At 55.5% G+C, this 57229-nt stretch carries 56 protein-coding genes and 3 tRNA genes (1 of these 59 cut by a window edge); 15 read left to right on the forward strand and 44 right to left on the reverse strand.

The features are described 5' to 3' along the window. Positions 1–187: 187 nt before the first annotated feature. Complete coding sequence (pgl, locus tag PanJK_RS10360; protein ID WP_256695959.1) at positions 188–1180, reverse strand: 6-phosphogluconolactonase; 993 nt, start codon at positions 1178–1180, stop codon at positions 188–190. A 148-nt stretch (positions 1181–1328) separates the two neighbouring features. Here pgl and PanJK_RS10365 point away from each other — a divergent pair, with 148 nt between their 5' ends. After that, positions 1329–2147, forward strand: a complete 819-nt coding sequence (locus PanJK_RS10365) for a pyridoxal phosphatase (protein WP_256695958.1) — start codon at positions 1329–1331, stop codon at positions 2145–2147. Positions 2148–2179: 32 nt separating this feature from the next. Here PanJK_RS10365 and modC read toward each other — a convergent pair whose 3' ends face one another. From modC to PanJK_RS10385, 4 genes are all read right to left on the reverse strand, one after another. Next, the gene (gene modC / locus PanJK_RS10370; protein ID WP_256695957.1) at positions 2180–3238 is read right to left on the reverse strand and encodes a molybdenum ABC transporter ATP-binding protein ModC; all 1059 of its coding nucleotides are present in this window, start codon (positions 3236–3238) and stop codon (positions 2180–2182) included. Beyond that, a complete protein-coding gene (gene modB, locus PanJK_RS10375; RefSeq protein ID WP_176971419.1) occupies positions 3238–3930 on the reverse strand; it encodes a molybdate ABC transporter permease subunit in 693 nt (230 codons plus the stop codon). Before modB ends, modC begins: the two co-directional genes overlap by 1 nt. Then, on the reverse strand, positions 3927–4700 hold the full coding sequence (gene modA, locus PanJK_RS10380; RefSeq protein WP_256695956.1) for a molybdate ABC transporter substrate-binding protein: 774 nt from the start codon (positions 4698–4700) through the stop codon (positions 3927–3929). The genes modB and modA overlap by 4 nt, the downstream gene beginning before the upstream one ends. 128 nt (positions 4701–4828) lie before the next feature. Next, complete coding sequence (locus tag PanJK_RS10385; protein WP_007890616.1) at positions 4829–4987, reverse strand: AcrZ family multidrug efflux pump-associated protein; 159 nt, start codon at positions 4985–4987, stop codon at positions 4829–4831. A gap of 118 nt (positions 4988–5105) precedes the next feature. Here PanJK_RS10385 and modE point away from each other — a divergent pair, with 118 nt between their 5' ends. From modE to gpmA, 6 genes are all read left to right on the forward strand, one after another. Then, the gene (modE, locus tag PanJK_RS10390) at positions 5106–5888 is read left to right on the forward strand and encodes a molybdenum-dependent transcriptional regulator (protein WP_256695955.1); all 783 of its coding nucleotides are present in this window, start codon (positions 5106–5108) and stop codon (positions 5886–5888) included. Positions 5889–5964: 76 nt separating this feature from the next. Further along, positions 5965–7437 (forward strand): molybdate ABC transporter ATP-binding protein ModF, encoded by a 1473-nt coding sequence (gene modF / locus PanJK_RS10395; RefSeq protein WP_265299506.1) that lies wholly within the window; start codon positions 5965–5967, stop codon positions 7435–7437. A gap of 214 nt (positions 7438–7651) precedes the next feature. After that, positions 7652–8695 (forward strand): galactose-1-phosphate uridylyltransferase, encoded by a 1044-nt coding sequence (gene galT / locus PanJK_RS10400; RefSeq protein ID WP_256695953.1) that lies wholly within the window; start codon positions 7652–7654, stop codon positions 8693–8695. Further along, positions 8696–9844 (forward strand): galactokinase, encoded by a 1149-nt coding sequence (gene galK / locus PanJK_RS10405; protein WP_154153312.1) that lies wholly within the window; start codon positions 8696–8698, stop codon positions 9842–9844. Further along, positions 9838–10872: a galactose-1-epimerase gene (galM, locus tag PanJK_RS10410; protein WP_265299509.1), complete on the forward strand. Its 1035-nt coding sequence runs from the start codon at positions 9838–9840 to the stop codon at positions 10870–10872. Before galK ends, galM begins: the two co-directional genes overlap by 7 nt. A 150-nt stretch (positions 10873–11022) precedes the next feature. Further along, a complete protein-coding gene (gpmA, locus tag PanJK_RS10415; RefSeq protein ID WP_008109047.1) occupies positions 11023–11775 on the forward strand; it encodes a 2,3-diphosphoglycerate-dependent phosphoglycerate mutase in 753 nt (250 codons plus the stop codon). A 60-nt stretch (positions 11776–11835) separates the two neighbouring features. Here gpmA and aroG read toward each other — a convergent pair whose 3' ends face one another. Then, positions 11836–12888, reverse strand: coding sequence for a 3-deoxy-7-phosphoheptulonate synthase AroG (aroG, locus tag PanJK_RS10420; RefSeq protein WP_256695949.1), 1053 nt, complete (start codon positions 12886–12888; stop codon positions 11836–11838). 300 nt (positions 12889–13188) lie between these two features. On the opposite strand from aroG, the gene PanJK_RS10425 reads away from it, so the two are divergent. From PanJK_RS10425 to zitB, 4 genes are all read left to right on the forward strand, one after another. Then, positions 13189–13524 carry a YbgS-like family protein gene (locus PanJK_RS10425; protein ID WP_256698382.1) on the forward strand — a complete coding sequence of 112 codons (336 nt, stop codon included), beginning with the start codon at positions 13189–13191 and terminating at the stop codon, positions 13522–13524. 103 nt (positions 13525–13627) lie between these two features. Continuing rightward, positions 13628–14212, forward strand: coding sequence for a response regulator transcription factor (locus PanJK_RS10430; protein ID WP_256699407.1), 585 nt, complete (start codon positions 13628–13630; stop codon positions 14210–14212). A gap of 26 nt (positions 14213–14238) precedes the next feature. Continuing rightward, positions 14239–17280 (forward strand): ATP-binding protein, encoded by a 3042-nt coding sequence (locus PanJK_RS10435; RefSeq protein WP_265299985.1) that lies wholly within the window; start codon positions 14239–14241, stop codon positions 17278–17280. After that, positions 17249–18217, forward strand: coding sequence for a CDF family zinc transporter ZitB (gene zitB / locus PanJK_RS10440; RefSeq protein WP_256695947.1), 969 nt, complete (start codon positions 17249–17251; stop codon positions 18215–18217). The genes PanJK_RS10435 and zitB overlap by 32 nt, the downstream gene beginning before the upstream one ends. Here the strand turns inward: zitB and pnuC are convergent. The 3 genes from pnuC to PanJK_RS10455 form a co-directional block, all read right to left on the reverse strand. After that, positions 18211–18933, reverse strand: a complete 723-nt coding sequence (gene pnuC, locus PanJK_RS10445) for a nicotinamide riboside transporter PnuC (protein WP_265299514.1) — start codon at positions 18931–18933, stop codon at positions 18211–18213. The two genes, zitB and pnuC, sit on opposite strands and share 7 nt — an antisense overlap. A gap of 27 nt (positions 18934–18960) precedes the next feature. Next, on the reverse strand, positions 18961–20022 hold the full coding sequence (nadA, locus tag PanJK_RS10450) for a quinolinate synthase NadA (RefSeq protein ID WP_265299516.1): 1062 nt from the start codon (positions 20020–20022) through the stop codon (positions 18961–18963). A gap of 135 nt (positions 20023–20157) precedes the next feature. Beyond that, entirely contained in the window at positions 20158–20655 is a 498-nt protein-coding gene (locus tag PanJK_RS10455) for a methylated-DNA--[protein]-cysteine S-methyltransferase (protein WP_265299518.1), read from the reverse strand. A 158-nt stretch (positions 20656–20813) separates the two neighbouring features. Between PanJK_RS10455 and PanJK_RS10460 the strand changes: the two genes are divergently transcribed. After that, positions 20814–22280, forward strand: a complete 1467-nt coding sequence (locus tag PanJK_RS10460) for an AlkA N-terminal domain-containing protein (protein ID WP_265299520.1) — start codon at positions 20814–20816, stop codon at positions 22278–22280. 361 nt (positions 22281–22641) lie between these two features. On the opposite strand, the gene PanJK_RS10465 is transcribed toward PanJK_RS10460, so the two are convergent. The 22 genes from PanJK_RS10465 to sdhC all read right to left on the reverse strand — a co-directional run bounded on the left by PanJK_RS10465 (position 22642) and on the right by sdhC (position 42334). Beyond that, positions 22642–22717: transfer RNA gene (locus PanJK_RS10465), tRNA-Lys, on the reverse strand. Between the two features lie 26 nt (positions 22718–22743). Next, positions 22744–22819: transfer RNA gene (locus PanJK_RS10470), tRNA-Lys, on the reverse strand. A gap of 53 nt (positions 22820–22872) precedes the next feature. After that, positions 22873–22948: transfer RNA gene (locus PanJK_RS10475), tRNA-Lys, on the reverse strand. 166 nt (positions 22949–23114) lie between these two features. Further along, entirely contained in the window at positions 23115–23912 is a 798-nt protein-coding gene (gene cpoB / locus PanJK_RS10480) for a cell division protein CpoB (RefSeq protein ID WP_256695942.1), read from the reverse strand. A gap of 9 nt (positions 23913–23921) precedes the next feature. Beyond that, entirely contained in the window at positions 23922–24437 is a 516-nt protein-coding gene (pal, locus tag PanJK_RS10485) for a peptidoglycan-associated lipoprotein Pal (protein ID WP_008107396.1), read from the reverse strand. A 64-nt stretch (positions 24438–24501) separates the two neighbouring features. Beyond that, positions 24502–25797, reverse strand: a complete 1296-nt coding sequence (gene tolB, locus PanJK_RS10490; RefSeq protein ID WP_101763208.1) for a Tol-Pal system beta propeller repeat protein TolB — start codon at positions 25795–25797, stop codon at positions 24502–24504. A gap of 116 nt (positions 25798–25913) precedes the next feature. After that, positions 25914–27191 carry a cell envelope integrity protein TolA gene (gene tolA / locus PanJK_RS10495; RefSeq protein WP_256695941.1) on the reverse strand — a complete coding sequence of 426 codons (1278 nt, stop codon included), beginning with the start codon at positions 27189–27191 and terminating at the stop codon, positions 25914–25916. A gap of 25 nt (positions 27192–27216) precedes the next feature. Beyond that, the gene (tolR, locus tag PanJK_RS10500; RefSeq protein ID WP_008107389.1) at positions 27217–27645 is read right to left on the reverse strand and encodes a colicin uptake protein TolR; all 429 of its coding nucleotides are present in this window, start codon (positions 27643–27645) and stop codon (positions 27217–27219) included. Between the two features lie 13 nt (positions 27646–27658). Next, positions 27659–28345 (reverse strand): Tol-Pal system protein TolQ, encoded by a 687-nt coding sequence (gene tolQ / locus PanJK_RS10505; protein ID WP_256695940.1) that lies wholly within the window; start codon positions 28343–28345, stop codon positions 27659–27661. Further along, complete coding sequence (gene ybgC / locus PanJK_RS10510; protein ID WP_008107385.1) at positions 28342–28746, reverse strand: tol-pal system-associated acyl-CoA thioesterase; 405 nt, start codon at positions 28744–28746, stop codon at positions 28342–28344. The genes tolQ and ybgC overlap by 4 nt, the downstream gene beginning before the upstream one ends. 198 nt (positions 28747–28944) lie before the next feature. Continuing rightward, the gene (gene ybgE, locus PanJK_RS10515; RefSeq protein ID WP_265299527.1) at positions 28945–29238 is read right to left on the reverse strand and encodes a cyd operon protein YbgE; all 294 of its coding nucleotides are present in this window, start codon (positions 29236–29238) and stop codon (positions 28945–28947) included. Then, positions 29238–29351, reverse strand: a complete 114-nt coding sequence (cydX, locus tag PanJK_RS10520) for a cytochrome bd-I oxidase subunit CydX (protein WP_007890642.1) — start codon at positions 29349–29351, stop codon at positions 29238–29240. Before cydX ends, ybgE begins: the two co-directional genes overlap by 1 nt. A gap of 15 nt (positions 29352–29366) precedes the next feature. Further along, the gene (gene cydB / locus PanJK_RS10525) at positions 29367–30506 is read right to left on the reverse strand and encodes a cytochrome d ubiquinol oxidase subunit II (RefSeq protein WP_008107378.1); all 1140 of its coding nucleotides are present in this window, start codon (positions 30504–30506) and stop codon (positions 29367–29369) included. 11 nt (positions 30507–30517) lie between these two features. Then, positions 30518–32089, reverse strand: coding sequence for a cytochrome ubiquinol oxidase subunit I (gene cydA / locus PanJK_RS10530; protein ID WP_154153344.1), 1572 nt, complete (start codon positions 32087–32089; stop codon positions 30518–30520). A 662-nt stretch (positions 32090–32751) separates the two neighbouring features. After that, positions 32752–33627: a succinate--CoA ligase subunit alpha gene (sucD, locus tag PanJK_RS10535; RefSeq protein WP_101763214.1), complete on the reverse strand. Its 876-nt coding sequence runs from the start codon at positions 33625–33627 to the stop codon at positions 32752–32754. After that, a complete protein-coding gene (gene sucC / locus PanJK_RS10540) occupies positions 33627–34793 on the reverse strand; it encodes an ADP-forming succinate--CoA ligase subunit beta (protein ID WP_007890646.1) in 1167 nt (388 codons plus the stop codon). Before sucC ends, sucD begins: the two co-directional genes overlap by 1 nt. 60 nt (positions 34794–34853) lie before the next feature. Next, on the reverse strand, positions 34854–36077 hold the full coding sequence (gene odhB, locus PanJK_RS10545) for a 2-oxoglutarate dehydrogenase complex dihydrolipoyllysine-residue succinyltransferase (RefSeq protein ID WP_256695938.1): 1224 nt from the start codon (positions 36075–36077) through the stop codon (positions 34854–34856). A 15-nt stretch (positions 36078–36092) separates the two neighbouring features. After that, complete coding sequence (sucA, locus tag PanJK_RS10550; RefSeq protein ID WP_265299534.1) at positions 36093–38900, reverse strand: 2-oxoglutarate dehydrogenase E1 component; 2808 nt, start codon at positions 38898–38900, stop codon at positions 36093–36095. 205 nt (positions 38901–39105) lie between these two features. Continuing rightward, complete coding sequence (locus PanJK_RS10555; protein WP_008107369.1) at positions 39106–39822, reverse strand: succinate dehydrogenase iron-sulfur subunit; 717 nt, start codon at positions 39820–39822, stop codon at positions 39106–39108. 14 nt (positions 39823–39836) lie between these two features. Continuing rightward, on the reverse strand, positions 39837–41603 hold the full coding sequence (sdhA, locus tag PanJK_RS10560; protein WP_036649196.1) for a succinate dehydrogenase flavoprotein subunit: 1767 nt from the start codon (positions 41601–41603) through the stop codon (positions 39837–39839). Then, the gene (sdhD, locus tag PanJK_RS10565) at positions 41604–41951 is read right to left on the reverse strand and encodes a succinate dehydrogenase membrane anchor subunit (RefSeq protein ID WP_008107364.1); all 348 of its coding nucleotides are present in this window, start codon (positions 41949–41951) and stop codon (positions 41604–41606) included. It abuts the gene before it with no gap. Beyond that, the gene (gene sdhC, locus PanJK_RS10570) at positions 41945–42334 is read right to left on the reverse strand and encodes a succinate dehydrogenase cytochrome b556 subunit (protein ID WP_013508296.1); all 390 of its coding nucleotides are present in this window, start codon (positions 42332–42334) and stop codon (positions 41945–41947) included. The genes sdhD and sdhC overlap by 7 nt, the downstream gene beginning before the upstream one ends. A gap of 637 nt (positions 42335–42971) precedes the next feature. On the opposite strand from sdhC, the gene PanJK_RS10575 reads away from it, so the two are divergent. Beyond that, positions 42972–44255 carry a citrate synthase gene (locus tag PanJK_RS10575; protein WP_008107361.1) on the forward strand — a complete coding sequence of 428 codons (1284 nt, stop codon included), beginning with the start codon at positions 42972–42974 and terminating at the stop codon, positions 44253–44255. 36 nt (positions 44256–44291) lie between these two features. Here the strand turns inward: PanJK_RS10575 and nei are convergent, their stop codons facing one another. The 11 genes from nei to PanJK_RS10630 form a co-directional block, all read right to left on the reverse strand. After that, positions 44292–45080, reverse strand: coding sequence for an endonuclease VIII (gene nei / locus PanJK_RS10580; RefSeq protein WP_265299541.1), 789 nt, complete (start codon positions 45078–45080; stop codon positions 44292–44294). Between the two features lie 11 nt (positions 45081–45091). Beyond that, positions 45092–45739 carry a pyroglutamyl-peptidase I gene (gene pcp / locus PanJK_RS10585; protein ID WP_265299543.1) on the reverse strand — a complete coding sequence of 216 codons (648 nt, stop codon included), beginning with the start codon at positions 45737–45739 and terminating at the stop codon, positions 45092–45094. 7 nt (positions 45740–45746) lie between these two features. Then, entirely contained in the window at positions 45747–46763 is a 1017-nt protein-coding gene (locus PanJK_RS10590; protein WP_265299545.1) for a DUF979 domain-containing protein, read from the reverse strand. Then, the gene (locus PanJK_RS10595) at positions 46763–47491 is read right to left on the reverse strand and encodes a DUF969 domain-containing protein (protein ID WP_008107005.1); all 729 of its coding nucleotides are present in this window, start codon (positions 47489–47491) and stop codon (positions 46763–46765) included. The genes PanJK_RS10590 and PanJK_RS10595 overlap by 1 nt, the downstream gene beginning before the upstream one ends. Positions 47492–47550: 59 nt before the next feature. After that, on the reverse strand, positions 47551–48288 hold the full coding sequence (gene pxpA / locus PanJK_RS10600) for a 5-oxoprolinase subunit PxpA (protein WP_265299548.1): 738 nt from the start codon (positions 48286–48288) through the stop codon (positions 47551–47553). Beyond that, on the reverse strand, positions 48278–49210 hold the full coding sequence (gene pxpC / locus PanJK_RS10605) for a 5-oxoprolinase subunit PxpC (protein WP_265299550.1): 933 nt from the start codon (positions 49208–49210) through the stop codon (positions 48278–48280). Before pxpC ends, pxpA begins: the two co-directional genes overlap by 11 nt. Further along, positions 49204–49860, reverse strand: a complete 657-nt coding sequence (gene pxpB / locus PanJK_RS10610) for a 5-oxoprolinase subunit PxpB (RefSeq protein WP_265299552.1) — start codon at positions 49858–49860, stop codon at positions 49204–49206. Before pxpB ends, pxpC begins: the two co-directional genes overlap by 7 nt. Before the next feature lie 161 nt (positions 49861–50021). Continuing rightward, a complete protein-coding gene (locus tag PanJK_RS10615; protein ID WP_265299555.1) occupies positions 50022–50765 on the reverse strand; it encodes a type 2 GTP cyclohydrolase I in 744 nt (247 codons plus the stop codon). An 18-nt stretch (positions 50766–50783) separates the two neighbouring features. After that, entirely contained in the window at positions 50784–52211 is a 1428-nt protein-coding gene (phrB, locus tag PanJK_RS10620; RefSeq protein ID WP_265299557.1) for a deoxyribodipyrimidine photo-lyase, read from the reverse strand. A gap of 12 nt (positions 52212–52223) precedes the next feature. Continuing rightward, positions 52224–53180 carry a YbgA family protein gene (locus PanJK_RS10625; protein ID WP_256695927.1) on the reverse strand — a complete coding sequence of 319 codons (957 nt, stop codon included), beginning with the start codon at positions 53178–53180 and terminating at the stop codon, positions 52224–52226. Positions 53181–53332: 152 nt separating this feature from the next. Further along, positions 53333–53533, reverse strand: a complete 201-nt coding sequence (locus PanJK_RS10630; RefSeq protein WP_256695926.1) for a YbfA family protein — start codon at positions 53531–53533, stop codon at positions 53333–53335. Positions 53534–53780: 247 nt separating this feature from the next. Here PanJK_RS10630 and kdpE point away from each other — a divergent pair, with 247 nt between their 5' ends. Then, positions 53781–54455: a two-component system response regulator KdpE gene (gene kdpE, locus PanJK_RS10635; RefSeq protein WP_256695924.1), complete on the forward strand. Its 675-nt coding sequence runs from the start codon at positions 53781–53783 to the stop codon at positions 54453–54455. A 38-nt stretch (positions 54456–54493) separates the two neighbouring features. On the opposite strand, the gene pgm is transcribed toward kdpE, so the two are convergent. Together pgm and seqA are read right to left on the reverse strand one after the other, a co-directional pair. Next, positions 54494–56134, reverse strand: a complete 1641-nt coding sequence (pgm, locus tag PanJK_RS10640; RefSeq protein WP_256695923.1) for a phosphoglucomutase (alpha-D-glucose-1,6-bisphosphate-dependent) — start codon at positions 56132–56134, stop codon at positions 54494–54496. A 24-nt stretch (positions 56135–56158) separates the two neighbouring features. Then, positions 56159–56698, reverse strand: coding sequence for a replication initiation negative regulator SeqA (gene seqA, locus PanJK_RS10645; protein ID WP_256695922.1), 540 nt, complete (start codon positions 56696–56698; stop codon positions 56159–56161). Positions 56699–56946: 248 nt separating this feature from the next. On the opposite strand from seqA, the gene ybfF reads away from it, so the two are divergent. After that, positions 56947–57229, forward strand: the beginning of a protein-coding gene (gene ybfF, locus PanJK_RS10650; RefSeq protein ID WP_256695921.1) for an esterase. 482 nt of this gene lie beyond the right edge of the window; the window shows 283 of its 765 coding nt (coding positions 1–283); it begins with the start codon at positions 56947–56949; the stop codon falls past the right edge of the window.

Genomic DNA, 57229 nt, shown 5'->3' on the forward strand with positions numbered 1-57229 from the left:
GCATCGAGAGCCTGACTGAGTAACATAAAAAAATCCGTAATCCCTGTGAGATTACGGATTTTTGCAGAACTGGAGGATCGTTCAACCGATCATTTCGGGCTTAACTGATCGGCATTACGCCATGAATGGCGACCCTACAGCAGATTTATGCGCACCCGGTCGCCATAAATGGCGACCCTACGAGATATCACAGCTGGTGGATAACCACCCACATTGGGCCTTGTCCTACCGCGTAACGCGCCAGCGGATTAAGCAGGCCGCGCTCCTGAATCTTATACACTTCGATATGGTGCGATTTTTGTCCCGCCGCCACCAGATATTGACCGCTGTGATCAATATTGAAGCCGCGCGGCTGGGTTTCCGTCGGCTGGTAGCCTTCAATCGCCAATACCGAACCATCTTCACTGATGCTGAACACCGTAATGGTGCTGCTGGTGCGGTCGCAGGCATAGAGGAAACGGCCATCCGGCGTGATGTGGATGTCCGCCGCCCAGCGCGTGTCGCTGAAATCTTTTGGCATCATGTCGAGGCTCTGCACGCGCTCAACCTGGCCGTGCACATTGTTCAGCGCCCAGACATCGACGCTGCTATCCAGTTCGTTCACCACGTAGCCATACGCGCCGTTCGGGTGGAAAGCCATGTGACGCGGACCCGCACCTTCAACGGTGGTGACCTGCGCTTGTTCACGCGGGGACAGCGTACCGTCTGCGTTCAGTTGATACAGGCAGATGCGATCCTGCTTCAGTGCCGGTACAAACAGCGTTTGGTTGTTCAGGTCGATATTGGCGGAGTGGCAGCCGTCCAAGCCGCTGATCACCTGACTCGGCGCTTGCGGCAAACCCTCGCTGCCAATCGGGCTGATGCTGACGCAGGCATCATTGTACGAGCCGCAGAACAGATAATTACCGTGACGATCGGTGGAGATGTGGGTTGGGCTGCCCGGCAGCGGCGCTTCACCGGCCAGGCTCAGCGAACCGTCGGCCGCAATGCGGAACGCCAGCACGCGAAAATTCGGACGAACACCTACATAGAGGAAATCTTTCTTCGGGCTCACCACCATCGGCTGCACCTGGCCGGCAACATCCGTTACCTGCAATAACGTCAGTGCGCCATCTTCCTGCAACTGCCAAGCATGAATCTGCTGGCTCTCGGGACTGGCGGTATACACGACTTGTTTCATGCGTTTTCCTTATTCGCTGCCTGATGAAAGGGATAACTGTAGCGCGTTTCATTTTGTCGCGCTGGATTCATTTGTGCCCTGTTTTTTGTCTCAGGGCCGCTGCCGGGTGTAGACTCAATGCTTTGCCAACTCCCGGACGGAAAGTGTAATGAGCTACCGCGTAATCGCCCTTGACCTCGACGGCACCCTGCTGACACCGAACAAAACCATTCTGCCTGAATCCATCGAAGCGCTGGCCCGCGCGCAACAGGCGGGCGTGAAAGTGTTGATTGTCACCGGTCGCCACCACTGCGCTATCCACCCTTTTTATCAGGCACTTAAGCTGGATACACCCGCAATCTGCTGTAATGGCACCTATTTGTATGATTATCCGGCGAAACAGGTGCTGGCCGCCGATCCGCTGGATAAAAGCAAAGCCGCGCGTGTGATTAAGATGCTGGATGAGGAGAACATCCACGGTCTGCTGTATGTCGATGATGCGATGCTCTACCAGACGCCAACCGGCCATGTGACGCGGACGCTTAACTGGGCGCAATCATTGCCGGAAGCGCAGCGTCCGCTGTTCCTGCAGGTGCCAAGCCTGGCGCAGGCGGCGATTGACGCTGATTCGATCTGGAAATTCGCGCTGTCGCATCCCGACACGCGCGCGCTGCAGCAGTTTGCCGAACGAACCGAAGCCGAACTCGGTCTGGCGTGTGAATGGTCGTGGCACGATCAGGTGGATATCGCCAAAGGCGGCAACAGCAAAGGCAAGCGTCTGGCGCAATGGGTTGAAAGTCAGGGCTTTAGCATGCAAGACGTGCTGGCGTTTGGCGACAACTACAACGATCTCAGCATGCTGGAACAGGTGGGATTAGGCGTGGCGATGGGCAATGCCGATGACGCCATCAAATCGCGCGCCAAAAAAGTGATTGGCACCAACCTGGAGCCGGGTATCGCCGAAGTGATTTATCAGGAAGTATTGTAATCCGTAGGGTCGCCATTCATGGCGACCGCTTGTTATGCCGCTATCGACACGCTCTTAATCTGCGCATACAGCCACTGATCGGGACGAATCCCCAACTCATCGCGCGCCCACGGTGAAATGCGCGCCCATAACTCGCTGATGCCAATACGCAGCTTCACTTCCACCTGATCGTCAATCTCCAGCAGCTCAACCACCTGCGCCGGCAAAATATTGCGGATCGAAGTATTGTGCGGCGGCTGCAAGGCCAGCGACACATCGGCCGAGGCGATACGAATACGCAGCGGCGTTTTCAGCGGCTGATTCACCCGGCTCACCCAAATATGCTGATCGCCCAGCGACAGCGCGGTCATCGGGTAATCGGGATGCTGCTCCAGCACCTGCACGCGCAGCACGCTGGTGCGCTCGGCGAGCGGCAGCCACGGACGCATCGCCGAACTGCTCCACACTTTCTCCAGCGGACCAAAGGCTTTCACCTGGCCGGCATCCAGCACCAGCACGTTGTCCGCCAACTGCAGGATTTCATCGAGGCTGTGCGACACATAAAGAATCGGAATATCGACCTGCTTTGCCAGCTTTTGCAGATAGGGCATCAGCTCACGTTTGCGCGGCAGATCGAGCGATGCCAGCGGTTCGTCCATCAGCAGAATATCGGGCGCGGTCAGCAAAGCGCGGCCAATTGCCACGCGCTGTTTTTCACCGCCCGAAAGCGACGCGGGAAAACGCGTTAGCAGCGACTCTAAACCGAGCAGCGCCACCAGCGCGTTGAACTGCGGCTTCATTGAGGGCGACATGCCGTATTGCAGATTGCCGCGCACGCGATAGTGCGGGAACAGTCGCGCATCCTGAAACACATAGCCGATACGGCGCTTCTCTGGCGGCAAATTCACGCGCGTGGCCGAATCGAACAGCAGGCGATCGTTTAACTCGATGCGCCCGCTTTGCGGCTGGGTTAATCCGCCAATCGCGTTAATTAATGAGGTTTTGCCCGCACCCGACACGCCGAAAATGGCGGTGATGCCGCTGGCGGGAATGTTGACGTTGACGTCGAGCAGGTGATCGCCCAACTGCTGAGAAAGCTGCAGATTTAGCATTATGCCGCTCCCAGCCGTTTACGGCCCCAGCGCGCCAGCAGCTCAGACGCCACCAGCGACATCAGCGCTAACGCTATCGCCACCGCACAAAGTCGCGCTGCGGTGCCTTCCGCACCCGGCGTCTCAATCAGGGTGAACATTGCCGACGGAATGGTGCGCGTCTCGCCGGGAATGTTGGAGACAAACGTGATGGTGGCGCCAAATTCGCCCAGCGAACGGGCGAAGGCCAGCACCGTGCCGACAATAATGCCTGGCAAGGTGAGCGGTAGTGTGATGGTGAAAAACACGCGCCAGCGCCCGGCACCCAGCGTACGGGCGGCCAGCTCCAGTTTGGTATCCACCGCTTCCAGCGCAAGGCGAATTGCACGCACCATTAGCGGAAACGCCATCACGGCCGAAGCGATCACCGCGCCGCGCCAGCTAAAGGCAAAGGTGAAGCCAAACCAGTCATACAGCCATTCGCCGATAAAACCGCGACGGCCTAAAGCGATCAGCAGCAGATAACCCACCACCACCGGCGGCAGCACCAGCGGCAAATGGACGATGCTGTCCAACAGGGTTTTGCCCGGAAAGCGGCAGCGCGCCAGAATCCAGGCCATTAGGATGCCAAACGGCAAGCTGCAGATCACAGCTACACAGGACACTTTCAGGCTGAGAAAAACGGCCTGCCATTCGGGATCGCTCAATATCATTTCTTCGGCGTGAATCCATACTGTTTAAACACGGCAGCGGCATCCGGCCCCTGCAAATAGTTGTAGAAGGCTTCTACCGTTGCGTTCTGATGTTCTTTGACAATCGCCATCGGATATTCCACTGGCTTGTGGCTATCTTCCGGGAATCGTCCCACGACCTGCACGTTTTGGCTGGCCACCGCGTCCGAACCATACACGATGCCGTACGGCGTTTCATTACGCTCAACCAGCGCCAGCGCGGCACGCACATTATTAGCCGGCGCTAGCTGCGGGGATAAAGCGTCCCACGCGCCGAGTTTTTGTAATGCTTCTTTGGCATAAATGCCAGCGGGCACGTGATCCGGATCGCCCACCGCCAGACGCTCGCCTTTCAGCAGGCTTTTCCAGTCGGTTTTGCTGTCAATGGTGACCGCTTTAGCCCCAGCGCTTTTCGGCGCAATCAGCACCAGATCATTGCCGAGCAGCGTATAGCGCGTGCTGGTCACCACGCTGTTTTTCGCCACCACATCGTCCATCCACTGCTGATCGGCAGAGATGAACAGATCGGCCGGTGCGCCCTGATCAATCTGGCGCGCCAGCACCGAAGAAGAGGCAAAAGACGAGACCACTTCTACGCCACTTTTCTTCTGATACTGCGTCGCAATCTCCTGCAGCGCATTGGTCAGCGACGCCGCCGCGAACACGGTAATTTTTTCTGCGGCCACGGCGTGACCCGCCAACGAAACACCTAAAACGGTTGCAGCAGCCCAGCGGTAATTGATTGTTGGCATTTGTTGCTCCTCATTACGTTATATATTTTATAATACAACGCACGCACAAATGCGTCATGAGCTTTATATCGGCAGGATTTTACGGAAGTTCAGAAACAAAACGCCCGCAGGAAGCGGGCGTTGAGAAATTAGTGTTGTGAGCTGTTGGCAGGACGATCGTCGCGGCGGCCAAATTTTGAGATGACGTTGAAAACTTCACCCAGGCCGTAAATCAGACCGAGCATAATAGCCATCACAATCGGCACCATGATGATAGCCACAGCCAGGCTTTTTAACAGTTCCAGCATGGAAACCTCACGCAGAAAATAAAAAAGTGATTGTAACGTTTAGCGAAAAAAACGCACTGCCCTTTTCGTGCTTTTACTTTTAAGCAGTAAACTGAGCTGATTAACCTAAGGAGCTGACATGCAGGCAGAACTTTCTCTCCATATTCGTCTTCAGCAAAAGCTGTTTGCCGATCCGCGTCGCATCGAATTACTGAAACGCGTGCAGCAAACCGGCTCGATTAGCCAGGGCGCGAAACTGGCGGGCATCAGCTACAAAAGTGCCTGGGATGCGATCAATGAGATGAATCAGCTGGCCGATCAAACGCTGGTGGATCGCGCGACTGGCGGCAAAGGCGGCGGCGGTGCGCAGCTTACGCGTTATGGCGAGCGCTTGATTCAGCTGTTCCAATTGATGGAGCAAATTCAACAGAAAGCCTTCAATGCGCTGCAAAACGACAGCTTGCCGCTCGACAGTTTGCTGGCAGCGATTGCGCGCTTCTCGCTGCAAACCAGCGCGCGCAATCAGCTGTTTGGTACGGTGCTGGCCAGCGATCATCAGCAGATACAGCAACACATTGAGGTGCTGCTTGCCGATGGCGTGACGCGCCTGCAGGTGGCAATTACCGCCCGCAGCGCTGAACGCCTGCAACTCGACAGCGGCAAAGAGGTGCTGGTGCTGATTAAAGCACCGTGGATTCACGTCAGTCACGCCGCCGATAGCAGCGATAATCAGCTGGCCGCGCAGATCAGCGCGATTGAGCCTGGCGATCAGGTCAGCGAAGTATTGATGGCGTTGCCGAGCGGCGAAACGCTGTGCGCGACCGTCAGCAATGACGCGGTGAAACAGCAGAATCTGCAGGTTGGCGCCAGCGTCACCGCCAGTTTTAATGCCGAACACGCCATCATCGCCACACTGCTCTGAAATCCACGCCATGATTTGACTTCGCTTGCATCGCTGGCTAAAACTGAGCAGCACGATGCATAAAACGGAATAAATCATGGCTTCATTGCAAATTTCGCAAGGCACGTTTCACCTTAGCGACACCCGAGCACTCTCCCTCAACGATTTAATTCTCAACAGCGGCGAAAGCTGGGCGTTCGTCGGTGCCAACGGCAGCGGCAAGTCATCGCTGGCACGCGCCCTTTCCGGCGAATTGCAGCCCGGCAAAGGCAGCGTGCAACAGAATTTTCAGCGCCGCACGCGTCTTTCGTTAGAGCAGCTGCAAAAACTGGTCAGCGATGAGTGGGAACGCAATAACACCGATCTGCTGAGTGAAGGCGAAGACGATACCGGCCGCACCGCCGCGCAGATCATTCAGGACGAAGTGAAAGATGAGGCGCGCTGTCAGGCGCTGGCGCAGCAGTTTGGCATCACTTATCTGCTCGAGCGTCGCTTCAAATACCTCTCCACCGGCGAGACGCGCAAAACGCTGCTGTGTCAGGCGCTGATGGCGCAGCCGGATCTGCTGATCCTCGATGAACCTTTTGATGGCCTGGATGTGGCGTCGCGCGCCAGCCTGGCGCAAACCCTCAATGATTTGCATCAAAGCGGTTACAGCGTGGTGCTGGTGCTCAATCGCTTTGATGATATTCCCGATTTTGTCGAGAAGGTTGGCGTATTGGCGGAATGCACGCTAACCCACGTAGGCGAGCGTCGCGCGATTTTGGCTGAAGCGCTGGTGGCGCAGCTGGCGCACAGCGAAACGCTTGATGGCATGGCGCTGCCGGAAGCGGATCAACCCGATCTGCTGCCGCAGCTGGCCGAAGATGCGCCGCGCGTGGTTCTGCGCAATGGCGTGGTGTCGTACAACGATAAAGCGGTGATTGATGGCCTGAACTGGCAGGTTAATCCCGGCGAACACTGGCAAATCGTGGGGCCGAACGGCGCGGGTAAATCTACTCTGCTCAGTTTAGTGACCGGCGATCATCCGCAGGGTTACAGCAACGATTTGACGCTGTTCGGCATCCGACGCGGTAGCGGTGAAACCATCTGGGATATCAAGCAGCATATCGGCTACGTCAGCAGCAGCCTGCACCTCGATTATCGCGTCAGCTGCAATGTGCGCACCGTGGTGCTCTCCGGCTTCTTTGACTCGATTGGTTTGTATCAGGCGGTGTCCGATCGGCAAAAAGCGCTGGCGCGTCAGTGGCTGGCGTTGCTCGGTATGGATAATCAGCTGGCCGATGCGCCGTTCCACAGTTTGTCGTGGGGACAGCAGCGGCTGGTGTTGATTGCGCGCGCGTTGGTGAAGCATCCTACGCTGTTGATCCTCGATGAACCGCTGCAAGGGCTGGATCCGATTAACCGCCAGCTGGTGCGTCGCTTTGTCGATGTGCTGATTGGCGAAGGCCGCACGCAACTGCTGTTTGTTTCCCACCACGCCGAAGATGCCCCGCAGTGCATCACTCACCGCCTGAGTTTTGTCGCGCAGGAACAGGGTTACGGTTTTCTGCAAGAGTCGCTGCGTTAAATAGCGGTCGCCATGAATGGCGACCCTACAATGTAAGCGTTACCATTTCATTGCCTGGTAAGTAAGCAAATAGCACTGATAACCCCATAAAATGAGAATCGTCACCTTGTGTAAACGATACCATTTATCCAGACTGGATCACGCTTTCACGCTGGTCTTTGTGCTACTTTGATCAAAATCATTTTTATCTGTTTGCCGTTTACCAGGACTCATCATGGAAAAATTTAACCCGGTCGATCACCCGCATCGCCGTTATAACCCATTGATCGATCAATGGGTGCTGGTCTCACCCCATCGCGCTAAGCGTCCGTGGCAAGGTGCGCAGGAAACCCCGGCGCTGGAGCAACTGCCGGCGCACGATCCTGACTGCTTCCTCTGTGCGGGAAACACCCGCATTACCGGTGACAAAAACCCTAACTATAAAAGCACTTACGTGTTCACCAATGACTTTGCCGCGCTGATGACCAACACGCCAGATGCACCGCAGAGCGACGACCTGTTGATGCGCTGCGAAAGCGCGCGTGGCACCAGCCGGGTGATCTGCTTCTCGCCGGACCACAGCAAAACGCTGCCGGAGCTGCCACTGAGCGGACTGGAAGATATCGTGCGTACCTGGCAGGAACAGACCGCCGATCTCGGCCAGCACTATCCGTGGGTGCAGGTGTTTGAAAACAAAGGTGCGGCGATGGGTTGCTCCAACCCGCATCCGCACGGTCAGATTTGGGCCAACAGCTTCCTGCCGAATGAAGCGCAAAAAGAAGATGACCATCAGCGTCACTATTTTGCCGAGAAAGGCACGCCGATGCTGGTCGATTACGCGGCGCGTGAGATGAGCGATGGCAGCCGCACGGTGGTGGAAACCGAACACTGGCTGGCGGTGGTGCCGTGGTGGGCGGCGTGGCCGTTTGAAACCTTGCTGCTGCCGAAAGCCCATGTGAAACGCATCACCGATCTCACCGAGCCGCAGCGCACCGATCTGGCGCTGGCGCTCAAGCAGCTCACCAGCCGCTACGACAACCTGTTCCAGTGCTCTTTCCCCTATTCGATGGGCTGGCACGGCGCGCCGTTCAACGGCGAAAGTAACGATCACTGGCAGCTGCATGCGCACTTCTATCCACCGTTACTGCGTTCAGCCACGGTACGCAAATTTATGGTTGGCTATGAAATGCTGGCCGAAACCCAACGTGATTTAACGGCGGAACAGGCAGCTGAACGTCTGCGTTCTGTCAGCGATGTCCATTTCCGCGAGGCGCAATAAATGTCATTAAAATCCATTACTCAACAGGTATTCGCTGACACCTTCGGCTATCCAGCCACGCACAGCATTCAGGCGCCGGGCCGCGTCAATCTGATCGGCGAACACACCGATTACAACGATGGCTTCGTGCTGCCGTGCGCCATCGATTATCAAACCGTGATCGCCTGCGCCAAACGCGACGATCGTCAGGTGCGCGTGATTGCCGTTGATTACGACAATCAGCAGGATAGCTTCTCGCTGGATGCGCCGATCGAGCCGTTGAAAGAGCCAATGTGGGCCAACTACGTGCGCGGCGTGGTGAAACATCTGCAGAAACGCGATGCCAGCTTTGGTGGCGTCGATATGGTGATCAGCGGCAACGTGCCACAAGGCGCGGGCCTGAGCTCTTCGGCGTCGCTGGAAGTGGCGGTCGGCACCGTATTCCAGCAGCTGTATGCGTTGAACCTCGACGGCGCAGCGATTGCGGTGAACGGTCAGGAAGCGGAAAACCAGTTTGTCGGCTGCAACTGCGGCATCATGGATCAGCTGATCTCCGCGCTCGGTCAGCCGGATCACGCCATGCTGCTGGATTGCCGCACGCTCGGTACGCGCGCGGTATCGATGCCGGAAGATGTCGCAGTGGTGATCATCAACTCCAACTTCCGTCGCAGCCTGGTGGGCAGCGAATACAATACGCGTCGTGAACAGTGTGAAACCGGCGCGCGCTTCTTCAATAAGCCGGCGCTGCGCGATGTGACGCTGGAAGAGTTCGAAGCCTCAGCAGGCGAACTGGATGCGTTGGTAGCGAAACGTGTACGTCACGTCATCACCGAGAATGCACGCACGCTGGAAGCAGCCGATGCGTTAAGCGCTGGCGATTTGAAACGTATGGGCGAACTGATGGCTGAATCGCACGCCTCGATGCGTGACGATTTCGAAATCACCGTGCCGCAAATCGATCAGCTGGTTGAGATTGTGAAAGCAGAAATCGGCCCGCGCGGCGGCGTGCGTATGACCGGTGGCGGCTTTGGTGGCTGCATCGTGGCGCTGATGCCGACCGATCTGGTCGATGCGGTGAAAGCGGTGGTGGCCGAGAAGTATGAGGCGCAAACCGGCATCAAAGAGACTTTCTACGTGTGCAAAGCGTCCGCAGGAGCAGGCCAATGGTAAGTGATGTGAATTCCCACGCGCCAGACGGGCAACCGTGGCGCATCACCGTGCTGCGCAATCGCAACGGCATGGTCGCGACCTTTATGGATTGGGGCGCGACCTGGCTGTCAGCGCGCGTGCCCATGTTGGATCACAGCGTGCGTGAAGCGCTGCTCGGCTGCGCCACGCCGTCTGATTATCTGCATCAGGATGCTTATCTTGGCGCGACCATTGGCCGCTACGCAAACCGCATCGCCTCGGCCGAACTGAAGCCGCTTAATCTGTTGCTGGCGGCGAATCAGGGCGCACATCAGCTGCACGGCGGGCCGCAAGGTTTCGATAAGCGTCGCTGGCAGATCCTCAGTCAGAGCGAAAGCGAAGTGCACTATCGCCTCGATTCGCCGGATGGCGATCAGGGCTATCCCGGCAATTTAATCGCCGATGTCATCTATCAACTTGATGATGATAATTGCCTGTCGATTCGCTACGAAGCTCAAACCGACAAGCCCTGCCCGGTCAACCTGACCAACCATGCTTACTTTAATCTTGATGCGCATCATGGTGATGCGCGCCAGCATCGCTTACAACTGCACGCCGATCGTTACTTGCCGGTGGATAGCGAAGGTATTCCTAACGCGCCGCTGAAAGAGGTAGCGGGAAACAGTTTTGATTTCCGCCAGCCGAAGCGCGTCGCTGATGAGTTCCTCGCCGATGACGATCAAAAAGCGGTGAAAGGCTATGACCATGCCTTTTTGCTCAACACCGCTGGCGACAGCAGCCAGCCCGCCGCCCATTTGTGGTCTGCGGATGGCAAGCTGGAGCTGAGCGTGTTTACTGCCGCCCCGGCGCTGCAGTTTTACAGCGGCAACTATCTGGCAGGAACACGCGCCCGTGAGCAGGACAGCTATACTGCTTTCCAGGGCATCGCTCTGGAGAGCGAATTTTTACCGGATTCGCCCAACCATGCAGAGTGGCCGCAGCCCGATTGCTGGCTGCAACCCGGCGACAGCTGGCAGTCCGTGACGCGTTATCGCTTCACGCCGCACTGAGCCACCGGATGAAAAACGCGCACTGCGCTGCCGACAGGCTTACGCCGTGCGTTGTTTTCCGCTATGGTATGGCGCTATTAGTGAGCCGCTTCTCAGCGGCCGCAGCCGGTTTCAATACTAATCGTAAATCGAGCATTAAGGAGTAAAGCTATGGCCGTAACTAAGCTGGTACTGGTGCGACACGGCGAAAGCCAGTGGAACCAGGAAAACCGCTTCACCGGATGGTACGACGTTGATCTGTCTGACAAAGGTCGCACTGAAGCCAAAGCAGCCGGTCAGCTGCTGAAGAAAGAAGGTTTCGTGTTTGATTTCGCTTACACCTCAGTGCTGAAGCGCGCTATCCACACCCTGTGGAACGTGCTGGATGAGCTGGATCAGGCTTGGCTGCCGGTTGAGAAAACCTGGCGTCTGAACGAGCGTCACTACGGTGCGCTGCAAGGTCTGGATAAAGCTGAAACCGCCGCAAAATACGGTGACGAGCAAGTGAAACAGTGGCGTCGTGGCTTTGCCATCACTCCACCAGAGCTGGATCGCGCTGATGAGCGTTTCCCTGGCCACGATCCGCGTTACGCTTCACTGACTGACGCGCAGCTGCCAACCACCGAAAGCCTGGCGCTGACCATCGAACGCGTGATTCCTTACTGGAACGAAAGCATTCTGCCGCGTATTAAGAGCGGTGAGAAAGTGATTGTTGCTGCACACGGCAACTCACTGCGTGCGCTGGTTAAATACCTCGACAACCTGAGCGAAGACGAGATTCTCGAACTGAACATCCCAACTGGCGTGCCATTGGTGTATGAGTTCGACGAGAACTTCAAGCCGCTCAAACGTTACTATCTGGGTGATGCTGACGAGATCGCTGCGAAAGCCGCAGCCGTAGCAAACCAGGGTAAAGCGAAGTAAGCGACCGCTGAAACGCAAAAAGGCCAGACGCAAGTCTGGCCTTTTTTATTGCCACAAATCTTAACCGCGACGCTGTTTGACCGCCTGAGCCAGCTGACGCAACGCTTTCTCAGTGTCTTCCCAGCCGATGCAGGCATCGGTCACGCTCTGCCCGTACACCAGCGGTTTGCCGCTTTCAAGGCTCTGATTGCCTTCCACCAGATGACTCTCGATCATTACGCCGGTAATCGCCTGCTCACCGCCGGCAATTTGCTGCGCCACGTCATCAGCAACGACCATCTGACGCTGGAACTGCTTGCTGCTGTTGGCATGGCTGAAGTCGATCATCACCTGCGGACGCAAGCCTGCTTTCTCCAGACCGGTTTTCACTGCCGCCACGTGTTCAGCGCTGTAGTTCGGCTCTTTGCCGCCGCGCAGAATGATGTGGCAATCTTCGTTACCGCTGGTTTCGACAATCGCCGAATGACCATATTTGGTGACCGACAAGAAGCAGTGTGGCGCGCTGGCGGCACCAATCGCGTCAATCGCCACTTTGATGGTGCCGTCGGTACCGTTTTTGAAGCCCACCGGGCAAGAGAGACCGGAAGAGAGTTCACGGTGCACCTGCGATTCGGTGGTACGCGCGCCAATCGCGCCCCAGCTCATCAGATCGGCCATATATTGTGGCGTGATCATATCGAGGAACTCACCCGCTGCAGGCAAACCGATGTCGTTGATATCCACCAGCAGCTTGCGCGCCAGGCGCAGGCCGTCGTTGATCTGGAAGCTGCCATCCATAAAGGGATCGTTGATCAGCCCTTTCCAGCCCACCGTGGTGCGCGGTTTTTCAAAATAAACGCGCATCACCACTTCGAGATCGTCTTTCAACTCATCACGCAATGTCAGCAGACGCGACGCATACTCTTGCGCAGCCTGAGTATCGTGAATCGAGCACGGACCGATCACCACCAGCAGACGATCATCCTCGCCATGCAGAATGCGGTGAATCGCCTGACGTGACTGCGCAACGGTTTGGGCTGCTTTATCGGTGGCGGGGAATTTTTCAAGCAAGGCAACAGGAGGAAGTAACTCTTTGATCTCTCTGATGCGTAAGTCGTCGTTCTGGTAATCCATACACAATTCCATTCAAATTTCTGGCCCAACGTCCGTCGGGCGCAACCCGCCCACTTTAGCCCTTCGCGCGGTAGCTGTAAATTACGCACCGCGCTTAAAATGTACATCTCAAATTTGCATTTATATATCCATGCACTAAGCTTTTTAAATGTAAGCACTAAGGAATGAAGTGTTTACAAAATTTAATATTTAAGCGAAGCGTATAAGGTGGAATTTTATTCCATCGCGGCACGCTATTTTCGTCACTTAACACCCGTGCGTGTTTGACGGCAACTATCCATTAATTACTGGAGCATAATGATGAATAAGTTTGCAATGATCTTTCTGACGGCAGCGATGACTTTAGGTAGTGGTGTTGTAATGGCTGCAGACAATAATGGCGCGGCTAACGCTTCAGCAGAAGCAGGCGCAGCAGCCGGTGGTGCAAAACAAAATCTGCCACCGAATAAAGTTGATAATAGCAAAATCAACAGCGGCAGCATGAACACCAATAGCGCTGCAACATCCGGCACCGACACCAGCAATATGTCTGCGGAACAGGTTCATAAAAATTCAATGTGTAAAGAGGGCAAATGCCCTGACATGAACAAAAAAGTCGGAACCAAGCATCATAAGACCGATGGCACCACGCAATAAGTAAGTCATTGGTATCAATCGGGAGAGCTTCGGCTCTCCCTTTTATTTTGCCCCCCGCCCTTTTCCGCTATGCTGAAGCAATGAAATTCACAGGAACTGATTCATGGCTTCATTGCTGCTTATTGATGATCACCCGTTAGTTGAAGTCGCACTGGAAGCGGCTTGCGTTAATGCTCCCATCACGCTGAAAATTCACGCCGCTGGCGACGAAGCTCAGGCACGCCAACTGCTGCAGCATCATCCCATCGATTTAATTGTGCTGGATATAGGCTTACCCGATTGCGACGGCCTTGAGCTGCTGCGCCGGTTACGCGTGCGCAATCAGCACTGCCCGGTATTAATCTATTCCGCGCAGCAGAGCCGCCACACGCTGCTCAGCGCGGTATCGCTGGGCGCCGCCGGTTACGTGGTGAAAAGCCAAAGCATGGCGCAACTATTGAGTGCGATTCTGGCAGTACTTGGCGGACAACAGGCTTTTCCGCCGCTGCCAGAGCGTATCGAACTGCCGTTAACCGAGAAAGAGCAGCAGATTGTGGCGCTGCTGGTGCGCGGCTTATCGAATCTGCAGATTGGCGAGCAGCTGCACATCAGCAATAAAACCGTCAGCACCCACAAGAAAAACATCCTGGAGAAAACCGGCGTGCAATCGGTGGTTGAGCTGGCTGAGCTGTGGAAAGCGCAGCAGTGAGGATTTGGCTACTGCTCAGCCTGCTGATGCTGAGTGTGCTGGCGAAAGCCGATCTGCAACCCGCCAGCAGCGTGATGTTACCCGCGATGATGCCAGCGCCGCACGCCGAGCCGTGGCCGGGGGCAACTTTGCGCGTCGCGGTGCCGGCACAAAACAGCGCGCCCTGGGCGATGCGCATTGGCGATCACATTTGGGGCATCGACGCCGATTATCTCAGCGCGCTTAGCCAGCTGACCGGCACCCGTTTCACGCTGCAAAGCTATGCCGATCGCGCGCAGCAACTGAAAGCCTTGCAGCGCGGCGAGGTGGATTTGGTGTTAAGTAATCAACACGCCGAGCTACCGCCCGATGTTTTGCTCAGCGACAGCTGGTACAGCAGCCCAATTCGTATCTATCGCAACCGGGATAATCAGCGCGCGGTGATGTTCAACAGCGATACCGCGCAGCTAACCATTGCCGAGGCGACGTTAGCGCAATTGCCCGCCGAATTTGTCCAGCAGCATCGCTGGCATACTTTGCCGGGCGATCTGCAGGCGCTGTACGCGCTGCTCAATCAGCAGAGCGATTACCTGGTCGCCGATGAAGCCAGCGCCGGTTTCCTGCTGGGCCAGCTGCAGCAAGGACAAATCTACCAAATCACCGCCGATCCCGGCGCGGGTGAACTGACGCTACGTGCGCTGGCGCGCGATGCCGCCTTGATCCACTGGCTTAACAGTCAGCTGCGCCTGCTTCCCGCCGAGTTCAGCAGTCGCGTCCAGCAGCGCTGGAGCCCGCCGCTGCTGCGCTATCAGGACACGCAAACATTGATGCTGTCGGCCGGCGAAAAGCAGTGGCTGGCACAGCACAACGAAATTCCCTATGCGGTTGAGGCAGATAACGCGCCATGGAGTTATCGCGACAGCAGCGGCAATGCGCGCGGCTTCGGCATCGACCTGCTCAACGCCTTGAGCCAAAGTACCGGCCTGCGTTTTACTCCGCGCTGGGTCAACAATCCGCAGCAGGCCGCCACGCTTTTGCAGCAACAGCAGGTGATGCTGAATCTGTTACAGCCGCTGTACGGCGACGATCCCGGCAGCAACACCTTGCCGGTATGGCGCGCCATTTGGGGGATTTACACGCTCGCCACCCATCAACCGATGAACTGGCAATCGTTACAAGGCCAGCGCGTGGGTGTGTTGCGTGACGACTTAGCCTCGCGTTTACTGCCATCGGGCTTTACGCCACAACCGTTCGACGACCGGGCGCAGCTGTGGCAAGCGCTGAATAGCGGCCAGATTGATGCGCTGGTGGATAACGTGCTGTCCGCACGCTGGCGCATGGCGAGTCACGAAGATAATCGTGTGCATCTGGCGTTTGCCGCCAGCGATATCGCCTGGCCGCTGGCGCCGCAGGTCAGTGCACAACAACCCGAGCTGCGCGCCCTGCTCGACCATGCATTACAGCAGATCCCGCCCGATACGCTTAATCAGATGCGCGTCAGTTGGTCACAGCCGCCGCAGCCCGGTACGACGATGGCGATGCGCAATATCCCGCTGATGATTTTGATCGCGGCAGGCGTAATTATTCTGTTGCTGCTGGGTTTGCTGGCGCGTCGTTACTGGCAACAGCGTCGTGACCGATTGCAGCGTGAACAGGCCGAACGCGCCAATGCCGCCAAGAGCCAGTTTCTCGCCACCGCCAGCCACGAACTGCGCACGCCGATGCAGGCGATTCTCGGTTTGCTGGAGCTGGAACAGCAGCAGCACCCGAGCGAACGGCTGGCGCTGATGCACAGCAGCGCGCGCTCGCTGATGGCGCTGCTAAACGACTTGCAGGATCACGCTCGCATTGAGAGCCAGAGCTTCCGCCTGGCGCCGCGCCCGCTCAATCTGACGCTCTGGCTGCAGCAACAGCAGCAGTTCTATCATCCCTTGATGCGCGATGCCGGGCCAAACCTGATTGCCGAAGCGCTGACGCCGCTGCCTGCCAGCGTGCTGCTGGATGGCGATCGCCTGCAGCAGGTGGTGAATAATCTGGTGGCCAACGCCCTGAAGTTTACCCGCGAAGGCGAAGTGCGCCTGTCGCTGGCGGTTGATGCGCATATTCAACTTACGGTGGCCGACACCGGCAGCGGTATTCCGCTTAACGAGCAGGCAGAGCTGTTTGAACCCTGGTATCAGGCGCCATCCGGCAAAAGCCATGCGGTACAAGGTAGCGGGTTGGGTTTGTTTATCTGTCGCGAGATTGTGCAGCGAATGGGCGGTACGCTAACACTCACTTCACAACCTGGCAGCGGCACCACGGTCAGCGTGCAGTTGCCGTTAGTACTGAGCGAAGAGCCGTTAACCGAGCGCACAGCCAGCTGGCCACGTTACCCGCAGCTGCGCGTCGCGATCGTGGACGATCACCCGACCAATCTTTTGGTGATGCAGCAGCAGCTGGCGAACTTTGGTGTGCAGTCGCAGGTGTTTGAAGAGGGCCGCGCGCTGCTGCGCGCCGATGCCCAGCGCGCCTTCGATATTCTGTTTATCGATCAAATGATGCCGCGCCCGGACGGTTTAACGCTGCTGCGTATTCTGCGCCGCCGTCAGCGCCAGCGCGGCAGCAACACGCTGCGCGTGCTGTGCTCTGCGGATGTTCAGTTGCTGAAAATCGCCCTGCAGGATGACGAAGCCTTGCTGCTTAAACCCATCGAGCTCGATCATCTGGCACCGTTGCTGGCGCGCGCGATAAAAGATCCACTGGATGCGTTGCCAAACAGCCTGCTGATTCTGGCGCACAATAATCAGGCGTTTATTCCGCGCATCTGCCAGACCTTGCAGCGCACGCTGCAACAGGATCGGGATTCGCTGCTCAGCGCGCGCGATGCGCAAAACTGGTCAGCGCTGGAACAGGCGGCGCACCGCATGAAAGGCAGCTGGTTGATGCTCGGTATGGATGAGGTTGCCGAGCGCTGTCAGCAGTTGATTGTGCAGACCCAACGGCAGCAGTTGCCGCTTGAGGATCTCAATTTACTGATATCATTAACAAACACGTTACTTAAACAACTGGAAAATTATGGCACACACTCATTCCCACGGCGCAGCTAACAGTAACCGCACGCGGCTGGCCGCGGCGTTTGGCGTAACGGCAGTGTTTATGGTGGCAGAAGTGATTGGCGGGCTGGTTTCTGGCTCGCTGGCGCTGCTGGCTGATGCCGGGCATATGTTGACCGATGCCGCCGCGCTACTGATGGCGTTGCTTGCGGTGCAATTTGCCCAGCGTAAACCCAACGCACGTCATACCTTCGGCTTGCTGCGTCTTACCACCTTAGCGGCGTTCGTCAACGCCATTGCGCTTTTAGTGATAACGGTGCTGATTGTCTGGGAAGCGCTGCGTCGCTTCTACGAGCCACAGCCAATTGCCGGCGGATTGATGCTCGGCATCGCCATTGCCGGATTGCTGGCGAATCTGCTGTCATTCTGGCTGCTGCATCGCGGCAGCGAAGAGAAAAACCTCAACGTGCGTGCGGCGGCGTTGCATGTGCTGGGCGATTTACTGGGTTCGGTCGGTGCGATTGTCGCGGCGGTGATCATCATGCTGACCGGCTGGACGCCAATCGACCCGATTCTGTCGCTGCTGGTGTCATTGCTGGTGGTGCGCAGTGCCTGGTCGCTGCTGCGCGAGAGTCTGCATGAGCTGCTGGAAGGTGCGCCGGGTCATATCAACGCGGATAAATTGTCGCGCGAGCTGACGCGCAATATCGATGAAGTGCGTAACGTGCATCACGTTCATCTGTGGCAAGTGGGTGAGAAGCCGGTGCTGACGCTGCATGTACAGGTGATTCCGCCTTACGATCATGACGGCCTGCTTAAGCGCATCCACAAATATCTACATGAGCACTATCAGATTGCCCACGCCACGGTGCAGATGGAGTATCAACCGTGCAGCGGACCGGACTGCGAGTTGTGTTTAAATAATAGCGCTGCGCAGCACGATCACCACGATCATGCTGCGCTGGAAGGTCATGCTCATCATCATCACTGATGTGACAGCGCGCGCGAGCCATGTTCGCGTGCGCTTTGCATCCACAGACGCGAACCGTTGAGCGCAATCAGCGTCAGAATGACGTACTCCAGTGACATGGCATAAACGCCCTGACGCGCAAAGATCATCACGCTAATCACGTTGATCACCACCCACAGCAGCCAGTTCTCAACGTATTTCCGCGTCATCAGAATCATCGCCACAATCGACAGCACCATCATGCACGAATCCCAGAACGGGAAAGCGTCCGGCTGCAGCTGCGGCATCGCCACGTTGAGGCCAAGACTCTGCATGATGCCGACTGCGGTTTTGGTCAGGAAGGCAAACACCGGATCGATATACACCGTCATCAGCGCAATCGCCACCACGCACGCCGCGCCCCAACCCAAGGCTTTTGAGCGCGACAGCCAGCGAATTCTCAGCTCAGTTTCGTTATTGGCGGTTTGCCGACTCCACGCGTACCAGCCGTAAACGTTGGCGACGAAGAAGAACAGCTGCAGCAATAAGCTGGCGTAGAGCTGAATCTGGAAGAAGATCACCGCAAACAGCGTGACGTTAATCAGCCCGAAAAAGTAGTTGATGATTTTTTCGAGGCTGGCGAGCCAGATACACAGCAAGCCCGCAATCGTGCCAACGGCTTCGATCCATGACAGATCGTAGCCGCCAACGCCAAGCGGAATGTGAACCAGAATATTTTGCGTGCTAAAGAAGTCCATATAAGGTGCCTGTGTAACGGGAGCCCGTCATGCATTCCCTTTGATTTTAAGTTTGAGATCTGCAGCAAAGGATAGCATGCGATTAAGCGGGATCAACGCGGCCTCGCGCAGCGCAGCATCGACATGGATTTCATGCTCGCTGCCGCCACGTTCCAGTCCTTCGGCAATCGCTTTCAGGCCGTTCATCGCCATCCACGGACAGTGCGCACAGCTGCGGCAGGTTGCGCCCTCGCCTGCAGTTGGCGCTTCCAGCAACTCTTTGTTCGGCACCGCCTGCTGCATTTTGTAGAAGATGCCGCGATCGGTGGCGACGATCATCTGTGGATGCGGCAAGCTTTGCGCCGCCTGAATCAGCTGGCTGGTCGATCCCACCGCATCGGCCAGATCGACAATCGCCTGCGGTGATTCAGGATGCACCAGCACCGCCGCATCCGGATAGAGCGCCTTCATACGTTGCAAAGCCTGCGTTTTGAACTCGTCATGCACGATACAAGCGCCCTGCCAGCACAGCACATCTGCGCCGGATTTTTGCGTGACGTAGCGGCCAAGATGGCGATCCGGTGCCCAGATAATTTTCTCGCCAAGGCTGTCGAGATGTTCAATCAGCTCAACCGCGATGCTTGAGGTGACGACCCAATCCGCGCGCGCCTTCACCGCCGCCGAGGTGTTGGCATACACCACCACGGTGCGATCGGGATGCTGATCGCAGAAGCGGTTAAATTCCTCAATCGGACAACCGAGATCGAGCGAGCATTCCGCCTGCAAGGTGGGCATTAGCACGGTTTTTTCCGGGCTAAGAATTTTTGCGGTTTCGCCCATAAAACGCACGCCCGCCACCAGCAAGGTTTTGGCGGGATGGGTGCTGCCGAAACGCGCCATTTCCAGTGAGTCCGATACGCAGCCGCCGGTCTCTTCCGCCAGCGCCTGAATTTCGGGATCGGTGTAGTAATGCGCCACCATCACCGCATCACGTTCTTTCAGCAAGCGTTTGATTTTGTTTTTGTAGTGGGATTTCTCATCGTCACTGAGACATGCCGGTTTCGGCGGGAAAGGATAGATCGCGCTTTCGGGATCAAACATCAGACTCATGACACGGCTCTCGTTTTCTCAATTTAACAAAATTGCCTTTTACGGCAATGATGCGGCATCAAAACCGCCATCGTGTTTTATATGCTAAACACGATAACGGAATTGCGCGAGAGTGTCGTCTCTTTTTTGCACGCTCTACAGCAACAATGTGCTCTTCTGTGGGCTTTCCAGCTCCAGCAGGAAGGCTTTGACGCTGAGTCCGCCTGCAAAACCGGTGAGTTTGCCGTTGCTGCCAATTACGCGATGGCATGGCGCCATAATCGATAGCGGATTTTTACCGTTGGCTGCGCCCACGGCGCGCACCGCTTTGGGATTGCCGATCTGCTCGGCGATTTGCAGGTAGCTGCGCGTTTCACCAAACGGAATAGTCAGTAACGCTTGCCACACTTTTTTCTGAAACTCGGTGCCGACAGTGTCGTACGGCATATCAAACTGCTGACGTTCACCGGCGAAATATTCGCGCAGCTGGCGTTCAGCCTCACACAGAATCGGATGCTGATCGTTAAGGCTAATCGGCTTCAACGGCACGCGCTGCGCGCCTTCGTTTTCCCACAGAATCGCTGACAATCCCTTATCGGTGGCAACAAGCGTGAGCTCGCCAACAGGCGTTGCGATGATTTTGGCATGATACATGGTGCACCTCCGGCTTAATCTCTGCTGGCGATTATCGCATTTCCGCCGCAGGAAACTGGCTGTTTTCGGTCATCAGCATAAACTGGTTAGCTGTCCGAAAGCAGCGAGTTTTCCTGTTCAGCTTGCGCGACTATGCCGTTTATTTGCCGGAGACAATGATGTTTGATGCTGAAATTGCTTACCAGGCCCTGACGTCGCGCGATAGCCGCTTCGACGGGCTGTTTTTTGTTGGCGTGACATCCACCGGCATTTATTGCCGCCCCATTTGTCCGGTGAAAGCGCCGATGCAGAAGAACTGCCTGTTTTTTAGCAGTGCAGAGGCCGCCGAGAAAGCGCACTTCCGTCCGTGTTTACGCTGCCGCCCGGAACTGGCACCCGGATCTGCGCCGGTGGATAGCCATCACCGCATTGCTGACCGTTTAATTCGCCGCATCGAAGAAGGCATGCTGGAAGAACAGGAAACGCTGGCAGACATCGCTAGCGAGTTTGACCTGAGTGAACGTCAATTACGTCGCGTGGTGCAGCAGGAGCTCGGCGTATCGCCTTTAGAGCTGCGTCAGACACGTCGTATGCTGCTCGCTAAGCAACTTCTGACGGAAACCTCTCTGCCGGTTACGGAAATTGCTTACGCCAGCGGCTTTCGCAGTCTGAGGCGTTTCAACGATGTGTTCCAGGCGCGCTATCGCATGACGCCTTCCCGCCTGCGCAAACAGAATCAACCTGACGCCGTGAAGACCGCGCAGGAGAGCGCCGAACTGCGCCTGAGTTATCGACCGCCTTACGATTGGGATGCGATGCTCGATTTTCTGCAACAGCGCGTGATTAAGGAAGTGGAATGGGTGAACGAGGGCATTTATCACCGCACCGTAACGCTGGGCAACTGTCGCGGCTGGGTGCGCGTGAGCCATCTTGCGGAGAAACAGTCGCTGAAGGTGCAATTCACGACGTCATTGACGCCGGTGCTGCCCGCTTTACTACGTCGTCTGCGCGATCTGTTTGACCTGGATGCTCAGCCACAGCGCATAGCAGAGCATCTAAGCCACGATCCGCTTTTAGCCGAGAGCTTGTCGCGCTTCCCCGGTTTACGCGTTCCTGGTGCGTTTGACGGCTTTGAGTTGGGTGTGCGCGCGATACTCGGACAGCAGGTTACGGTTAAAGCGGCAACCACGTTAAGTAGCCGAATGGCACAGCGCTTTGGTGAGCCGCTGGTAACGCCGTGGCCAGAACTTTCGCGTTTGCCGCCGAATGCGGAGTCGCTTGCGGCGGCGAGCATCGATGATATCGCCAGCCTGGGGATTGTCAATGCGCGTTCACATGCCATTCAGGCACTGGCTCAGGCCTGTGCTTCTGGCGCATTGCGCTTCAACGGTGCGGTGAATCCTGATGTGGTTCAGCAGCAGTTACTGGCACTGAAAGGGATTGGGCCGTGGACGGCAAGTTATATCGCGATGCGCGCACTGCGTTGGCCTGATGCGTTCCCCAAAGAGGATATTGCGATTCGTAATAACCTCGGCGGCGTGAGTGCCAAAGTGGCGGAGCAGTTATCGCAGGTTTGGCGACCGTGGCGCAGCTATGCGGTGCTGCATATCTGGAAAAGTCTGACACCGGTTAAGAAATCTAAATAGTGCGTTTCAGGCGGAAATAAGGGGCGGTTGCGTAAAGTCGCCGTGGATACATCCCTGTAGGCTCTGCCGGCGCATCCATGCGCCGGAAGCTTTACTCCACCGCCCCTTATCCCCGCCTTTATGCAAAAATGTGCACTAATTTTAGAAGCGACTTTTGAGCCTGAAAGCTCTGAAAGGCGGGAGCGGAAGGAGCGAAGCGTCCGAGCCATGGATGGCGAGGCCGATCCACAGGGATGTGTTGTGTCTTCGCGATCCGTCCCGCCTTTTAGAGCCCGGCACCGATCCCAAAGCAACATCGCTAGAATTTTTTCTAAAATGTAGAAAAGCAAAAAGGCGCCTTTAGGGCGCCTTTCTACATAACTGGTGGGTCGTGCAGGATTCGAACCTGCGACCAATTGATTAAAAGTCAACTGCTCTACCAACTGAGCTAACGACCCGCTCTGGGCTTACAACCTTTATTTGATGGTGGGTCGTGCAGGATTCGAACCTGCGACCAATTGATTAAAAGTCAACTGCTCTACCAACTGAGCTAACGACCCATCAAGGTTGTGAAGCTTACTGAAGAAATCATCTCACTTACAACGGGTTGAGATGGTGGGTCGTGCAGGATTCGAACCTGCGACCAATTGATTAAAAGTCAACTGCTCTACCAACTGAGCTAACGACCCATCTTCAGTGCTGCCGATACTTGTTAAGATATGTCCCGGCAACGGCGGCATATATTACTGATTTAGCGGGAGGGCGCAACCCTTATTTTCCACTAAATGTCTCAATTGCTTACCTTTCATGCTGTAAGACCAGAAATCACACGAAATCCGGTCTTTTAAGCACAAATTACAACCCGGCAAGACGTTTTTGCGCCTGCTTAGCAGAATCACTATTTGGGAATTGTTTGATCACTTGCTGGAAGACAGCCTTGGCTTTCGCCGTGTCGTTCTTCTCTTGCATGATCACGCCAACCTTAAACAGCGCTTCCGGGGCTTTTGGCGATTTCGCGTAATTTTTTACCACAGTGGCAAAATAATAGGCCGAATCGTCTTTTTTGCCCTTGTTGTAATACAGCTGACCCAGCCAGTAATTGGCATTAGGCTGATAGGTAGAATCAGGATATTTCTTCACCCAAGCCTGCAGGGCAGTAATCGCCTGATCGTACTGCTTCTTCTCCAGAATCAGCGCAACTGCAGCATTGTAATCCGTGTTGGCATCGCCGGTTTGTGCTGGCGCGGCCGCACTGGCGCTATCGCTGCTACCGCTATCAGCCGCTGTAGCACCCGCAGCAGCGGCATCAGTACTACCGCCGGCCTGCGCACCGTTACTGCCGGAGCTGAGGCTGTCGATTTGCTGATAAAGCTGTTTCTGGCGCTCAATCACCTGATTAAGCTGATAGCTGTTTTGCTGGATTTGCCCGCGCAGCGAATCGATATCGCTTTGGTTATCGCTCATTTGCTGCTGCAATTGCTGCAGAAGCTGAGCCTGGGCATTAGAGATACGTTCAAGAGTGGTGACGCGGTCTTCGACCGAGCCTGAGCCAACGCTACTGATTGACGCCTGGGCATTAGCAGCCCCCAAAGGGGCCGCTAAACCAACCAGTAACGACAGACTCAACAGATGAAGTCTGAAGTTACTCATCATGATATTTTCTTAGTAAACCAGTACGGCACGACGGTTTTTAGCGTAAGCCGCTTCGTCATGACCCAGTACAGCTGGTTTTTCTTTACCGTAAGATACGATAGACATCTGGTCAGCAGAAACGCCTTTGCCTTGCAGATACATCTTAACGGCGCTTGCACGACGTTCGCCCAGGGCGATGTTGTATTCTGGAGTACCGCGCTCATCCGCATGACCTTCGATGGTCACTTTGTAAGACGGGTTGCCACGCAGGAATGCCGCGTGCTGATCCAGCATCTGAGCGTAGTCAGAAGCCACGTCATACTTGTCCAGACCGAAGTAAACGATGTTGTTCTGCTGCAGCTGCTGCATCTGCAGGCGCGCTTGCTCGTCAGAAGACATGTTACCGTTCTGACCAGCACCGTAAGCACCGTCGTTAGCGCCCATACCAGTCTGATCGTTGTTGTTGTTTTTGTGTGAGCTACATGCAGCTACTGCGATAACCGGCAGAGCCAGCATCAAACCCTTCAGCACTTTGTTCAGTTGCATTTCTTTATCCTATTATTTTGTTTGCCATACATTTTAATCCCCCGCCGTGCAGGGGATCTATGCATCACAGATACGGCGACCAGGCAGGGAATTTGACCTGTCCATCAGTTGCCGGAAGACGCGCTTTGAAACGCCCGTCGGTTGAAACCAACTGCAACACGGAACCCATCCCCTGAGTAGAGCTATAGATTACCATTGTGCCGTTTGGCGCCAGACTCGGCGTTTCATCCAGGAACGTGTCCGTTATTGTTTGAACGGCTCCCGTTACCAGATCCTGTTTGGCGACGTGCTGAGCGCCACCGGCGCTGCTGATCATCACCATAGTTTTGCCGTCGGTTGACACATCCGCATCCTGGTTTTGCGCACCTTCCCAGGTAATACGTTGTGGCGCACCGCCGTTGATACCAACTTTATAAATTTGTGGCGCACCGGCCTGGTCCGAGGTGTAAGCCAGCGTCTGGCTATCCGGGAACCATGTCGGTTCAGTGCTGTTGTAACGACCATCCGTCACCTGACGCGTCTGCCCAGAAGCCAGATCCATCACGTACAGGTTCAGGCTACCGGTTTTCGACAGCGCGAAGGCCAGTTTAGAACCGTCTGGTGAGAAGGCTGGCGCACCGTTGTGACGCGGATACGAAGCCACCTGACGGATTGCACCGTTGGACAGCGTCTGCACGACCAGCGCAGATTTGCCGCTTTCGAAGGTCACGTAAGCCACTTTACTGCCATCTGGCGACCAGGCCGGAGACATCAATGGCTGCGGTGAACGGTGAACCACAAACTGGTTGTAGCCATCGTAATCCGACACGCGCAACTCATACGGGAACTGACCGCCATTGGTCTGCACCACATAGGCAATACGGGTGCGGAATGCGCCTTTGATGCCGGTCAGCTTCTCGAACACTTCGTCACTGGCAGTGTGCGCCGCATAACGCAGCCACTGTTTAGTCACTTTGTAAGAGTTCTGTGCCAGCACGGTGCCTGGCGCGCCGCCGGTATCCACCAGCTGATAGGCAACTTGATAGCTGCCGTCAGCGTTTGGCGTTACCTGGCCGACCACGACCGCATCAATACCCAATGCGCTCCATGCGGCAGGTTGAACTTCCTGCGCGCTGGCTGGCTGTTGTGGCAGACGTGAACGGTCCAGCGGATTGAATTTACCGCTGTTGCGTAAGTCAGCAGAAACGATCCCGCCGATGTCTTCTGGTGCCGCGCCTGGGCCAGCCCATTGGAACGGAACCACACCAATAGGGCGTGCGGTGTTAACGCCCTGCGTAATTTCAATACGGACTTCTGCATGAAGCATTGCTGCCCACAGCAGTACAAAAAAACCTAAGGTTACACGAAGTGCCTGCTTCATTTTTTCTCCCTTACCTGAACCAGAGGTTCATGATAATTCGCACAGTTCCTGAAAAACACGAGTACTTATAGAGTACGGCGAGCTAACCATAGTTCAACCTGCCGTACGTTACTGCATTATTCTGGTTTGAAACGCATAGGTGCGTTTTTAAACACTTCATACACCGCCTGCGAAGGCGGCTTTGGAATACGCGCCTGCTTTGCGGCAGCGATAGCGGCCTGACACAAGGCTGGGTCGCCGCCTTCCGATTTAACATCAATCAGTAAACCATCCGGTGCCAGCTTGATGCGCAGGTTGCACTCTTTACCTTTATACAAATCCGCATCGTAGAAACGGCTTTGAATTGCGCCAACCACCTGGCCCAGGTAATTGTTGATGTCCGCGCCGGATGCACCCGCTTTCTTCTGATTGCCCTGCCCTGCAGCGCCACCCGACGCAGTACCACTTTTCGGTGCATTCTTACCAGAAGACAAACCACCTAACAGATCGTCAACGGCGTTTGCGTTCTTCGCAGCTTCCGCGGCGGCTTTTTTGGCATCAGCAGCGGCTTTCGCTTTTGCATCCGCTTTGGCCTTCGCAGCTGCATCGGCCTTGGCTTTCGCCTCGGCAGCAGCCTTTTCTTTCGCTTCTGCAGCGGCTTTTTCTTTCGCCTCAGCAGCCGCTTGCTCTTTAGCTTCTTTCGCTTCCTGAGCCGCTTTCGCCTTTGCATCGGCAGCAGCCTGAGCTTTGGCTTCAGCATCCGCTTTGGCTTTCGATTCTGCGGCCGCTTTTGCCTGCTGCGCCGCTTTCTCTTTGGCCGCTTCAGCAGCGGCAGCTTTGGCTTCCGCGTCCGCTTTCTTCTTCGCGTCAGCTGCGGCTTGCTTAGCTTCTTCTGCCGCTTTGGCTTTGGCGTCGGCGGCCGCTTTTGCTTGCGCATCGGCTTCCGCTTTAGCATCGGCCTTGGCTTTCGCTGCGGCAGCTTCGGCAGTTTTCTGCTGTTCCTGCGCCTGCTTAGCGGCGGCTTCAGCGGCTTTCTGCTGCTCGGCCTGCTGCTTCGCCTGCTCTTTGGCTTCCTGCTGGGCCTGTAAGCGCTCTTTTTCCATCTCTTTCAGGCGCTGCTGCTCAGCAGCTTGTTTCTGCTGTAACTCTTCGGCCTGCTGCTGCGACTGTTTCTGACGCTGCTGCTCGGCGCGTTGGCTGTCTCGTTGCTGATTCTGCTGGCGGTTATACTGCTCAACCACGGCGCCTGAATCGACCATCACTGCGTCAATATCACTGCCACCGCCACCGCCGCTGGATTCGATTTTTTCGTTAAACGAGCTCCAAATCAGTAAGGCGATCAGCACGATGTGCAGAATCACCGAAACGATTATTGCGCGTTTTAACTTGTCGTTCTGCTCGGTTGCCTTCGACACACTCGGTTCCCAAAAACGGTTCGCTTTAAATCGGCTGCGTCATCAAACCGACAGATTTCACGCCTGCCTGATGTAACAGGTTCAGCGCCTTGATGATTTCGTCGTAAGGGACGTCTTTCGCACCGCCGATCAGGAAGACCGTTTTCGGATTGGCTTCAATCCGGCGCTGCGCTTCGCTCACCACCTGCTCCGGCGGCAACTGCGTCATACGATCGTGATCCACCACCAGGCTGTACTGGCCAACACCAGACACTTCAACAATCACCGGTGGATTATCATCAGTTGAGACGGTTTTGGAATCTGTCGCATCCGGCAGATCCACTTCCACGCTCTGGGTAATAATCGGCGCGGTTGCCATAAAGATGAGCAGCAACACCAACAGCACGTCCAGCAGTGGAACAATGTTGATTTCCGACTTAAGGTCGCGTTTACCGCGACCACGGGTTCTGGCCATCGTAAACCTCGACTTACTTCGTGTTTTCGGTGGAGAAAGCCTGACGATGCAGGATAGCCGTGAACTCTTCCATGAAGTTGTCGTAGCCCTGTTCCAGCTTGTTAACGCGCTGGTTCAGACGGTTGTACGCCATAACGGCAGGAATGGCCGCAAACAGACCGATTGCGGTCGCGATCAACGCTTCGGCAATACCCGGAGCAACCATCTGCAGCGTGGCCTGTTTTACCGCACCGAGGGCGATAAAGGCGTGCATGATCCCCCACACCGTACCAAACAGACCGATATACGGGCTGATGGAGCCAACGGTGCCAAGGAAAGGAATGTGAGTTTCCAGCGTTTCCAGTTCGCGATTGAAGGAGATACGCATCGCACGGCTCGCGCCCTCTACAACCGCTTCCGGCGCATGGTTGTTAGCACGGTGCAAGCGCGCAAACTCTTTGAAACCCGAATAGAAAATTTGCTCAGATCCGCTCAATTCGTCGCGGCGTCCCTGGCTTTCCTGATACAGGCGTGACAGCTCGATACCCGACCAGAACTTATCTTCAAAGGCTTCGGCTTCGCGCCCCGCCGCATTCAAAATGCGCGTACGCTGAATAATGATCGCCCATGAGGCAATAGAAAAGCCGATCAAAATCAACATGATAAGTTTGACCAGAAGGCTCGCCTTCAGGAACAAATCAAGAACATTCATGTCAGTCACTGCTTAAACTCCGCGACAATAGACTTGGGAAGCGCAATTGGCTTCATTAGATGTGGGTTGATGCAGGCAATCAGGACTTCTGCTTCATTTAGCACTTTGCCTTCTGCATTCACGATACGCTGCGAGAACGTCATCGTAGCACGCGTCATTGAGGTCACTTCAGTTTGAATTTCCAAAAGATCGTCCAGACGTGCAGCCGCAACAAAATCGATCGTCATGCGTCGTACCACAAAAGCCACCTGCTCTTCCAACAGGACCTGCTGATTGAAATGGTGCTGGCGCAACATTTCGGTACGTGCTCGTTCATAGAAAGCAAGATAACTGGCGTGGTAAACCACACCACCGGCATCGGTGTCTTCGTAATAGACACGAACCGGCCAGCGAAACAGCGTAGTACTCACTCTACATCCCGGTCTCATTTTAAACGTTGCTACTATACGCAAGTGAGATCGGCTTGGGAATGGTCCGCCAGAGCCAGGCGAAAATAATTATCACAGGTTAACAACTGGAAGGATTTATAGGATGTTTCTTGACCGGACGCTGACAAAACCTCACGTCAGCGCCTGAAAATGCAGCGTTTTTAAGTCCTGAGCCTGGACTTAATGGTAGAACCAGAAAATTCCCACGATTAACACCAACATTGCCGGCAGCGGAGAAAACAGCGCTTGCCAGCGCAGGCGCTGCGGGCGAAATCCGGTGCCGTGTATCACGCCGGTACAAACGGCCCATATCAGCAGCATTCCGTGCCATATCGCTAAATCACTGGTGCGCGCGGCAAAGCGCGAAGGCTGCCAAATGACACAGCCCGCCAGCCACAACGCGAGGATTAGCGAAAGGGCCCGAAGCGGGCCCTTGTCCATCAGACGATAAAGCGTCTGAATCAGTGTGCGCATCAGACTTGCTCGTCCTTCGCGCTGCTCTCTTCAACGTGCTCCAGCGCCAGCGCCGTAATCACACCGAACGCACAGGCCAGCAAGGTGCCAAGAATCCAGGCAAAATACCACATGCTCAATCTCCTTAATCAGTACAGGGAGTGCGTATTGCTCTCAATGTGTTCTTTGGTGATACGGCCAAACATCTTGTAATAACACCAGGCGGTGTACGCCAGGATAATCGGTACAAAGATGATGGCGGCAATGGTCATCACTTTCAGCGTCAGCAGGCTAGACGTGGCATCCCACATCGTCAGGCTGATGCCTGGCACAGTGCTGGATGGCATGATGAACGGGAACATCGCAATCCCGGCCGTCATGATCACGCACGCTAACGTCAGTGAAGAAGAGATAAACGCCAGAGCGCCCTTCTCGATACGCGAAAAGAGAATGGTCAGCAGCGGTAACACAACGCCCAACAGCGGGAACAGCCACAACACTGGCATCTGCTCGAAGTTCACCATCCATGCGCCAGCCTCACGCACCACATCTTTACCCAACGGGTTGGATGCGGCGTGATGATCGATAACGCTCTTCAGCACATAACCGTCAATGCCGTATTTCACCCACACACCGGCAAGGATGAAGCACACCATCATCACCAGCGCCGAGATTTGCGCGGTGCTGCGGCTGCGGACGTGCAACTCACCAGCGGTACGCATCTGCAGATAAGTTGCGCCCTGCGTCAGAATCATCGCCACACTCACCACGCCGGCCAGCAAGCCAAACGGATTCAGCAGCTGGAAGAAGTTGCCGGTATAGAAGAGGCGCAGATATTCGTCAGCATGGAACGGCACGCCTTGCAGCAGGTTGCCGAATGCCACACCAATTACCAGCGGCGGGACAAAGCTGCCGATGAAAATGCCCCAATCCCACATGCCACGCCAGCGCATATCTTCAATCTTCGAACGGTAATCAAAACCCACCGGACGGAAGAACAGTGAAGCCAGCACCAGAATCATTGCCACATAGAAGCCGGAGAACGCAGCCGCATACACCATTGGCCAGGCGGCGAACAGCGCGCCACCGGCGGTGATCAGCCAAACCTGGTTGCCGTCCCAGTGCGGCGCAATGCTGTTAATCATGATGCGACGTTCGGTATCGGTGCGTCCGAGAATGCGGGTCAGCATACCGACGCCCATATCAAAGCCATCGGTGACCGCAAAACCAATTAGCAACACGCCAATCAGCAGCCACCAGACAAAGCGCAATACTTCGTAATCAAACATGGTCGCTCTCCTTATCCACGCGCCGGCTGAGATGATGTCTTCAGCGTTTCATGATGATAGCGGCCGGTTTTCAGGCTGCTTGGACCGAGGCGCGCGAACTTGAACATCAGGTACATTTCCGCCACGAGGAACAAAGTGTAGAGACCGCAAATCAGCGTCATTGAGAACAGCAGATCGCCGACGGTCAATGAGGAGTTAGCGACTGCGGTTGGCAGCACTTCACCAATTGCCCACGGCTGACGACCATACTCGGCAACGAACCAACCCGCTTCAATCGCAATCCATGGCAATGGAATGCCATACAACGCGGCTTTCAGTAACCAGCGCGACTTACCGATGCGGTTACGAATCACGCTCCAGAAGGAGAGTGCAATGATGCCCAGCATCAGCACGCCGCCCAGCACCATGATGCGGAAGGCGAAGTACAGCGGTGCTACGCGTGGGATTGAGTCTTTCGTGGCTTTCTGAATCTGTTCTTCGCTGGCGTTAGCCACATCCGGTGTATAGCGCTTCAGCAGCAGGCCATAACCCAGATCCTTTTTGCTGGCTTCAAACTGGCTGCGCACAGCAGGATCTTTACTGCCACCACGCAGTTCGTTCAGCAGCGCGTAGGCTTTCATGCCGTTACGAATACGCACTTCATGTTGCGCCAGCAGATCTTTCAAACCGGTCACGGGCGTATCAACAGAACGCGTGGCGATCAAACCGAGCAGATACGGAATCTGAATCGCATATTTGTTTTCCTGCGTTTCCTGGTCCGGAATACCAAACAGCGTAAACGCAGCTGGAGCCGGTTGGGTTTCCCATTCTGCTTCAATCGCCGCCAGTTTGGTTTTCTGCACGTCGCCGATTTCATAACCAGATTCGTCACCCAGCACGATCACTGACAAAATCGCCGCCATACCGAAGCTGGCTGCGATTGCAAAGGAGCGTTTAGCGAAAGCAATATCGCGCCCTTTCAGCAGATACCATGCGCTGATACCCAGGATGAACATCGCACCTGTGGTGTAGCCAGCGGCCACGGTATGCACAAACTTCACCTGCGCAACCGGGTTTAGCACCAGCTCGGAGAAGCTCAGCATCTCCATACGCATGGTTTCAAAATTGAACTCGGAAGCAATCGGGTTTTGCATCCAGCCGTTCGCCACCAGAATCCACAGCGCGGACATATTGGAACCGAGCGCCACCAGCCAGGTCACCGCAAGGTGTTGCACCTTGCCCAGACGATCCCAGCCGAAGAAGAACAGGCCAACAAAGGTGGATTCGAGGAAGAACGCCATTAATCCTTCAATGGCGAGCGGCGCACCGAAGATATCGCCGACGTAATGTGAGTAATATGACCAGTTGGTACCGAACTGGAATTCCATGGTCAGGCCGGTAGCCACGCCAAGCGCAAAGTTGATACCAAACAACTTGCCCCAGAACTTAGTCATATCTTTATAAATTTGTTTCCCCGTCAGGACATATACGGTTTCCATGATCGCCAATAAAAACGCCATACCCAGCGTTAATGGCACGAACAGGAAATGGTACATCGCCGTCAGGGCAAACTGTAAACGCGACAGCTCGACAATATCTAACATGATGACTCCTTGCTCCTCGCATGAACTTCCCCTGCGGATGACAACGGCAAACAACAGACATTGACGCGCAGAATAAGATTCAGGAACGACTGATTATTGATTCCAGTTTTGTTACTGATAGAACAGAGAAAACTGTTGCCCGAAGAAGGCGAGTAACAGTGATAAAATTCCCTTAAAAACCGATCCTTTCAGTCAATTTTAAGCAGGAGTGAAATGAGGAGGCGGCAGAATTGATATAACAACGCCTGGCACAAACTCCCGAAAAATTATGACGAAGACTGAATTGATGCAGCGCAATTTATACCGGTTAGTCGCTGTTTTGCTAGCGGTAAAGTTTCCTATAACACGCTATTTATTGATCTGGATTAAGACAATAAATTTCCAGATATGTAGTGTTAGTGTGGTTGTTAATTAGATGTCAAAACATCGTCTTATAATTAAGAATATAATTACCTTTTCCGCAATTATTTAACCTCGTTCTGGAAAGTCGTGCGCCAATTGTTTGAAGAAGATCCAGTGACTTTTCCCTTCTTTACCCTGATGGCAGAGTAAGCATAGCCGCTGTTCTTGAAACCGTTGCGCTTTTTGCCCCTGTTTTCGGCGGGTCATTACCCAAAAAAAAGCCACCCGAAGGTGGCTTTTCAATATCCGTCAATACTGGCTTATTTGATTGGCAGAACCGCTTTAACCGCGTCACCAATGTCTGCCAGGCTGCGTACGGTTTTCACACCGGCCGCTTCCAGCGCAGCAAATTTCTCATCAGCAGTACCTTTACCACCGGCAATGATGGCGCCTGCGTGGCCCATACGTTTGCCTTTCGGTGCAGTCACACCCGCGATGTAGCCGACAACCGGCTTGGTCACGTGCGCTTTGATGTAGGCTGCTGCTTCTTCTTCCGCACTACCACCGATCTCACCGATCATCACGATCGCTTCGGTCTGTGGATCTTCCTGGAACAGTTTCAGGATGTCGATGAAGTTAGATCCTGGGATCGGGTCGCCACCGATACCTACGCAGGTAGACTGGCCGTAGCCGATGTCCGTGGTCTGCTTAACGGCTTCATAAGTCAGCGTACCTGAACGCGATACGATACCGACGCGGCCTGGCTGGTGAATGTGGCCCGGCATGATACCGATCTTACATTCGCCTGGGGTGATCACGCCTGGGCAGTTCGGGCCGATCATGCGTACGCCAGCTTCATCCAGCTTCACTTTCACGGTCAGCATATCCAGCGTTGGGATACCTTCGGTGATGGTGATGATCAGTTTGATACCCGCATCGATCGCTTCCAGAATACCGTCTTTGCAGAACGGCGCTGGAACGTAGATAACCGTGGCGGTTGCGCCAGTCGCTTCTACTGCTTCACGCACGGTGTTGAACACCGGCAGGCCGAGATGCGTGGTGCCGCCTTTGCCTGGCGTGACACCGCCAACCAGCTGCGTACCATAGGCCAGCGCCTGCTCAGAGTGGAACGTCCCTTGACCACCGGTGAAACCCTGGCAAATGACTTTGGTGTTTTTGTCGATCAAAATGGACATTATTTACCCTCCGCTGCAGCTACAACACGCTGTGCAGCGTCTGTCAGGCTGGTTGCTGCAATGATGTTCAGACCGCTGTCCGCCAGTTTCTTAGCGCCCAGCTCGGCGTTGTTACCTTCCAGACGTACCACAACTGGCACGTTTACACCCACTTCTGCCACTGCACCGATGATGCCGTCTGCGATCAGGTCGCAACGCACGATGCCGCCGAAGATGTTAACGAACACGGCTTTTACCGCATCGTCAGACAGGATGATTTTGAAGGCTTCGGTTACGCGCTCTTTGGTTGCGCCGCCGCCAACGTCCAGGAAGTTTGCTGGCTCACCACCGTGGTGTTTCACGATGTCCATGGTGCCCATTGCCAGACCGGCGCCGTTCACCATACAGCCGATGTTGCCATCCAGCGCAACGTAGTTCAGTTCCCACTGCGTAGCGTGTGCTTCACGTGGATCTTCCTGGCTCGGATCGCGCATTTCACGCAGTTCCGGCTGACGGAACAGTGCGTTGCCGTCTGCACCCAGTTTGCCGTCGAGGCAGATCAGGTCGCCCTGCTTGGTGATCACCAGCGGGTTGATCTCAACCATCGCCAGATCGCGCTCAAGGAACATGGTCGCCAGACCCATAAAGATTTTGGTGAACTGGCTAACTTGCTTACCGGTCAGGCCGAGTTTAAACGCCAACTCGCGGCCCTGATACGGCTGTGGACCCGCTAATGGATCCAGTGCCATCTTGTGGATCAAGTGTGGCGTTTCTTCTGCCACTTTCTCAATCTCAACACCGCCTTCCGTCGAGGCCATAAAGATCACGCGACGAGTCGCACGGTCAACCACCGCACCCAGATACAGCTCCTGATCGATATCAGTCGCGGCTTCAACCAGAATCTGGTTTACCGGCTGACCGTGCGCATCCGTTTGATAGGTCACCAGACGCTTGCCCAGCCAATGCTCAGCAAAAGCACGAATGTCTTCTTTGCTGTTAACCACTTTCACGCCACCCGCTTTACCGCGGCCACCGGCATGAACCTGACATTTCACTACCCACGGACCAGCGCCGATTTTAGACGCGGCTTCTTCGGCTTCACGTGGCGTGGTGCAGGCGTAGCCTGTCGGTGCTGGCATGCCATAGCGTGCAAACAGCTGCTTCGCCTGGTATTCATGTAAATTCATGATGTTCTATCCATTCAGGTATGAGTTTGGGCGCGCCTTCACACCGCGCGCCCGGCGAAATTAGACGTCCAGCAGCAGGCGAGCTGGATCTTCCAGCATCTCTTTCACCGCGACCAGATAGCCAACGGATTCACGACCATCAATTAAACGGTGATCGTAAGAGAGCGCCAGATACATCATTGGCAGAATCACAACCTGACCATTGACCGCCATTGGGCGCTCTTTGATAGCGTGCATGCCCAGAATCGCGCTCTGCGGTGGGTTGATGATTGGCGTCGACATCAGCGAACCAAACACACCACCGTTGGTGATGGTGAAGTTACCGCCGGTCAGCTCTTCAACCGTCAACTTGCCGTCACGGCCTTTCACCGCCAGCTCTTTAATTTTCTTCTCAATGTCGGCCATGCTCAGCGCATCAACATCTTTCAGCACTGGCGTTACCAGACCACGCGGAGTAGAAACCGCAATGCTCACATCGAAATAGTTGTGGTAAACCACATCTTCGCCATCAATGGACGCGTTCACTTCCGGGAAGCGTTTCAGCGCTTCAACCACCGCTTTGATGTAGAAGGACATGAAGCCCAGACGCACGCCATGACGCTTCTCGAACGCATCGCCGTACTGCTTGCGCAAGTCCATGATTGGCTTCATGTTGATTTCGTTGAACGTGGTCAACATCGCGGTGCTGTTTTTCGCTTCCAGCAGACGCTCGGCAACACGCTTACGCAGACGCGTCATCGGTACGCGTTTTTCGCTGCGGTTAGCCACAGCGGCCTGCGGTGCAGCAGCAGCGGCTGGCGCTGGTGCGGCTTTGCCACTGTCGGCTTTCTTCGCCAGATGTTTTTCCACATCTTCACGCGTCAGACGGCCGCCAACGCCGGTGCCTTTGATCTGGCTGGCATCGAGGTTGTTTTCAGCAATCAGACGGCGAACCGCTGGGCTGAGCGCATCGTTGCTCTCTTCTTCCAGAGAAGCGGTCTGACGCTGTGCTGGTGTAGACTCTTTGCTTTCCGCTTTTGCCGCAGTCTCTTTCCCGCCGCTGTTGCCCTCTTTCAGACGGCCCAGAATCTGACGAGAAGTGACGGTAGCGCCTTCCTCTTCCAGCACGGCTTCCAGAATGCCGTCCGCTGAAGCAGGCACTTCCAGCACCACTTTGTCAGTTTCAATCTCTACCAGTACTTCATCGCGGCTCACGGAGTCGCCAGGTTTTTTGTGCCAGGTTGCAACCGTTGCGTCCGCTACGGATTCAGGCAAATCGGGAACGAGAATTTCTACGCTACTCATTTTCTTTCCTTTTTATTAACCAAGGTTCAGCGCGTCATTAACCAGGTCTTGCTGCTGTTTTTGATGTACGGACATGTAGCCCACGGCCGGTGAAGCAGAAGCCGGACGGCCTGCATAACGCAGTGACGCACCAAATGGAACCACTTCGCGGAAATGATGCTGACTGCAATACCATGCGCCCTGATTCAGCGGCTCTTCCTGACACCACACGAAATCCTGCACATGAGCATAGTTTTTCAATACGTCCTGCACGACTTTGTGCGGGAACGGATAGAGTTGTTCGATACGCACGATAGCCACGTCGGTCTGCTCGTTTTTACGACGCTGCTCCAGCAGATCGTAATAAACTTTGCCCGAACACAGTACGACGCGTTTAACCTGCTGCGGATCGAGATCGTCGATCTCACCAATCGCCGGCTGGAAGCTGCCGGTGGCCAACTCTTCCAGGCTGGAAATCGCCAGCGGATGACGCAGCAGTGATTTTGGTGACATGACGATCAGCGGACGGCGCATACCGCGCAGCGCCTGACGACGCAGCATGTGGTAAACCTGCGCTGGCGTTGAAGGCACGCACACCTGCATATTCTGTTCAGCACAGAGTTGCAGATAACGCTCCAGACGCGCTGAGGAGTGCTCAGGACCCTGACCTTCATAACCGTGCGGCAGCAACATGACCAGGCCACACATACGGCCCCATTTCTGCTCGCCGGAGCTGATGAACTGGTCGATCACTACCTGTGCGCCGTTGGCGAAATCGCCGAACTGTGCTTCCCAAATGGTCAGCACGCGCGGTTCTGCGGTGGCGTAACCGTATTCGAAGGCCAGTACCGCTTCTTCAGACAGCACGGAATCCCACACTTTGAACTGACCTTGACCGTTATGGACATGGTGCAGCGGCGTGTAGGTTGAGCCGTTGGTCTGGTTGTGGATCACCGCATGACGGTGGAAGAAGGTACCGCGACCGGTATCTTCACCGGAAAGACGCACCGGAATTCCTTCGTCAACCAGCGTGGCGTAAGCGAGGTTTTCAGCACCGCCCCAATCGAACGCTTTGTTACCTTCGGCCATCTCTTTGCGATCGTTGTAGATCTTGGCCACGCGAGACTGCACTTCTACCGATTCCGGTACGCTGCTGATGCGGCGCGCCAGTTCCTGCAGGCGTTTCAGTTCCACGGTTGCCGGGTAGCTTTCGTCCCACTCGTGGTTCAGATATGGCGACCAGGTGAATGAATGCAGGCTCATCGGACGCCATTCCGGCACCACGCATTCGCCTTCATCCAGCGCGTCGCGGTACAGGTTAACCATCTCGGTGGCATCTTCAGTGGTCGCAACACCTTCGCTTTCCAGCTGATCGGCGTAGATTTTACGCGGCGTTGGATGCTTTTTGATTTTCTGGTACATCAACGGCTGAGTTGCACTTGGCTCGTCGGCTTCGTTGTGGCCGTGACGGCGATAGCACACCAGGTCGATGAACACATCACGTTTAAAGGTGTTGCGATAATCCAGCGCCAGGCGAGTCACAAACGCTACCGCTTCTGGATCGTCCGCGTTAACGTGGAAAATCGGAGCCAGCACCATCTTGCCGATGTCAGTACAGTACGGCGTAGAGCGCGCATCTTTCGGGTTGGAGGTGGTGAAACCAACCTGGTTGTTGATCACGATGCGAACGGTACCGCCCACTTCGTAGCCACGCGCCTGCGACATGTTCAGGGTTTCCTGCACCACGCCCTGGCCGATAACGGCAGCATCACCGTGAATGGTGATTGGCAGAACTTTGTTGCTGCTTGGCTCGGCCAGACGATCCAGACGCGCACGCACCGAACCCATCACTACCGGGCTGACGATTTCCAGATGCGACGGGTTGAACGCCAGCGCCAGGTGCACTAAGCCGCCTTCGGTTTCGACGTCAGACGAGAAGCCCATGTGGTACTTCACGTCGCCGGTGCCGAGATGTTCTTTGTGCTTGCCGGAGAACTCGTCAAACAGATCCTGCGGCTTCTTACCTAATACGTTGATCAGTACGTTGAGACGACCGCGGTGCGCCATACCCAGCACCACTTCGCGCGTACCGCTCTTGCCAGCGTGACGAATCATCTCGCGCAGCATGGGCACCAGCGCATCACCGCCTTCCAGCGAGAAGCGCTTCGCACCCGGGAATTTCGCACCCAGATATTTTTCCAGGCCTTCTGCCGCGGTCAGCTCTTTCAGGAAACCTTTTTTCTCGTCGCTGCTGAAAGACGCGTGGCCCACCACCGATTCCAGACGCTGCTGAATCCAGCGCTTCTCGTCGGTGTTGTTGATGTGCATGTACTCTGCACCAATCGAGCCACAGTAAGTCTGCTGCAGCGCCGCAAACAGATCGGCCAGCTTCATAGTCTCTTTGCCGATAGCAAAAGAACCTACGTTAAAGCTTTCCTGAAAATCGGCGTCGGTCAGATCGTGATAAGCCGGATCGAGGTCGGCTACCCGGTCCTGTTTCCACAGGCCAAGCGGATCGAGGTTGGCATGCTGATGGCCGCGGAAGCGGAACGCATTAATCAGCTGCAGCACTTTAACCTGTTTGGAATTAGCGGCCGGATCGGTCACGGTTGATGTGTAACGCGTAGCATCTTTTGCCAGACGGCGGAAATAGTCACGCGTGGTGGAGTGAAATTGCTCAGGTTTCACGCCAGTGCCCGGCAGCTGTTGGAACAGCTCGCGCCACATGTCATCAACTGAGTCAGGATCGGTCAGGAAATCCTCATAGAGTTGCTCTATGTAAGATTGGTTCGCGCCGGCCAGCCAGGAGGAGTCCAGCCAGGGTTTCATCGCGCTGTTCTGCATTGTGATCCCTTAAGCATTAATCTGCTTTTTATGAGGTTTCATTTTTTACCGCTTACGCGGCTTGCCGTAGTGAGTTCAGCGATACGAACCTGTGCGCTACCGGCGCCTGGCTCGTAAGGGAACCTTTATAAGCGTGGTCAGCACCGCGCTTATAGAGGCTTCCGTAAACATCCGGGAACCTGGGTTCCCGGACAATGACTTTCTGTTACGCCCCGCGTTGCAGCAGCATCGACTTAATATGGCCGATGGCGCGCGTTGGGTTTAGGCCTTTCGGGCACACGCTCACACAGTTCATGATGCTGTGACAGCGGAAAACACTGAAAGCATCGTTTAGATTGTCGAGACGCGCATTGGTTTCCGTGTCGCGGCTGTCGATCAGGAAACGGTAAGCGGCCAGCAGGCCAGCCGGACCGACAAACTTGTCCGGATTCCACCAGAACGACGGGCACGACGTTGAGCAGCAGGCGCAGAGAATACACTCGTACAAACCGTCCAGATGCTCACGCTCGGCTGGGCTCTGTAAATGCTCGCGCGCCGGAGGATTTTCCCCATTATTCAACAGGAAAGGCTTAATCTTCTCATACTGTGCATAGAATTGTCCCATGTCTACCACGAGGTCGCGGATCACCGGTAAACCAGGCAGTGGACGGATAACAATTTTCTTCGTGCCGTTACCCAGCGCAGAGATCGGCGTGATACATGCCAGACCGTTTTTACCGTTCATGTTCAGACCATCTGAACCGCACACGCCTTCACGGCATGAGCGACGGAAAGCCAGCGTTGGGTCTTTCTCTTTCAGACGGATCAGCGCATCCAACAGCATCATGTCGCGACCATCTTCCGACTCCAGCGTGTATTCCTGCATACGCGGTTTGTCGTCGACTTCCGGGTTGTAACGATAAATAGAAAATTCGAGTCTCATGATGATCTCCGCAATTAGTAGGTACGCGCTTTTGGCGGGAAGGCCGCACGCAGTTTCGGTTGCATGTTCACCTCACGGCGCGTCATGCTTTCCGTCTGCGGAACATAGAGACTGTGGCACAGCCAGTTTTCATCATCGCGATCCGGGAAGTCGAAGCGGCTATGCGCGCCACGGCTTTCGGTACGGAAGTTGGCGGCGACAGCGGTGGCGTAAGCGGTTTCCATCAAGTTATCCAGCTCAAGGCACTCGATACGCTGGGTGTTGAAGTCCGGCGAACGGTCATCCAGACGCGCCGATTTCAAACGCTCACGAATCACTTTCAGCTCTTCCAGACCTTCACGCATCGCATCGCCATCGCGGAATACCGAGAAGTTGTTCTGCATGCAGCGCTGCAGCGCTTTACGGATTTCGACCGGATCTTCACCGGTGGTGTTATTTTCCCAACGGTTAAATCGCGCCATCGCTTCATCAAGATTTTCCTGCGTGGCTTCACGCAGTTCGCCCTGCTCTTCAATACACTCCAGCAGATGCACACCGGCTGCGCGGCCGAACACCACCAGATCGAGCAGCGAGTTGCCGCCGAGGCGGTTTGCGCCGTGTACCGATACGCAGGCGATTTCGCCGACAGCGAACAGACCTGGAATCACCTCATCCTGGCCCTGCTCGTTCACGCGCAGCGCCTGACCGGTCACTTTGGTCGGCACGCCGCCCATCATGTAGTGGCAAGTTGGGATCACTGGAATCGGTTCTTTAATGGGGTCAACGTGCGCAAAAGTGCGCGACAGCTCAAGAATGCCTGGCAGTCGCGATTCCAGTACATCGGCACCGAGATGGTCGAGCTTCAGTTTAATGTGCGGACCCCAAGGGCCATCGCAACCGCGACCTTCACGGATTTCCACCATCATTGAACGTGCAACCACATCACGACCCGCCAGATCTTTGGCGTTTGGCGCGTAACGTTCCATGAAACGTTCACCGTGCTTATTCAGCAGATAACCACCTTCACCACGGCAACCTTCGGTCACCAGCACGCCCGCACCGGCAATACCGGTTGGGTGGAACTGCCACATTTCCATATCCTGCACCGGCACGCCTGCGCGCAGCGCCATACCAACGCCGTCACCAGTGTTGATGTGAGCATTAGTGGTGGACTGGTAAATACGGCCCGCGCCGCCGGTCGCCAGAATGGTGGCCTTGGCTTTGAAATAGACGGTTTCGCCGGTTTCCATGCAGATAGCGGTACAGCCGACAATCGCACCGTCCTCGTTTTTCACCAGATCCAGCGCATACCATTCGGAGAAGATGGTGGTTTTGTTCTTCAGGTTCTGCTGATACAGCGTATGCAGCAAGGCGTGGCCGGTACGGTCAGCAGCCGCAGCGGTACGCGCCGCCTGCTCACCGCCGAAATTCTTCGACTGACCACCAAACGGACGCTGATAAACGCGGCCGTCATCAAGACGGGAGAAAGGCAATCCCATATGTTCCAGTTCCAGAATCGCTTCTGGACCGACATGACACATATATTCGATCGCGTCCTGGTCGCCGATAAAGTCGGAACCTTTGACGGTATCGTACATGTGCCATTCCCAGTTATCGTCATGGGTGTTACCCAGCGCAACGGTGATACCGCCCTGCGCCGATACGGTATGGGAACGGGTTGGGAAAACTTTGGATAACAGGGCACAAGTCTGGCCCGATTGGGAGATTTGCAAGGCGGCACGCATACCTGCGCCACCCGCGCCGATCACCACGGCATCAAATTCTCTGACTGGCAAACTCATTTACACACCCCACACCACAACAAATCCATAAATTGCGTACGACAGCAGCGCAACCACAATCACAAACTGCAGCAGCAAACGGGTTGCTACCGGTTTCACGTAGTCAGTCAGCACCTGCCACATTCCAATCCAACCGTGGATGAGAATCGAGAACAGCGTCAACATGGTGAACACTTTCGTGAAGGCGGATGAGAAGAAGCCATGCCAGACGTCATACGTCAGCGTGCCTGTCATCACGACAAAACCGAGGATGTAGATGATGTAAAGCGTCATTAAGATTGCAGCAGCACGCAGTAACAGCCAGTCATGGATACCGTTGCGTCCTAATGCAGAAGCATTGCTTACCATACGAGGACTCCAGCCAAAATTGAGAGCACGACAGTGATAACAAAAGCCGCTTGCGCGGAACGGGTTCCCACCTGCAGGGTTTCTTCCATAAAACCAAAATCAGCCAACATATGACGAATACCGCCCACGACGTGATACGCCAGCGCAGTTAAAATGCCCCACATGATGAATTTGGCGAAGAAGCTATCCATGATGGATGCCGCTTGCAGGAAGCCTTCAGGAGAAGAGAGGGAGAGACCCAGTAACCAGAGCAGAATTCCGAGAGCGACAAAGGTAATCACGCCGGAGACGCGGTGGAGAATGGACGATATTGCAGTAACGGGAAACCGGATCGTCGAGAGATCCAAGTTAACAGGTCTTTGTTTTTTCACGGTTTTGCCCACACAGCTCTTTTTTATTTTGCTTCCTCCGGTCCTGAGTTGCATCAGAGACACAGCGTGTGTTCAGACTGCAACCGCCACCAAAATAGCAACATCCAGTGTTAAATAAAGCGGGTAAAACGCTGGGTGGCTCCTGGTGTCAGGGTGTTCCGGAGACCTGGCCGCAGTATAGGAGGATCACATTCTGATTACAATTCCCCTACAATCTCTTTGGTCACATTTAGGCTGAACAGTGATCACCTTCACGAATTTCACAATTTATACATTTTTAATTATCTGATTTGACAAAGAATCAACATTTCAGTTACAAACAATCGCATTAAAGCCCTATGATGCACAAAAGTTATGGGGATACACTTTCCCCTAAGCTCAAGTTATGTAACATTGCCAATACAAGTTATATAAAGCATCAGGTTATTGGTTACCAAGAAGTTATGTCGTGACAGGAACTTTAACATCCTCGATGTGCAGCATGTCATGCCCCGATGCCACCGAATGGCCCAAATTCAGCGTTTACTCTGTAACCTTGCCTAACCAACGTTACCGTAGAGTGATGCTGGGAAGATTGTGGTTTTATGCAACATGGAGGCTATTCTGGTGTCTAAGATCCTTACCTTAAAGGCGCTATGGAGACGAAATAATGACAGATAAAAAAGTGACGCTAACCCTACAAGATAATACTTCTGTTGAACTGGACGTGATGCAAGGCACGCTGGGACAAGATGTTGTTGATGTCCGCGCCCTTGGCTCACAAGGCCTGTTCACCTTCGATCCCGGCTTCACCTCTACGGCGTCCTGCGAGTCTAAAATCACCTTTATTGATGGTGACGAAGGTATTCTGTTACACCGCGGTTTCCCGATTGATCAGCTGGCAACCCACTCTAACTATCTTGAAGTGTGTTACATCCTGCTGAATGGCGAAGCCCCGACCCAAGCCCAGTTTGAAGAGTTCCGCACCACCGTTACCCGCCACACCATGATTCACGAGCAAATCACCCGACTGTTCCACGGCTTCCGCCGCGATTCGCATCCAATGGCAGTAATGTGTGGTGTGACCGGTGCGCTGGCAGCGTTTTATCACGACTCTTTAGACGTCAACATTGAACGTCACCGTGAAATCGCAGCGTTCCGCCTGCTGTCGAAAATGCCGACCATGGCAGCGATGTGCTACAAGTACTCAATTGGTCAGCCGTTTGTGTATCCGCGCAACGACCTCTCCTATGCCGGTAACTTCCTGCATATGATGTTCGCCACGCCGTGCGAAGAGTACAAAGTGAATCCAGTGCTGGAACGCGCGATGGACCGTATTCTGATTCTGCACGCCGACCATGAGCAGAATGCTTCAACCTCTACCGTGCGTACCGCAGGATCTTCAGGCGCGAACCCGTTTGCCTGTATCGCCGCCGGTATCGCTTCACTGTGGGGACCGGCGCACGGCGGAGCCAACGAAGCGACACTGCGTATGCTGGAAGAGATCAGCACCGTTGATCACATCCCTGAGTTTGTTAAACGTGCGAAAGATAAGAACGATTCGTTCCGTCTGATGGGCTTCGGCCACCGCGTGTATAAAAACTACGATCCCCGTGCCACCGTGATGCGCGACACCTGCCACGAAGTGCTGAACGAACTGGGCATGAAAGATGACCTGCTGGAAGTGGCGATGGAGCTGGAACACATCGCGCTGAACGACCCGTACTTCATCGAGCGTAAACTCTATCCAAACGTCGATTTCTATTCAGGCATCATTCTGAAAGCGATGGGCATTCCATCCTCCATGTTTACCGTTATCTTCGCGATGGCGCGTACCGTGGGTTGGATTGCACACTGGAAAGAGATGCATGACGAAGGCATGAAAATCGCCCGTCCGCGTCAGCTGTATACCGGTTACACCGAGCGTCCATTCACCTCGGCGCTGGATAAATAAGAGAAAGGCGGCCATCTGGCCGCCTTTTTTATTGCGCTACAACTGGCATCCCGGACACCAATAAAACGGCCGCGATGACAGCACGCCCTTTTCTATCGCCGCGCCACACCGCCGACATTTTTTGCCCTGCCGATGAAACACCTCGAAGCGAAACGCTGCCTCTTCGTGATATTTCTTCATGCTGCCACGCATCTGATACGACAAACGCGGCACCGCCAACATCGCTTCACTTAATGCCGTCAGCTGCTGCTCGCTAAGATCCTGCGCCCGATGCGACGCCAGCAATCCGGCGTGCCACAAAATCTCCACGCGCAGATAGTTGCCGAGGCCGGCTAAAAAGGCCTGATCGAGTAACAAGCCGCTGAACTGGCGACGGCGAAAACGCGGCGACAGCAAACGCTCGCGCACCTCCTCCACCGTTAAACTGGCATCCAGCACATCCGGGCCTACCCGTTGCAAAAACGGATGCGCCGCTAAGGTATCAGCATTGAGCAGCTCAATATCCGACGCGCTATACAGCAAAATGGTTTTATCTGCGGTAGCGAGCCGTACGCGCAGCTGGCGCGTGGTATTCGGCTGCGTGCCGGTTGGCACTACGCGCCACACGCCGTACAGCTGATTGTGGCTGTAGAGCGTTAGCCCATTGGAGAAGTGTGTGAGCAGCGCTTTACCGCGCGTTTCGAAGGCGTTGATGGTGGCATCCACCAGCGCCGGTTCGTAGGTTTTCAGCTGTGGAAAGGCAAACCACACATCGGTGAGTGGTTTGCCGACCATTGCCTCTGCCAGCTGATCCGCCGCGCGGCGGATCTCCGGTCCCTCAGGCATAACAACTCCTGTTAATGGGTGGCGCCACCGACGACGCGGATATCATTTTCGGTACTCATGATCACCTGCAGCGAAGTTTCCAGCGCCTGAATCACACTAGACGTCGCCATGCTGGCCACGCCGGGATGGTGCACCGCTTGTTCCGGCATATACGGGATGTGGATAAAACCGCCGCGCGCCTTGCTGTTGGTGGTGTGGATCCAGTGCAGCAGGCTGTACATGACGTGATTACAGGTGAAGGTGCCGGCCGTTTGCGATACCGAAGCCGGTACGCCTACTTCCCGCAGCGCGGCAACCATCGCTTTGATCGGCAGCGTGGAGAAATAGGCCGCCGGGCCATCCGCCTCAATCGGCTGATCGATCGGTTGCTGCTGGTTGTTATCCGGAATGCGGGCGTCATCCACGTTAATCGCGACACGTTCAACCGTAATATCGGCGCGGCCGCCAGCTTGCCCGACACACAGCACGCGATCGGGTTGAATCTCCTCCAGCGCGCGCGTCAGCACTTGACCGCAGGTGGCAAACACCACCGGCAGCTGGCGTACCACAATGCGCGCACCGGCGATCTCTTTGCCGTCGAAGGTGCGTACTGCTTCCCACGAAGGGTTGATGGTTTCACCACCAAAGGGCTCAAACGCCGTCATTAACACCGTTTTCATTGCAACCTCACAAGAACATCAGGAAGTAGAGCAGGAAAATATTCACTACCAACAGTAGCACACCGGTTGGCACCTGAGCCTTGATCACCGCGTTACGGTCCGGTAGCTCCAGCAGGCGCGCTGGCACGATGTTGAAGTTGGCCGCCATTGGCGTCATTAGCGTGCCGCAATAGCCGGAGAACATCCCAATCGCCGCCATCACCGCCGGATTGCCGCCGTGCTGCAGCACCAGAATAGGAATACCAATGCCGGCGGTCACAATCGGGAAGGCAGCAAAGGCGTTACCCATCACCATGGTCAGCAACGCCATACCCACCGCATAGACCGCGACGGCAATCAGACGATTATCCACCGCCAGATACTGCTCGGTGAGATGCGAAATCGCCGTACCGACACCGGCGCTGGTGAACAGCAGGCCAAGCGTGGCCAGAATCTGCGGCAGAATAAACGCCCAACCCACCGCATCCAACAGACGACGGGTTTCCTGCATCGACTGCAGCGGCTTTTCATGGGTAATTTTCAACGCGATCAGCCAGCCCAGCAGGCAGCCAATCATCATGGAGAACAGCGTCACCAGCGTGGAGTGATTACCGGGACCAAACACCCTGTCCTGCAAACCGGGAATATGGTTAAACGCCAGCACGCCAATCACCGTGACCAGCGGAATCGCCAGCGCTGGCAAGAACAGTTTGTTATGCAGGCGTTTAGCGCTCTCCTGTTTCTGCTCATCGCTGCGCTGATGATAACGACCCAGACGCACGCCACCGAAACCGGCAATCAGCGCCATCAACACCACCGCCACGCCCACGCCAATATGCAACCAGCGGCGGCCCAGTTCGGCATCGCCTGCCCATTGTCCCATCAGCTGGTAAGCACCCTCACCAATCAGGAAAATCAGACCATACAATGCCCAGAACAGCCCGGTGGTAAAACGACGCGGGTTAGCGCTGTCACGCCAGGAAAGCACGGCGACCACCAGCAGGATCACGCCTGCCAGCCACATCAAATATTGTTGCTGGAACATTACTTCCCTCCTTTGGCGTTCAGCGCCTGCTGGTTTAACGCGCCCAATTCACGCGACAGCTGGCGATCAAGACGCACCAGACGAGCTGAATGAATGAGGAAAGCACAAAGGGCGGTCGGGATGCCCCACAACGCGATATGCAGCGGTTCGGTGCTGATACCGGCAGATTCCTGCATGAAGTTATGCATGAAGATAATCGCGCCAAAGGCAACGAAGATATCCTCGCCGAAGAACAGACCAATGTTATCGGTCGCCGCAGACATGGCACGCAGACGATGGCGCACGTCTGGCGGGACGTCACCGTAACGGTTTTCGGTAGCGCCTTCAGCCATCGGCGCCAGCAGCGGACGTACCATCTGCGGATGGCCACCGAGGCTGGTCAAGCCCAGCGCGGCGGTGGCTTCACGCACAAACAGGTAGACGATCAGTAAGCGTCCGGCGGTGGCGGTTTTGATCTGCGCGATCCAGCTTTGCGCGCGCTCCTTCAGGCCATGACGCTCCAGCAGGCCGATAACCGCCAGCGGCAGCAGCAGAATCAGCGGCAGGTTACGCGTATTGAGGAAGCCCGAGCCGAGTTTTTCCAGAATGTCTGCCAGCGGCAGATGTGCCGCCAGCCCGGTGACGAAGCCCGCCACAATTACCACCAGCACCGGGTTAAAGCGCAGCACAAAACCCAGAATGATGGCGGCGATACCCAACAGCGGCCAGAGGTTTACCACGTTATCCATGTTGTTCCCTTATGTGAAAAGACAAAGCCCGGCGTGATGCCGGGCAATGAGTAAAAACGTTATGCGCTGGTGACCGCAATCTGATTGGTCGCAAACGCCGCGCGCAGCGTGCGGGCGAACTGCAGCGCATGTGCGCCATCGCCATGTAAACAGACGGTTTCAGCGTTAACCTTGACCCATCCTCCGCTGATGCTCTGCACCTGACGCTGCTGTACCATCGCCAGCGTTTGCGCCAGCGCCTGGTCGGCATCTTCAATCATCGCGTGCGGCTGGCTGCGTGGCACTAACGCCCCGCTCGCCAGATAGCCGCGATCGGCAAACACCTCTTCGCGGGTGCGCAGACCATGATGCGCCGCCGCCGCAATCAATGCGCTGCCCGCCAAACCCACCAGAATCAATCCGGCATCCACGGCTTTCACCGCGCGCGCAATGGCATCCGCCAGCTGCGGATCGCCCGCCGCCTGGTTGTACAGCATGCCGTGCGGTTTGACGTGCACCAGCCGTTCGCCTTCGCTCTCCGCAATGCTTTTCAACGCACCAATCTGGTAGATCATCTGCGCATACACGGTTTCTGGCGGCAGCTGCATGGCGGTACGACCGAAGTTTTCCCGATCGGGGAAACTCGGATGGGCGCCAATCGCCACGCCAGACGCTTTGGCCCAGCGCACCGATTGCAGCATGGTTTGCGCATCACCGGCGTGGAAGCCGCAGGCGATATTGGCTGAACTCACCAGCGTCAGCAGTTCCTGATCGCTGGCGCTGCCTTCGCCGAGATCGGCGTTAAGATCAATCTTCATGTGCCAATCCCCAGGCTATTTGGTCGAACGAACGTTGTTGATGCTGTTTGGCGTGAATCGCGTCTTCCAGCGTGCAGTGGATAAAGTGAATCGGCTCGCCGAGGCGAATTTGCGCCAGATGATAGAGATCGGCTTCGATGATGCAGGCAATGCGTGGATAGCCGCCGGTGGTTTGTGCATCCGCCATCAACACAATCGGCTGACCATTGGGCGGCACCTGCACTACGCCGGGCACTAAACCGTGCGACAGCAAATCGCGCGTTGCATCGCGATGCAGTTGACGTCCCTGCAGGCGATAGCCCATGCGGTTACTTTGCGGACTGAGCTTCCACGGGCTACGCCAGAAACCCTGCTGCGCCTCACGCGAGAACTCATTATATTCCGGGCCCGCTAAGGCGCGGATGCGGTTGCCCCACAGCAGCTGACGTACGCCGGCTTTATCTTTGAAGTCGCGCGTCGGTTTGCCCAACGGCAGTTCGTCGCCGTCCTGCAGTTTACGTCCCTGCCAACCACCAAACGCCGCCTTAAGATCGGTACTCACCGAACCGAGCATTTCCGGCACGGCAAAGCCACCGTTGACCGTCAGATAGCTGCGCATACCGCGCGTTGGCGTTGCCAGCGTCAGCACCTGCCCTTTTTTCACCGGCAGACGCCAGCCGGTCCAGACCGGTTTGCCATCCAGATCGGCATTGCAGCCCGCACCCGTCAGCGCAAACCAGCCGTCACGGGTAAACTGCGCTTTAAATTGTCCCAGCACGATTTCCAGCACCGCGCTCTGCTCGGGGTTGCCCACCAGCATATTGGCGGTGCGCATTGCTGGTTGATCGAGCGCGCCGCCTACACTGATGCCGTATTGGCGGAAGCCGGTGCGGCCGTGGTCTTGTAGCGAGGTCATCATGCCCGCGCGGAGAATTTTCAACATACGCCCTCCTGCTGCGGCACAAAGCGCACGCTATCGCCGGGGCGTAACAGTGTCGGTGGATGCTGGAGTGGATCGAACAGGCTAAGCGGTGTGTGACCAATCAGTTGCCAGCCGCCAGGCGCGGCTAACGGATAAATACCGGTTTGGCTGCCGCCGATGCCCACTGAGCCGCTCGGCACAATCACGCGCGGTTCCGCGCGGCGCGGCGTGTGTAAACGCTCATCCAGGCCGCCGAGATAGGGGAAACCCGGCTGGAAGCCGATGAAATAGACCACGTAATCGATGCTGCTGTGCAGTTCTACCGCTTGCTTTGGCGTCATGTTGGCGCGATCCGCCACCACCTGCAGATCGGGCCCGCCTGCGCCGCCGTACACCACCGGGATTTCAACGCGGCGCGATTCCGGCAGCTGTGCTTCGCTCTCTTCCCACCAGCGCTGTAAATGCTCAATGGCGTCCAATGCATTGAGTTGCGGATCGCGCAGCAGCAACGTCAGGTTGTTCATTCCAGGAATCACTTCCTCTACCTGCTCGTTCTGCTGCAGTCGCTGACACAATCCCCAGATGCGCTGCTGGCTGGTCAACGAAACCGGCGGTTCCAGTTCCAGCACCACCGCGCGCTCACCTAGCAGATAACAACGTGCTCGTTGCAAAAACAACCTCCTGGTCAAATTCAAAACATAACGTTGGGTCGCCATTCATGGCGACCGGGCATCACGTTTATGCGTAAAGGCCATAAGTTATGCGAAAGTGACAGAGATGTGTCAACAGATTTGCGCCCTTAACGCAGGTTAAGGGCGTGAGAATGGAAGAATCAGGCAGGATTATCGATGTCGATAAAGGTCACATCAAGGCCATGATGGGCGGCTAACCATTCGCCCAGCGCCTTGATGCCGCCGCGTTCGGTCGCGTGGTGTCCAGCGGCAAAGAAGTGCAAACCTTGTTCGCGCGCGCTGTGAATGGTTTGCTCAGAAACTTCACCGGTAATAAAGGCATCGACGCCAAAGGCTGCCGCGCTATCAATAAAGCCCTGACCGCCGCCGCTGCACCAGGCAACGCGCTTGATCACTGCCGGCGCGTTATCGCCGCAGTGCAGCGGTGTGCGACCTAGACGCTGGGCAATTTTTTCCGCCAGCGCCGCGCCACTTAAAGGTTCTGCCAATTCGCCCCACGGCACCAGCGGCTGAATCTCGCCTTTCACTTCAATATCAAACAGACGCGCCAGCTGCGCGTTATTACCCAACTCGGGATGCGCATCCAGCGGCAGATGCCAGCCATACAGGTTGATATCATTGGCCAGCAGCGTGCGCAGACGCTGGCGCTTCATGCCTTTAATCACCGGCGCTTCGCTTTTCCAGAAGTATCCGTGATGCACCAGCACCGCATCAGCGTTGCGCTTCACCGCTTCATCCAGCAGCGCCTGGCAGGCGGTGACGCCGGTGATGAGGTTTTTCACCTCGGCGCGCCCTTCCACCTGCAAACCGTTCGGCGCATAGTCGCTGAAGGCGCTGTTATTCAGCTGCTGATTGACGATCTGTTCTAACTCGACATTATTCATTACGGCTCCCTGACCGCCTCAAGCCGCGCTGCGAGCGCGCTCAAAGGCGTCTAGTGTCTTTTTACGTGCGTCCTTATGTTCCACGATTGGCGCGGGATAATCGAGTTTCTTGTTATTTTTCTGCGCCCACACCTGCGGCTGATGGATATCGCTATCGGGCACTTCCTTTAATTCCGGCAGCCACTCACGGATAAACGCGCCCTGTTTATCGAAGCGCTCTCCCTGCGTAGTGGGATTGAAGATACGAAAATAGGGCGCGGCATCGGTGCCGGTTGACGCGGCCCACTGCCAGCCGCCGTTGTTGGCGGCCAGATCGCCATCGATCAGTTGCTGCATGAAATAACGCTCACCTTCACGCCAGTCGATAAATAGGTCCTTCACCAGGAAACTGGCGGTAATCATGCGCAAGCGATTATGCATCCAGCCGAGCGTGTTGAGCTGACGCATGGCCGCATCAACAATCGGATAGCCGGTTTTGCCCTGTTGCCAGGCTTTGAGATGTGCTTCGTTTTGCTGCCAATCCACGTTGCGCGTCCAGTCGACAAACGGCTGATGCTTACACAGCGCGGGAAATGCCACCATCAGATGACGATAGAATTCGCGCCAGATCAGTTCGTTCAGCCAGGTAAAAGCCTTGCCTTCGTTGAGCGCATCGGGATGCTCTTTTAATACGCGATGCAGACACTGACGCGGCGACAACACGCCAATCGCCAGATAGGCCGATAACCGGCTGGTACCGTCAATGGCCGGCAAATCACGTTGATCCGGATAATCTTGCACCGCCTGTTTGGCGAAGTGGCGCAGCTGTTTTAACGCGGCCTCTTCACCCGCCGGAAACACGGTTTCATCAAAAGCTTCACAGGGATAATCAAAGGCGGGGATCTTCTTTTTGATGCTGATGGGCGCGCCGTCACGCGCTTTCGGCGCGTGATAGCACTCAGGCAAGCTTTGGTGCAGGCGACGAACAAAAGCTCTGCTGAACGGCGTGAATACCTTGAACATGGTGTTGCTGCCGGTTTGCACGCTGCCCGGCGGCAACAGCAGGCTGTCGTCGAATCCCTGACAAATCACGCTCTGCGCATCCAGACGTTTCTCCGCCTGCACATCGCGTTCTCGTTCGTTGATTTCGTACTGATAGTTGTAGAACAGCGCATCAACTTGCTGCTGCTGGCAAAATTCCACCAGATAATCAATCGAAGCGGCAAAGTCATCACACTGATGGTAGTGCAAAGGAATGCCGCGTTCGGCCAGCGATGCCTGCAACAAAAGGAGATTTTGCTGGATGAACGCCGCCTGCTTTGGCGCCATGTGGTGCTGCTGCCACTGCTGCGGTGTGGCGATAAACAGCGCAATCACGTTGGCCTGGCTATCGCGGCAGGCAGCGGCCAGCGCCATGTTGTCATTGATGCGCAGATCGTTACGCAGCCAAACTAAATGGGTGGTCATAAAGCCCCGATATTATTGGCCGTAGCGCAAACGCAGCGCTTCCGGATAAGGATCAAAGTAGCGCTGCTGTGCCAGCCACGGATGCGGGTATTCCGCCATGTAGTGTTTCAGCATGGTGATCGGTGCTAACAGCGGCTGTACGCCCTGACGATAACGATCAATCAGTTGCGCCAGCTCCTGCCGCTGCGGCGAACTCAGTTGCGGACGGAAGTAGCCTTGTACATGCATCAGCACGTTGGTGTGATTACGTCGCGATGCCTGATGTGACATCAGGTGCATCAGGCGATTGCGGTACTCAAAGGCGTAATCCTGCAGCGAATCCCACTGATCCATCGCCGCGACAAACCGCCCCATTTCGCGATACTCATCCTGCGCGTGAGAAAGCAGCAGCAGTTTGTAGCGACTGTGAAAGGCCATCAGCTTGTGGCGAGATAATCCGCTGCGCCACATTTCGTTGAATTCATGCAGCGCGTAAACGCGGCCAATAAAGTTTTCACGGATAGCGTCATCGTGCAGACGACCATCCTCTTCCAGCGGCAGCCACGGCATCTCTTTCTGCAGAAATGTAGTAAACATGCCGGTGCCTGCTTTACGGTTGTTGTTGGTTTCAGGCTCGTAAACGCGGACGCGTTCCAATCCACAGCTTGGCGATTTGGCACACAGAATGTAGCCGCACAGATGATGCAGCGACTTCACCCGCTCAGCAGACCAGCGCTGCATCTGTTCTGTCACCTCTTCGCCGCCCTCTTTACTGAAACAGAGATGGATATTTTCATCGCTCTCTTTTACCAGCCGCAAAGCCGGACGGGGCGTCGGTAAGCCAATCGCCATTTCGGGACATACAGGTTCAAAGCGCACAAATGGCACGAGTTCGTCCGTGGCGAAGGCAAAACGTTTGTGGCCGCCATCAAATCGGACATTATCTCCGAGCAGGCAAGCGCTGATACCAACAGGAATTTTCTCGCTCATACTTGTACAACCTCAGAAATCTTGTAGAGGTTTTAAGTGTAGCTGAAATGCGCGGGGATAACAGCGGGAACGCGCGGTGGGCAGGAAAATTATCGATAAAAAAACCCGGCGCTTCGCGGGAAGTCGCCGGGTTAATACTGCGCTGAAATCGCTTACCAGTGAATGCCGGCAGCCGCTTCCGACTGCGCCAGCCAAACCGGTTTAGTGCTGGTTTTGCACCACATACGATGCAGGTAACTGTACAAACGCGCGCGATCCGAGCGGAATAACATCACTGGCAGCGCCAGCAAACCGATTGCTACCACCAGCACGCGGCGCAGTACGATTTTATACAGTGGATATGATCGATCCATTTTTTGGCCCCCTTGTGGTAAACATTGCGTTGAAATGTGATCTGGTTCAGATATTACCCGTTGTTGTGTAATTTTACTACTCATCCGACCACTATATTTGCGCTTTTTTTCATCAATATGTGTTGTGATGAAACTTAGTTACAAAATTGTGAATTCCACGATCTCTTCAAGTTAAAAACTTCGTGACGGACGCCGGGCTGCTTTATTGCTAAAGTGGTGCGTTAACTTTTTTGCCGCTGGAGGCAGCGTGACGACCATCTTGATAGTGGAAGATGAAAAAGAGATTCGCCGTTTCGTGCGCCTGGCGCTGGAGAGCGAAGGCCTGAAAATTGTGGAAGCGGAGCAACTGCAGCGCGGCCTGATTGAAGCGGCAACGCGTAAGCCCGATCTGGTGATCCTCGATCTCGGCTTGCCGGATGGTGATGGCAATGACTTTATCCGTGAAGTGCGCCAGTGGAGCAGCATGCCGGTGATTGTGCTGTCTGCGCGTAGCGATGAGCAGGATAAGATTGATGCGCTGGATGCCGGTGCGGATGATTACCTCACCAAGCCGTTTGGCATTGGTGAACTGCTGGCGCGTGTGCGTGTGGCGCTGCGTCGCCATCAAAGCAGCCAGCCTGAACCGATTGTAACATTTGGCGAAGTGAGCGTCGATTTGGCGGCGCGCCGCGTGCTGCGCAACCAACATGAAGTGCATTTGACGCCGACCGAATTTCGTCTGCTGAGCTTACTGCTGAATAATGCCGGAAAAGTGCTGACTCAGCGTCAATTGCTGAATCAGGTTTGGGGCCCGAATGCGGTGGAGCACAGCCACTATTTGCGCATCTATATGGGCCACTTGCGGCAGAAGCTGGAAGCGAATCCCACCCAGCCCAGCCATTTGCTGACCGAAACCGGTATCGGCTACCGATTTATGCCATAAAAAAAGGCCGCTAAGCGGCCTTTTTCTTAATTGCCCAATCAGGCGTTTTTCAGTACTTCGCTAACAATCTCAACCGCTTCTTTCTCGATTTGCTGACGATGTTCAGCACCCAGGAAGCTTTCGCAGTAGATTTTGTAAGCGTCTTCTGTACCTGATGGACGCGCGGCAAACCAGCCGTTTTCAGTCATCACTTTCAGACCACCGATTGACGCACCGTTACCCGGCGCGGCAGTCAGGCGTGCGGTGATCGGATCACCCGCCAGCGTATCAGCGCTCACCATTTCTGGTGACAGCTTAGACAGCGCCGCTTTCTGTGCCGAAGTCGCCGGAGCCTGCAGACGGTTATAGCTTGGCGCACCAAAGCGCTCTGCCAGCTCGTCATAATGCTGCTGCGGGTTCTTGCCGGTGACCGCGGTGATTTCAGCGGCCAGCAGACACATAATGATGCCGTCTTTATCGGTTGACCAGGCTGAGCCATCGAAACGCAGGAAGGATGCGCCCGCGCTCTCTTCACCGCCGAAACCGAAGCTGCCATCGAACAGACCATCAACGAACCATTTGAACCCAACCGGTACTTCTACCAGCTTGCGGCCAATGTCGTTGACGACGCGGTCGATCATTGCGCTGGAAACCAGAGTTTTACCAACAGCAACCTCTTTGCCCCACTGTGGACGATGCTGGAACAGGTAGTTGATCGCCACCGCCAGATAGTGGTTCGGATTCATCAGACCCGCAGGCGTGACGATGCCATGGCGGTCGTAATCGGGATCGTTACCAAAGGCCAGGTCGAATTTGTCTTTGTATGCCAGCAAGCCGGCCATCGCGCATTCAGATGAGCAGTCCATACGCACCACACCATCTTTATCCAGATGCATGAAGCGGAAAGTCTGGTCGATCGCATCGTTAACGATGGTCAGATCCAGCTTGTAGTGCTCAGCAATGCGCTGCCAGTAAGCAATACCGGAGCCGCCTAATGGATCGACGCCAATTTTCAGGCCGGCTTTCTGGATGGCGGCGAAGTCAATCACCTGCGCCAGACCTTCAACATACGGCTGGATCAGATCCTGCTCAACGATGTGACCGCTCGCCCATGCCTGATCCAGCGGCAGACGTTTCACGTCTTTCAGCTCGCCTTTGATCAGCTGGTTAGCGCGATCTTCCACCACTTTGGTGACGTTGGTATCAGCCGGGCCACCGTTTGGCGGATTATATTTAATACCGCCATCTTCCGGTGGGTTGTGCGAAGGCGTGATAACAATGCCGTCCGCCTGCGCGCCGCCGCGTTTGTTGTGCTCAAGAATCGCATTAGAGATAGCAGGCGTTGGCGTATAGCCGTTGTCCTGCTGCACAATCACGTCCACGCCGTTAGCGGCCAGCACTTCCAGCACCGACAGAATCGCCGGCTCAGACAGCGCATGCGTGTCTTTACCGACGTAGCATGGACCGGTGATGCCATTCTTTTTGCGCTCTTCAGCAATCGCCTGCGCGATCGCCAAAATGTGCTGTTCGTTGAAGCTTTGGCGTCCCGCGCTGCCGCGGTGGCCTGAAGTGCCAAATTTCACCGCATGATCCGGATTCGCCACATCGGGCTTCAGGACGTAATACTGCGAGGTTAATTGTGCAACGTTAATCAAATCGCTCTGCTGGGCAGGCTGCCCGGCACGGGGGTGATTGGCCATTGGCGCTTCTCCCTGACGCTTCAGTTAAATGGTGCCGCGAACTTTCTCTGTCAGTTCCTGTGGGAACTGCATAGCCAGCATGATGTGTTCCACCATGCTGCATTTGCGACCTGTATTGGTATTCGTGATCACCCAGTACGGCGTGCCGGGAACGTGCTTCGGCTTGGTATGGGTGCCATTTTGCAGCAGCGTGTGCTCGTCGCCCGCAAAGTAGACGCGGGTACGGCCCTGCAGCGAGGCAGTCGCTTCAGCAAACGCCGCCGGATCAAGACGATAGAGCGTTGACAGTACCAACATGAAGCGGTTAACCGCCTTATTCTGCTCGGCATATTCATCGGAGAGCAGCAGCTCACGTACCGCACGGACGCGATCCTGAGGACGCGCTTCGCGGCTGGCAGGTTGCGCTTCTTTCACTGATACACCAGCGGCAGGCGCAGCAGGTGCGCCCTGTCCAGCGGTGAACTTCAACATGCGGCGCAAAATATCAGAGGCGCTTTCACCAATGTGCTGCGTGTGGCTGGCAATATAACGGTAGAGTTCTTCGTCAACTTCAATCGTTTTCATCTTTTTCCGTACGATTCTGGCAAATGACAGAACCACGCATTAATGCAACGGCCTTAGCAAAATCCAGTCGTGCAAAACGTGAGCGGGTTCTAACATAAGGATTATAAAGTTAAATCCGTGGCAGCCGATAGCGTTGGCAACGTTTCCAGGCAAAAGTCGGAATATGCCCTAATGCCTTCCGGCCTGACTGCTGGACAGGTGAATCCATGATAACCTAAGCCAAGGTCACAACCGTAAGAACTTTAGCCATGATTTTGAACGCCCGTCTGCAAACTGAACAATCTGCCCCCGACGCCACACCGATTCTATTGATCCATGGTCTTTTTGGCAGCCTTGATAACCTTGGCGTGCTGGCGCGTGGGGTGCGTGACGCACGTCCGACGCTGCAGGTTGATGTGCGCAACCACGGCTTGTCGGCACGCAGCGATGAGATGAATTATCACGTGATGGCGCAGGACATCGTCGAAACGCTGGATGCGCACCATATCGATCGCGCGGGTGTGATAGGACACTCGATGGGCGGCAAAATCG

Origin of the sequence: Pantoea sp. JK (assembly GCF_026130245.1) — a bacterium.
Classification (GTDB): domain Bacteria; phylum Pseudomonadota; class Gammaproteobacteria; order Enterobacterales; family Enterobacteriaceae; genus Pantoea; species Pantoea trifolii.

What these genes read in the sequence shown, in the direction of transcription:
- pgl (WP_256695959.1), bottom strand. Translation starts at nt 1,180, where the DNA reads ATGAAACAAGTCGTGTATACCGCCAGTCCCGAGAGCCAGCAGATTCAT.
- PanJK_RS10365 (WP_256695958.1), top strand. Translation starts at nt 1,329, where the DNA reads ATGAGCTACCGCGTAATCGCCCTTGACCTCGACGGCACCCTGCTGACA.
- modC (WP_256695957.1), bottom strand. Translation starts at nt 3,238, where the DNA reads ATGCTAAATCTGCAGCTTTCTCAGCAGTTGGGCGATCACCTGCTCGAC.
- modB (WP_176971419.1), bottom strand. Translation starts at nt 3,930, where the DNA reads ATGATATTGAGCGATCCCGAATGGCAGGCCGTTTTTCTCAGCCTGAAA.
- modA (WP_256695956.1), bottom strand. Translation starts at nt 4,700, where the DNA reads ATGCCAACAATCAATTACCGCTGGGCTGCTGCAACCGTTTTAGGTGTT.
- PanJK_RS10385 (WP_007890616.1), bottom strand. Translation starts at nt 4,987, where the DNA reads ATGCTGGAACTGTTAAAAAGCCTGGCTGTGGCTATCATCATGGTGCCG.
- modE (WP_256695955.1), top strand. Translation starts at nt 5,106, where the DNA reads ATGCAGGCAGAACTTTCTCTCCATATTCGTCTTCAGCAAAAGCTGTTT.
- modF (WP_265299506.1), top strand. Translation starts at nt 5,965, where the DNA reads ATGGCTTCATTGCAAATTTCGCAAGGCACGTTTCACCTTAGCGACACC.
- galT (WP_256695953.1), top strand. Translation starts at nt 7,652, where the DNA reads ATGGAAAAATTTAACCCGGTCGATCACCCGCATCGCCGTTATAACCCA.
- galK (WP_154153312.1), top strand. Translation starts at nt 8,696, where the DNA reads ATGTCATTAAAATCCATTACTCAACAGGTATTCGCTGACACCTTCGGC.
- galM (WP_265299509.1), top strand. Translation starts at nt 9,838, where the DNA reads ATGGTAAGTGATGTGAATTCCCACGCGCCAGACGGGCAACCGTGGCGC.
- gpmA (WP_008109047.1), top strand. Translation starts at nt 11,023, where the DNA reads ATGGCCGTAACTAAGCTGGTACTGGTGCGACACGGCGAAAGCCAGTGG.
- aroG (WP_256695949.1), bottom strand. Translation starts at nt 12,888, where the DNA reads ATGGATTACCAGAACGACGACTTACGCATCAGAGAGATCAAAGAGTTA.
- PanJK_RS10425 (WP_256698382.1), top strand. Translation starts at nt 13,189, where the DNA reads ATGAATAAGTTTGCAATGATCTTTCTGACGGCAGCGATGACTTTAGGT.
- PanJK_RS10430 (WP_256699407.1), top strand. Translation starts at nt 13,628, where the DNA reads ATGGCTTCATTGCTGCTTATTGATGATCACCCGTTAGTTGAAGTCGCA.
- PanJK_RS10435 (WP_265299985.1), top strand. Translation starts at nt 14,239, where the DNA reads ATGCTGAGTGTGCTGGCGAAAGCCGATCTGCAACCCGCCAGCAGCGTG.
- zitB (WP_256695947.1), top strand. Translation starts at nt 17,249, where the DNA reads ATGGCACACACTCATTCCCACGGCGCAGCTAACAGTAACCGCACGCGG.
- pnuC (WP_265299514.1), bottom strand. Translation starts at nt 18,933, where the DNA reads ATGGACTTCTTTAGCACGCAAAATATTCTGGTTCACATTCCGCTTGGC.
- nadA (WP_265299516.1), bottom strand. Translation starts at nt 20,022, where the DNA reads ATGAGTCTGATGTTTGATCCCGAAAGCGCGATCTATCCTTTCCCGCCG.
- PanJK_RS10455 (WP_265299518.1), bottom strand. Translation starts at nt 20,655, where the DNA reads ATGTATCATGCCAAAATCATCGCAACGCCTGTTGGCGAGCTCACGCTT.
- PanJK_RS10460 (WP_265299520.1), top strand. Translation starts at nt 20,814, where the DNA reads ATGTTTGATGCTGAAATTGCTTACCAGGCCCTGACGTCGCGCGATAGC.
- cpoB (WP_256695942.1), bottom strand. Translation starts at nt 23,912, where the DNA reads ATGATGAGTAACTTCAGACTTCATCTGTTGAGTCTGTCGTTACTGGTT.
- pal (WP_008107396.1), bottom strand. Translation starts at nt 24,437, where the DNA reads ATGCAACTGAACAAAGTGCTGAAGGGTTTGATGCTGGCTCTGCCGGTT.
- tolB (WP_101763208.1), bottom strand. Translation starts at nt 25,797, where the DNA reads ATGAAGCAGGCACTTCGTGTAACCTTAGGTTTTTTTGTACTGCTGTGG.
- tolR (WP_008107389.1), bottom strand. Translation starts at nt 27,645, where the DNA reads ATGGCCAGAACCCGTGGTCGCGGTAAACGCGACCTTAAGTCGGAAATC.
- ybgE (WP_265299527.1), bottom strand. Translation starts at nt 29,238, where the DNA reads ATGCGCACACTGATTCAGACGCTTTATCGTCTGATGGACAAGGGCCCG.
- cydX (WP_007890642.1), bottom strand. Translation starts at nt 29,351, where the DNA reads ATGTGGTATTTTGCCTGGATTCTTGGCACCTTGCTGGCCTGTGCGTTC.
- cydB (WP_008107378.1), bottom strand. Translation starts at nt 30,506, where the DNA reads ATGTTTGATTACGAAGTATTGCGCTTTGTCTGGTGGCTGCTGATTGGC.
- cydA (WP_154153344.1), bottom strand. Translation starts at nt 32,089, where the DNA reads ATGTTAGATATTGTCGAGCTGTCGCGTTTACAGTTTGCCCTGACGGCG.
- sucD (WP_101763214.1), bottom strand. Translation starts at nt 33,627, where the DNA reads ATGTCCATTTTGATCGACAAAAACACCAAAGTCATTTGCCAGGGTTTC.
- sucC (WP_007890646.1), bottom strand. Translation starts at nt 34,793, where the DNA reads ATGAATTTACATGAATACCAGGCGAAGCAGCTGTTTGCACGCTATGGC.
- odhB (WP_256695938.1), bottom strand. Translation starts at nt 36,077, where the DNA reads ATGAGTAGCGTAGAAATTCTCGTTCCCGATTTGCCTGAATCCGTAGCG.
- sucA (WP_265299534.1), bottom strand. Translation starts at nt 38,900, where the DNA reads ATGCAGAACAGCGCGATGAAACCCTGGCTGGACTCCTCCTGGCTGGCC.
- PanJK_RS10555 (WP_008107369.1), bottom strand. Translation starts at nt 39,822, where the DNA reads ATGAGACTCGAATTTTCTATTTATCGTTACAACCCGGAAGTCGACGAC.
- sdhA (WP_036649196.1), bottom strand. Translation starts at nt 41,603, where the DNA reads ATGAGTTTGCCAGTCAGAGAATTTGATGCCGTGGTGATCGGCGCGGGT.
- sdhD (WP_008107364.1), bottom strand. Translation starts at nt 41,951, where the DNA reads ATGGTAAGCAATGCTTCTGCATTAGGACGCAACGGTATCCATGACTGG.
- PanJK_RS10575 (WP_008107361.1), top strand. Translation starts at nt 42,972, where the DNA reads ATGACAGATAAAAAAGTGACGCTAACCCTACAAGATAATACTTCTGTT.
- nei (WP_265299541.1), bottom strand. Translation starts at nt 45,080, where the DNA reads ATGCCTGAGGGACCGGAGATCCGCCGCGCGGCGGATCAGCTGGCAGAG.
- pcp (WP_265299543.1), bottom strand. Translation starts at nt 45,739, where the DNA reads ATGAAAACGGTGTTAATGACGGCGTTTGAGCCCTTTGGTGGTGAAACC.
- PanJK_RS10590 (WP_265299545.1), bottom strand. Translation starts at nt 46,763, where the DNA reads ATGTTCCAGCAACAATATTTGATGTGGCTGGCAGGCGTGATCCTGCTG.
- PanJK_RS10595 (WP_008107005.1), bottom strand. Translation starts at nt 47,491, where the DNA reads ATGGATAACGTGGTAAACCTCTGGCCGCTGTTGGGTATCGCCGCCATC.
- pxpA (WP_265299548.1), bottom strand. Translation starts at nt 48,288, where the DNA reads ATGAAGATTGATCTTAACGCCGATCTCGGCGAAGGCAGCGCCAGCGAT.
- pxpC (WP_265299550.1), bottom strand. Translation starts at nt 49,210, where the DNA reads ATGTTGAAAATTCTCCGCGCGGGCATGATGACCTCGCTACAAGACCAC.
- PanJK_RS10615 (WP_265299555.1), bottom strand. Translation starts at nt 50,765, where the DNA reads ATGAATAATGTCGAGTTAGAACAGATCGTCAATCAGCAGCTGAATAAC.
- phrB (WP_265299557.1), bottom strand. Translation starts at nt 52,211, where the DNA reads ATGACCACCCATTTAGTTTGGCTGCGTAACGATCTGCGCATCAATGAC.
- PanJK_RS10625 (WP_256695927.1), bottom strand. Translation starts at nt 53,180, where the DNA reads ATGAGCGAGAAAATTCCTGTTGGTATCAGCGCTTGCCTGCTCGGAGAT.
- PanJK_RS10630 (WP_256695926.1), bottom strand. Translation starts at nt 53,533, where the DNA reads ATGGATCGATCATATCCACTGTATAAAATCGTACTGCGCCGCGTGCTG.
- pgm (WP_256695923.1), bottom strand. Translation starts at nt 56,134, where the DNA reads ATGGCCAATCACCCCCGTGCCGGGCAGCCTGCCCAGCAGAGCGATTTG.
- seqA (WP_256695922.1), bottom strand. Translation starts at nt 56,698, where the DNA reads ATGAAAACGATTGAAGTTGACGAAGAACTCTACCGTTATATTGCCAGC.